Genomic DNA, 53,711 nt, shown 5'->3' with positions numbered 1-53,711 from the left:
AGCCCGCGGCCGAGGCCCGCGCGGCGGCCCGGGTACTGCTGCGCGCCGGGTGAGGGCAGTCGACGGCGGCGAGCCGCGAGAGCCCGGCGCGGGCCTCGGTGAGGGAGGCGGCGGCCTTCTCCTGACCGGCCAGGACCGGCAGCACGTCGACGCGGGTCAGCTCGGCGGCGACCGGGTGGCGGCCTACGAGGTGGTCGCCGACCCGGCACGGCTGCGCGGGCTGGAACTGGCGGTGCTCGATGTACCGACGGCGGCCTGGGGCCTGTCTGACAATTCCTGTCTGCCTCGCGACGCCATGCACGCACTCTCGCCGCACCGGGCGCAGACCCAAGTACGTCCAACGAGGGCCTACGCCCGGCACGCCGAGAGCACGCACCTGACGCCGCGAGGCCGCCCTCCGGGCGACGACGGGAATTGTCAGACGGGCCCTAGCCCGTCGGTTCCTTGATGGTGATGGCGTGCACCGGGCAGGCCCGGGCCGCCTCCTTGACCAGCGGGTCGCCGCCGCCGTCGGCCATGCCGGGGAGCAGGGTGCTGAAGCCGTCGTCGTCCTGGGTGAAGACGTTGGGGGCGGTCAGGGCGCACTGGCCGGCGCCGATACAGACGTCCTGGTCGATCTCGATGTGCATGGCAGGAGCCTCCTACCAGGTCACGGGGAGTTCCAGCATCCCCTGGATCGTGTCGCCGGGTTTGAAGGGAATCTCCTCCGGCGGTGCGGCGAGCCGGAGGCCCGGGAGCCGCTCCCACAGGGTGCGCAGGGCGATCTCCAGCTCGGTGCGGGCCAGGTTCTGTCCCAGGCACTGGTGGATGCCGAAGCCGAAGGCCACGTGGTGGCGGGCCGGGCGGTGCCAGTCGAGGGCGTCGGGGTCGTCGTACACGGACTCGTCGCGGTTGATGACTGAGGTCGCGAAGAGCACGCCGTCGCCCTTGCGGATGGTGGCGCCGTCCACCTGGATGTCCTCCAGGGCGACGCGCAGCAGCCCGTCGGCGATGGACAGCATCCGCATCAGTTCCTCGACGGCGGCGGGCACCAGCGCGGGGTCGGCGCGCAGTTCGGCGAGCCGCTCGGGCTGCTGGAGCAGGGTGAAGGTGCCGAGCGAGATCATGTTGGCGGTGGTCTCGTGCCCGGCGACCAGCAGGATGAGGGCGAGCGCGACGACCTCGGCGCGGTCCAGGGCGCCGTCGCGCAGCCGCTGGTGGACGAGGTCGTCGAGAACGCCGTCGCCGGGGACCGCGTCCCGGCTCTTCCGGTCGGCCAGGTCGCCCAGATAGGCCTCCAGCTTCTCGCGCGCGTCCAGGGAGTCGGCAGGCGCCGGACCGCGCAGCAGCCGCCGGGACTGCGCCTCGAAGAACTCGTGGTCGGCGTAGGGCACACCGAGCAGGTCACAGATGACCATGGACGGCACGGGCAGCGCGAAGGAACTCACCAGGTCGGCGGGCGGTCCCTCGGCGATCATCCTGTCGAGCAGTTCGTCGACGATCCGCTGGATGGCCGGTCGCATCCCGGTCGCCCGTTTGAGGGTGAAGTCCGGGATCAGCATGCGGCGCTGGGTCTGGTGCTCGGGGTCGTCGAGGCCGAGCAGGGCGACCTGGCGGCGCTCCCGGGCCACCGCGAAACGGGCGTTCGGCATCGGGAAGTCCTCCCGCCGGCGGTCGCTGGAGAGCCGGGGGTCGGAGAGCAGCGCGCGGGCCGTGCCGTGGCCGGTGACCGCCCAGGCGGTGCGGCCGTCGTAGAGACGGATGCGGGCCAGCGGGTCTCCCTCCCGCAGCGGGTCGTAGCCGGTGGGCGGGTGGTAGGGGCACGTGCGGTCCTGCGGCCAGTCCACCGGGTCGGCCGGGTGGGCAGGAGGGGTGGGTTCCGTCAGGTCCGTCAGTTCGTTCATGGAAGACCTCGCAGACGAGTGTCGTACGTCGTGCCGATCTTCATTAGATGCCCGGGGCACCTATGGGACGACCGCAAGTTCGGCCAGATCGGTGAATCGGGTGATCTGGCCGAACCGCACGCGGTCGGGGGACGATTCCGCGCCGAAATTCGCTTGCCGGTGCGGCGAAGCGGACCCCAGGATCTGCGCATGAACACTCCTGACGCCGTTGTGCCGCTGACCACCGCGACCGTCCGTCGGGTGCGGGTCCAGCAGCAGCCCGGGCGTCCCCGGAGGCCCGAGCCCGCACGCGCGTGACGGCCGCGCTCGTCGCCGGCCTGCTCGCCGGGTACGGGATCGCCGTCCCGGTCGGTGCGGTCGGCACATATCTAGTGTCCCTCACGGCTCGCACGTCACTGCGGACCGGCGCCTGCGCCGCGCTCGGCGTCGCGAGCGCCGACGGCCTGTACGCCCTGCTCGCGACCGTCGGCGGTGCCGCACTGGCGGCGGCGCTGCTGCCGGTGCTCGGGCCGCTGCGGCTGGTCTCGGCGCTGGTGCTGGTGGGGCTCGCCGTGCGCGGTGCGGCGGTCGCGCTGCGCCGGTTCCGGGAGCGGCGGCTCACGACCCGTGCGGAGCGGCCGGTACCCGGCCCCGGGCGGGCGTATCTCGGCCTCCTCGGAATCACCCTGCTCAACCCGACGACGGTGATCTACTTCGCGGCCCTGGTGGTCGGCACGCGGTCCGCCGGGCCGGTACGGCCGCTGGAGCAGGGCGTCTTCGTCCTCGCGGCCTTCGCCGCCTCGGCGAGCTGGCAGCTGCTGCTGGCGGGCGGTGGCGCGCTCCTCGGCCGGGGCCTGACCGGCCGCCTGGGACGCCTGGTCACGGCGCTGCTGTCGAGCTTCGTGATGCTGGGGCTGGCGGCGCGGATGGCGCTGTCGCCGGGCTGACCGCCCCGTGCGCCCGGGGCGCTGGGCGTGGGCGAGATCCCGTCAGGGCACCGGTGTCGTGTGGATGATCCGGGGCACTCCCGGTGTTGAATCATGCCGTCAGTCATGGAAGCGACGAGGGGACGGACCTCATGCCTCTTGAGGGCGAGTACGAGCCCAGCCCGACCGCCTGGGTGCGCGAGCAGGTCGAGTTGTACGAGAGCTCGGGCGGGAAGGAGGGCACCACCCTGATGGACACCGGGATGCCCGTCATCCTGCTCACCACTCTGGGCGTCAAGAGCGGGAAGATCCGCAAGACCCCGCTGATGCGGGTGGAGCACGCCGGGAAGTACGCCGTGGTCGCCTCCCAGGGCGGTGCGCCCAAGCATCCGGTCTGGTACTTCAACGTCAAGTCGCACCCGGTCGTCGAGCTCCAGGACGGGCCGGTCAAGCAGGACATGACCGCCCGTGAGGTCACCGGCGCGGAGAAGGCCGAGTGGTGGGAGCGGGCCGTCGCGGCGTATCCGCCGTACGCCGAGTACCAGACGAAGACCAACCGGGAGATCCCGGTGTTCGTCCTGGAGGCGCAGTAACGGGGAACTGACGATTCCGGGAATCCATTCCGGCCGGGGACCGTCGGAATTTAGAAAAATCTGTTTCCGGAAGGCATGAACCGGCTTCGGGCCGGGCAGCCGAATAGCAGGCCCCGCCGCGTTCCCCCGTCGCGGCGGGGCTTTCATGTGCCCCCCCTGCCGCCTCCTGGGTGATCGGCAGGCCGGCGGCGAGCGCCACGAGCGCCGGCCGCGCCGACAGGGGGCTGATCACTCCGTGCGAGAGGCCGAAATGCGGGAACGCATTCCCGCAGGGCCCCCGGTCGACCGAGGGCGGCCCCCCGGCAAGGAGGACATATGAGCGGCGGCGACGGCAACAGCGCGCTGGGACACAAGGCATTCAGCCGGTCCCCCAGCCATTTCACGGACCGGATCACGGCGGACGGAAGGGACGGCTGGCCGGTGGCGGCCGGACGCTACCGGCTGGTGGTCAGCCGTGCCTGCCCGTGGGCGAGCCGGGCGGTGATCTCCCGGCGGCTGCTCGGCCTGGAGGACGCCCTGTCGCTCGCCGTCACCGACCCGGTCCAGGACGACCGCAGCTGGCGCTTCACCCTCGACCCCGGCGGCCGTGACCCGGTGCTCGGCATCCGGTACCTGAGCGAGGCCTACGACCGCCGGGAGACCTACTACCCGGGCGGGGTGAGCGTGCCCGCGGTCGTGGACGTGCCGAGCGGACAGCTGGTCACCAACGACTACCAGCAGCTGACCCTGGACCTGGCCACCGAGTGGACGGCTCTGCACCGGGACGGCGCGCCGGACCTGTACCCGGCGCGGCACCGGGACGAGATCGACACGGTCATGGCGGAGGTGTACGAGGACGTCAACAACGGGGTCTACCGGGCCGGGTTCGCGCACGAGCAGCAGAAGTACGAGGAGGCGTGGGCGGGCGTGTTCCGGCGCCTTGAGCTGCTCGCCGAGCGGCTGGCCGGGCAGCGCTACCTGGTCGGGGACAGCCTCACCGAGGCCGACATCCGGCTGTTCACCACACTGGTGCGGTTCGACGCCGTCTACCACGGCCACTTCAAGTGCAACCGCTGGAAGCTCGCGGAGAACCCGGTGCTGTGGGCGTACGCCAGGGACCTCTACCAGACGCCGGGATTCGGTGACACCGTCGACTTCGACCACATCAAGCGGCACTACTACCAGGTCCACACCGGGATCAACCCGACCCGTATCGTGCCTCTCGGCCCGGATCTCGCCGGGTGGCTGACTCCCCATCACCGGGGGGAGCTCGGCGGCCGGCCCTTCGGGGACGGGACGCCGCCCGGCCCGGTGCCGGCGGACGAGGAGGTCGCGGTCGCGGGGCGGCCCTGAGAACGCGGAGGCAGGCATGGCCAAGCGCAGGAAGAAGCTGAAACTCCCGCTCGTCTACGCACCCGTCGGCTCCGTGCTGACCTGGGCCGGCGGGGCGCTGGGCGCACTGGTCTTCCGCCGGACCTGGAAGGCGCTGCGTGGCGAGGAGGACGCACCGGACGCCCTGGACCGGGACCGCGGCTGGGGCGAGGTGCTGCTGGCCGCGGCGGTCCAGGGTGCGGTCTTCGCGGTGGTGCGCAGCGCCGTGGACCGCACCGGCGCGACGGCCATAGAGCGCTCCACCGGGGTGTGGCCGACCGCGCGCAAGAGCGGCCGGGACCGGGTCAGCCCTCCGGGAGCAGGGCCGGACGCAGCGTGAAGGGGTGTCCGGCCGGGTCGGAGTAGCCGCGCTCCTCGTACGGCCCGGTCGGGTCCCGGGTCTCGGTGGGCAGTCCGCCGAGGCCGACCACCCGGCGCTCCGCCTCCCGTCGCGCGCGGGCCCGGCTCCCGGCGCTGTTGTGGTCCGGGAGGGGGCGGGTCCGCGCGATCATCAGGCGCCCGCGGCCTCGCGGATCTGCGTGAGCCGCGCCTCGGCCGCCGTCAGGAGCAGGTCGAGGGCGGCCGGGTAGGAGCTGCCCCGCATCGAGGCCACGAGATGGCGGGCGGTGGCCGCGATGTTCGGATGGCTGGTGGCGGGCAGCCGGGCGTAGGTCGCCCGCCACACGTCCGCCTCGGCGTCCCGGGCGGCCTGGGGCAGGGCGGTGTTGGCGGAGTCGAGGGCGCCGTACGCGAGGGCCTGGTCGACGAAGGCGTGGTAGACGCGGACCGCCTCCGGATCCGGGAAACCGGCGTTCCGCAGCACCCCGAGGACGGTCTCGACGGCCTGGATCTCGTACGTCCGCCCGGTCACCCGGTGGGCGCTGAGCACTGCCGCCCGGGGGTGGGCGAGGGCTCCGGCGTGCATGCGCAGGCCGAGGTCGCGCAGGTCGGCGGGCCAGTCGCCGGTGGGTCGCCAGCTCCGCAGGGTACGGCCGATCAGCTCGTCGGCGATGGCGAGCATCAGGTCGTCGGTGTGCCGGAAGTAGCGGTACAGGGAGCTGGGGTCAGCGCCCAGGGCGCGGCCGAGGCGGCGCACGGACAGGGCGTCGGCGCCGTGCTCCTCGATCAGCCGCATCGCGGTCTCGACGATCAGCTCCTCGGAGAGGACCACGCCCTGCCGGGTGGGGCGCCGGCGCTGCCGGGCGGCGGCCGGGACGACACGTTCGCTCATGGAACCTCCCTCACGTCGTGCCGGGCACCTTATGACAACACCGTTGACCTGTGAAGGGCGCCGGCAGTTTCATGTCCCGTCACCGGGGCCGACCAGTCCGGCCCCCAGGTGCGAGCGGAGTGTGCCGGCCATGACCGACCAGCCCTACACAGCAGACCCCCCTGAGTTGCGCAGATCCCTCGGCGTCCTCGACGGCATCGCGGTGGCCGCGTCCAGTACGGCCGCCACCACCAGCATCGGCATCGGTCTGGGGGTGACGGCCGGAGTGGTCGGGCTGCATCTGCCGGCCGTCATGCTGCTGGCGTTCCTGCCGGTCCTCGGCATCGCGGGCGCCTACTCCCGGCTGAACCGGGTGGAGCCGAACGCGGGCAACGGATATGTGTGGGTGGGCCGTTCGCTCAATCCGTGGCTCGGCTTCATGGTCGGCTGGGTGAACATCGTGGCGACGGTCGCGTTCCTCGCGTACACCACGGCGGTCACGGGATCCGCGATCCTGCAACTGGCGGGTGAGGCCGGAGTGCACCGGATCGGCTCGCTCGCCCTCGACCCCGGCTCCACGGCACAGACCACGGCCGTCGGCATCGTCGTCCTGGTCGCCGTCACCCTGACCGCGGTGACCGGCATCCGCACCGCCGCCCGCCTCCAGACCGGGCTGCTGGTCTTCGAGTACGTCGTGCTGCTCGGGTTCTGCGGCTACGGCATCGTCACCGGACCGCACCCCTTCAGCCTGAGCTGGTTCGACCCGTTCGCGATCCCGTCGGCCACCGCACTCGCCCAGGGCCTGCTCCTTTCGGTGTTCTGCTACTGGGGTTTCGAGGCCGCGTTCAGCGTCAACGAGGAGGTCCGCGACCCCCGGGACGCCTCCCGGGCCGGGCTGATCACCCTGGTGACCATGCTGGGGCTGTTCCTGCTGGGCTCGGTGGCGTTCCAGCGGGTGCTGTCGGAGCGGGAGCTGGCCGGGCACGGGGCCCAGGGTCTGGCGTTCTTCGGCGACCGGCTGGCCTCGCAGCCGTGGGCCGCGCTGCCGCTGGTGGCGCTGATGTTCTCGGCGGTGGCCTCGCTCCAGGCCGGGGTGATCCCGACGGCCCGGGGCATGTTCGCGATGAGCCGGGACCGTACTCTCGGGCCGGTGTGGTCCAGGGTCAGTGCCCGGTACGGGACCCCGGCGGCCGGCACGTTGCTGATCGGCGCGCTGGCCGTGGCGGTCGCCGCGCTCGCCCTGGTGATCCCGCGGCTCGCCGACATGATCATGGCGACGGTGAACGCCGTCGGCATCGTCGTCGCCCTGTCGTACGCGCTCACCGCGCTCGCCGCCGCCGCGCGCTTCCGATCCCTGCTCCGGGAGGACTGGCGGCAGGGCGTACGGGCCGTGGTCCTTCCGGCGCTGAGCGCCCTCGCCCTGCTGGGTCTCGGCGGCTATCTCGGCTGGTCCTTCTACACCTCGGCCGACCACTTCGAGGTCAGCGCGGACAACGGCTGGTTCCTGCTGACCACCCCGCTGGTGATGATCGCGTCCGGGTTCGTCGCGGCCGGGTGGGCGAAGTACGTGCGCCGCTCGCCGTACTTCTGCACCGGCGAGGGCACGGATGCCGACGCGCCCCAGCTGCTCTCGACCCCCAACTAGGAACAGGAAACATGCACGCAGATCTGCTCTTCACCGGTGGCCCCGTCCTCACCCCCGAGGGTCCCGTGGCCGCCGCCGTCGCCGTCACCGGTGAGCGCATCAGCGCCGTCGGCCCCGCCGGGGAACTGCGGGAGCTCGCCGGGCCGCGCACCGAGGTGGTCGACCTGGCCGGGCGGCTGCTGCTGCCCGGGTTCCAGGACGCGCACGTCCATCCGGTCCCGGCCGGCCTCGAACTGACCCAGTGCGATCTGACCGGGCTGCGGACCGCCGAGGAGACCGTGGCCGCCGTACGCGCCTACGCCGAGGCGCATCCGGAGCGGGCGTGGATCCTGGGCGGCGGCTGGTCCATGGAGGCGTTCGCGGGCGGCACGCCGACGAAGGAGCTGCTGGACGCCGTCGTACCGGACCGGCCGGTGTACCTGCCCAACCGGGACCATCACGGGGCGTGGGTCAACAGCCGGGCCCTGGAGCTGGCCGGGATCGGCCGCGACACGCCGGACCCGGCCGACGGGCGGATCGAGCGGGACGCGTCCGGCGTGCCGAGCGGCACGCTCCAGGAGGGCGCGATGCAACTGGTCGGCCGGCTCGCGCCGGCCGCCTCCCCGGCGGACCGGCTCGCGGCACTGCTGCACGCCCAGCGGCATCTGCACGCGCTCGGCATCACGGCCTGGCAGGACGCGCTGGTCGGGGAGTTCCTCGGCATGGACGACCCGTCGCAGGCGTACCTCACGGCGGCCCGGGACGGTTCGCTGACCGCGCGGGTGGTGGGCGCGCTGTGGTGGGACCGGGAGCGCGGGGCCGAGCAGATCCCCGAACTCGTGGAGAAGCGGACCGCGTTGAGCCATGGCCGGTTCCGGGCGGGCACGGTGAAGCTGATGCTGGACGGGGTCGCCGAGAACGGCACGGCGGCGCTGCTCGACCCCTACCTGGACAAGTGCGGCTGCGCCACGGGCAATCGAGGCAAGAGCTTCATCGATCCGAAGCAACTTCCCGGGTACGTGACCGAGTTGGACGCACTCGGCTTCCAGTGCCATTTCCATGCGCTGGGAGACCGGGCCGTACGCGACGCGCTGGACGCGGTCGAGGCGGCGCGGGCGGCCAACGGGATGAGCGACACGCGACCCCACCTGGCGCATCTCCAGGTCGTCCACCCCGACGACGTACCGCGTTTCGCTCGGCTCGGCGCCACCGCCAACATCCAGGCGCTGTGGGCCGCGCACGAGCCGCAGATGGACGAGCTGACGATCCCCTTCCTGGGGTCCGAACGGGCCTCGTGGCAGTACCCGTTCGGGTCGCTGCTGCGCGCCGGGGCGCGGCTCGCGGGCGGCAGCGACTGGCCGGTGAGCAGCCCCGACCCGCTCCAGGGCATCCATGTCGCAGTGAACCGGGTCGAACCGGGCGGCGACGCGCCGGTGTTCCTGCCCGGGGAACGGCTGGGGCTCGGCGCGGCGATCACGGCGTACACGGCCGGTTCGGCCTACGTGAACCACCTCGACGACACCGGGCGGGTGGCGGTCGGGGCGCTCGCGGATCTGGTGGTCCTGGACCGCGATCCATTTGCCGGGGCCCCCGAGCGCATCGCGGACACACGCGTCGCGCACACATACGTGGGGGGCGCGCGAGTGTACTCAGCTCCGGAGGCATGAGCAGTAACACACGTCACGGTCAGGTCACGCGTAGATCATTTACGCTCTGGGCAGCCTCGTAGCGCCTCACGGCTCAACTTTCGAGCCACGAAGGCCAGTTCGAGTGCGCGGGTGGCCGACAGGCCACCCGTTTCGCAGAGACGGGGGGCTCTGCGCACTGTCGCCCGAAAGGAAACACATGCCTCAGGACGTCACCTTCGACCTGCCCTTCGAGACCCCCGTCAGTGAGCATCCGGAGTTCGCGCGCGCCCGGCATCTGCGCTGGATCCGGGACATGGGCCCGGTGCACGGCAAAGCCGGGTTCGAGGAGCACCTCACCGGCCTTCCTGGAGCGGCCGCGGCCCTCGGATCCGGTGGCCGCGCCACGCCTGGCGGGCCGCGAGTGCTTCCTGGCCGACACGGCTGAGGCGGCGATGCAGGCACTCGCCTTGTAGCAGGAGCGCGCTTCGACAAGGGCGGGCCGTTCATGCAAGGCCGCCGGTGTCGAGGACGAATCCGCCGTGGCCGAGCGGCTCGCCGCGTTCGAGAACCGAGCGGGCACGGGGCTGTTCGCACTCGAAGGGCAGGTCGGCGGCCCGTTCCACTTCCTCGGCCGTCCACGCAGCAGTCGTACCCCCTCGCGATCGTTCGCAGCAGAAGGCGGAGCCGGTCGCGTGAGTCCGGCTGTTCGGCGAGGCCGTCGCGGATGAAACAGAAGATTCCCGGACCCGACCGGCCAACGACCACGGTCGGTCGATTCCGTTGCCAGGACCACAGCTTGAAGGAGACCGGTGTGACATCTCAAGGCGTAGGTGCTGTTCAGAAGGCGTCCGCCGACAGCCTGCTCCCGGCGCAGCCAAGCGCCCAGCTCCAGCCCTCGGAGGCGGGGAACACCCTGGCCGGCCTCTTCGTGAAACGCATCAATGGGACCACGGAGCAGTACCGAAGGTCCCAGAACGCCGCTCAGCAGCGGCTGGACGCACTCGGCTTCCCCCACACCGGCACCACGCTGCATGTGGAGGGAGCCCTCCGACTGGCGCCACGCGCGTTCCTCCCGCCCGACGAGGAGGGCTACGCCAGGTTGAAACGACTGGACGCCAGCCTGCGCATGATCGAAGCGGCCTTCCCGGAAGTCGGCACCGATGCCGAGATCTGCCGACTGACCTGCACGATGCTGGAAGGGGCCTGGCGGAGCCGGGCGCTCGCCCCGCCGCGTGAGGAGGAGCGGGCAACCGCCTGCGCCTGCCCGCTGTGCCGTCGGCTGCCCACGCCCCCTGCGCGCACGCTGGGCGACTACAGCTGGCGGCAGAGCGCCGGTCGTCCCCTCACCGTCAAGGCCTGGCCCTACCGCCGGGAACTCGACAGCGTCCTGACCGCCGGATGGATCTGGGTCCGGCAGTTGAACGACCTTGAACGAGACCTTGGCCTCCGCCACCGCTTCGAGGACGACATCCTCGTCTTCCACGAGTACAAGCGCGTGATCGACACCATCGACACCACGCACGTCACCCAACTCGTCGAAGGCCGCTTGGCCGAGAGTTTCAGCACCAACAGCGCACGGGCCCTGGTCTGCGGACTCTACGCAGCCCATAAGCGATCCGTCGACGAGCACTGGCTCCAACAGCACCACGCGGGCAGCGTCACGCTCCCCCAGACCAACCCGCTCAGCCAGAGCACCTATTCAGCCCTGCAGATGCTGGACTGCCTGTTCTGGCACGTCTCACCCGATACGGAACTCTGGCAGGAAGAACACCTCGCCTCCCTGCTGCTGTGCCGCGTCATCGACGACATGGCCGACGTACGAGTCGACTCCCTCACCGGCGAGATCAGCAACTTCTGGCTCGCCGACCTACCCACCCACACCAAGGCCCTCTACGCCGCCTGCACGATCGCCCTCATCAAGTACGGCTGCATGCCCGAGGCGCATGAACCGATGTGGAACACCTGGTTGATGAGCAGCACCATCGTCTGGATGGGACTCACGGGCCGCCACGCCCTGTGGTTCGACGGCATCACCGAGGGCCTCCCCCCGGCCGAGGACTGCCCGCTGTGCGACCTGCAGCCCAACCCGTGCACCGGCATCCTCACCCACGGCACCACTCTCACCATCGGCCCGCGCCCCACCGCACCGGCACTGAGCTCCCGGACCGCCGAGCTGTCCGCACTCTGCCGAGCCCAATTCCCCCGGACATGGGCCCTCTTCGACGCCGAGCTCCATGCCTTCGAAGCACTGCACGGCCCCTGGCAGGGCAACACCGACAGCACATGGGAGATCCTGCGACGCACCTACGTCACCGCCGTGGAGGCATCCATGGATGCACCGTCCCCGGACCGCGCTCGGCAGGTCCAACAGGACGCCGGCGCCGTCGGATCCGAGAAGTTCTACACCCTGTACGACCCTCAGACCGGGAGGGAGGACACCGCACTGCTCTCCTACATGTTCGGCTGCGCCCACCCGCATTTCATCTGGAACGCCACGGGACACCAGCCCACGACCGTCACCGGCGACTGGCTCGACGGCTGACGCCTCGATCCTGTTCCGGAACCACCGACGACGCTGCTGCCCGGCCGGTCCTCCGGCCGGGCAGCAGCGTGCTCAGACCGGGAACTCGACCGGCAGCCTGTCCAGCCGGGACTCCCAGGTGGAGGCCGTCGAGGTGAGCTCGTCCGCCGGCATGGCCAGCCGCAGGCCCGGCAGCCGGTGCAGGAGGACGTCCACCGCGATCTCGATCATGGACTGACCCATACTCTGCCCGGGGCACTCGTGAGGGCCCGCGCCGAACGCCAGGTGCGCCTGGTTGCCCTCCACCGAGACACCCGGGTCGGGCCGGACCTCGGGGTCGACGTTGCCCGGGGCGAGACCGAGCACGAGCAGGTCGCCCGCCCCGATGAGATGCCCGCCCAGTTCGACGTCGCTGGCGGCGAAGCGCCCCGGCAGGACGGTCAGCGGCGGAGAGTTCCACATGGCCTCCTCCATCACCGCCGAGATGTTCAGCTGCCCGCTGGTCAGCCCGGAGAGCCGGGAGGCGTCGGTCAGGACCAGCCGCAGCACCCGGGCCAGCAGGTTGGTCGTGACAGCCGCGGCGATCATCACCATGCGCAGGTGATCGACGACCTCGTCGTGGTCGAGAGCCGCGTGATGGTCCAGGAGGTCGGTGGCGAGGTCGGAGCCGGGTTCGGTCCGCCTGCGCTCGACGAGTTCGCCGAAGATCTCCCTGATCCTGCCGTCGTGCATCACGGCGTCCTCGCCGCCCTTGAGCAGCTCGGCGCAGGACTCGACCAGCCGGCGCCCCTCCACCTCGGCGAGCCCGAGAACGCGGCTCATCACGAGCATCGGCACAAAGTCGGCATAGTCCGCCACCAGATCGGCGCGTCCGACGGCCGCGAACCGGTCGATCTGCCTGTTGGCGAAGTGCGTGGCGTGGCGCCGGGTACCACGGCCGACGGCGGCCTGCAGCACGTCGTTGACGGCGCCGCGCAGCCTGCGGTGCGGCTCGCCGTCCTGGGACACGCAGTCGGGACGCCAGGCGAGCATCGGGATCAGGGCAGAGGTCTCCTCGATCCGCCCCTCCCGGTAGTCCCGCCAGGTCCGCGCGTCCCGGGGGAACTGGCTGGGGTTGTCGAGCACCCGCCGGCTGTCCCGGTAGCCCAGCACCAGCCAGGCGTTGATGTCGCCCTCCAGCAGCACCGGCGCGACGGAGCCGTGCTCCTTGCGCAGCCGCTCGTAGATGCCGTGCGGGTCGGTCGCCGCCTCGGGCCCGTACAGCCGGGCCAGGTCGGGCGAACCGTGCGCGACCGGGCAGCCGCGGGGGGCGTCGGGACTGTCGAGGCTCTGGTCGTTCATCGGGGCTCCAGTGCGACGGCGGAGCGTTCCTTCAAATGACGTATCAGGGCGATCAGTACGTCACGGCTGGAGGCCCGGTCACGGGCGTCACAGGCCACGATCGGGGTGTGCGGGGAGATGTCGAGGGCGTCCCGGATCTCCTCGACGGGGTGTTCCTTGCAGTCCGGGAAGGCGTTCAGGGCGATGACGAAGGGCACGTTCTGCCGCTCCATCTCCTCGATCGCCCGGAAGCTGGAGGCCAGCCGCCGCGTGTCCACCAGGACGATCGCCCCGAGCGCGCCCTTGAACAGGCCGTTCCACAGGAACCAGAACCGCTCCTGTCCGGGGGTGCCGAACAGGTACAGCATCAGGCCCTCGTTGATGCTGATCTTGCCGAAGTCGAGGCTGACCGTGGTCTCGGCCTTGTCCGCGACGCCGATGAGGTTGTCGACGCCGACGGTGGCCTGGGTGAGGGTCTCCTCGGTGGTGAGCGGCTTGATGTCGCTGACGGAGCGGACCATGGTGGTCTTCCCGGTGCCGAACCCCCCGGCGATCATCACCTTGACCGAGCGGGTCCCCCCGGCACCGGGGTCGCCGGGATGGTCAAAGCCTTTCAAGTCCACTGAGTACCTCCTGGAGGAGCGCGAGGTCAGGCCCGCGTCCGGCGTGGTGCGCCGGAATGGGATCACGGGCTTCAATACGGCCTGCGTCCAGCAGATCCGCCAACAGCACCGCGAGAATGTTGAAGGGCAATCCGAGATGGGCGGTGAGTTCGGCCACCGACAGCGGATCACGGCAGCGCCGGACTATCTCCTCGTACTCGTGCTGCATCCCCGGGACGGGGGCGGTGCGGGAGACGACGAGGGTGGCAACGTCGAGGCTCGACGCCGACCCGCCCGGTCCACTGCGTCCCCCGGTGAGGACGTAATAACGCTCGAGACCGGACGGGTCCGATGGCCGGCGGGGAGCACTCATCCAGAGTGCTCCTCCAGGCGCGGAGAGGTGCCGAGCAGCTCGCCCATCCGCCGTGACAGGTCCCTCATCTGATGACCGAGCAGCCCCTGGTCGAGTCCTTCGCGGGCGAGGACCCCGAGATACGTCTCCACACCGGCCCGCACGACGAAGAGGTGACCGCCGTCGACCTCGATCATCGCCAGCCGCAGCTGCCCCGCGTACTTGGGGAACTGCTCGGCGACCGGCTGGGCCAGGGCCTGCAGCCCCGCCACCACGGCCGCGAAGCGGTCCACGTCGTCGGGGTCTTCGGCGCCAAAGGAGGTGATGGCCTTGCCGTCGCTGGAGGCCACGAGGGCGAAACGGATCTCCGGGATGCTCTCCACCAGATCACGGAGCGCCCAGCTCACGTCGGTTCCCTGTTGCGTCATGTGGACTAGTCGCTCTCTTCAGTGCGGTGCTCGGCGGACTCGCGTCCGACGGCGGCGTCATCGGCGCCGGCCGGGGTCGCGGGTGCCGCGTCGTCTTCGTCTCCGGTCAACTCGGCCTCGCTGTCCGCCGCTTCGTCCGCGACGGGCACGCGGCCCGCGGTGGCGAAGGCGGCCAGGCCCGCGAAGGACTCGTCGGGCGGGGCCGCGGGGAACGCGGTGCCCTGCGTGCGGGCGGTGCGCTCCTCGGGCTGCTCCTCCTCGCGGCGCCGGCTGCGCCGCCGGGGCAGTCCGCCCGGGGTGGTGTCCGGGGCCTCGCCGGACTCCGGCTGAGTGACGGTTTCGACGGCGACCGAGCCCTGCGCCTGCACCGGGGACGCGACGGCGGGGGCGGCCGGCACGGGAGCCGGAGCGGCGGGGGCCGCGGGCAGCGGGCTGAAGAACTTGTGCGGGACCACGACGACCACCGAGGTACCGAGCCAGGGCGAGTCCGCGAAGGTGACCCGGATGCCGTAGCGGCGGGCGAGGATGCCGACGACCCGCAGGCCGATGCTGGCGTCCTCGGAGATGCCCCCGATACCGGGTCCGGCGTCGGTGCCCGCCAGGGAGTGCTCGGCCTCGCGCTTCTTCTCCTCGCTCAGGCCCTTGCCGGAGTCCTGGATCTCGATGCCGACGCCGTTGGGCACCTCCTTGCCGGAGACGACGACCGGCTCGGTGGGCGGCGAGTAGCGGGCCGCGTTGTCCAGCAGGTGGGCGAAGATCAGCGTGAGGTGGTCGACCAGACCGCCGTCGACGCCGAGTTCGGGCAGGTGCCGGACCTCGACGCGGTGGAAGTCCTTGATCCGGCCGATGCCGCCGCGCACCACGCTGAGCAGGCGCTGGGGCTCCTGCCACTGGCGGCCGGGGCGGTCCGAGCCGCCCAGCACGCCGATGCTGCCGGCGAGCGAGTCGGCGGGGCCGAGCTCCTGGTCGAGCTCCATGAGACCGCGGGCCACGGCGGGCAGCCGACCGTGCTCGCCCTGCATCTCATGCAGCCGGCCGCGCAGCTTGCTGGTCAGGACGTGGATGCGGTTGCCGATGCTGATCACGGCCTGCTCGGCGGAGGTGGAGCGGTTGAACTCCTCCTCCACACCGATCAGCGACGTGCGCAGGATGCGGCGCAGGTCGGCCCGGACGTCCTTGTCGACCTTGGCGCACTGCTCGGTGACGGGCAGCAGGTCGTCGATGGCGTCGCCCTCACGCAGCCGCTTCAGCGCGTCGGGCAGCTGCTCGTCGGCGAGCCGGGAGATCGCGGCCCGCTGGTGCGTGAGCTGCTCCTGCCAGACCTCTGCCTGGTCGGCGAGCTGTGCCTCGGAGGACTTCAGCTGGTCGGCGAGCCGCTCCTCGTACGCCCGTGCCTGCTCGGCCAGTTGGGTGTCGTAGTGGGCGGTCCGGTCGGTGAGCCGGCCCTCGAAGGCGGACGCCTGCTCAGTGAGCTGGGCGTCGAATGTGGCCGACTGCTCGTTGAGCTGGCTCTCCAGCGTGGCGCGCTCGGCGGAGAACTTGCGCTCCAGGCCCGAGACATGCTGCTGCCACTGCTGGGAGTGCTCGGTCTGCGAGCTGCGGAACGACCCTTCGGCGCTGCGTAGTTGACGCTGCGAGCGGATCAGGAGCCGTACGCACACGGAGCTCGCGACGGTGGCCGCGGCGCCTGCGACGGCCGCGGTTATTCGCTCGGAGCTCATGAACGTGGCGGCGACCGTCCCTCCCCCTAAGGCCAGTGGCATCAGCCACCAGCTGTACCAGGCGACAGGGGCCCGCGCCGCCGGCGGCGGAGTGGCGAGTTCCATCTGCATCCTTAAAAGCAACACAATCGAACAGCAGTGAACAGGGGCAGTGTGCGTAGGCCGCACTCATGAGTGCACACGGCGGGACGGACCCAGCGCGGGGTGCGTCAACTCGCTGTGACGGAAGGGAGCTTATCGGGTTTGAACCCCAAAGGATCAACCTCGACGAGTAGAGGATGTGAGGGCTCCGTCACGCTCCGCCAGTTGGCGGCAAATCAACAAATACCCATTCCTTGCCGTGACTTCCCGACATGCACCCCACGACAGGGGCGGGCGCCGGCCCGAAACCTCATGGACACCTGTCCAGCTATAGTGGACACCTGTTCATGAGATGGGGAGGGTCTGTCGATCATGGAAATACTGGCGAACGTGCTGGTCGGGCTGGTGGCCGCGCTGCACGCGTACATCCTGGTGATGGAGATGTTCCTGTGGCAGAAGAGCCCCGGGATGCGCTTCCACGGCTTCGACGCGGAACTGGCCCGGCGGACCGCGCCGCTCGCCGCCAACCAGGGTCTCTACAACGGTTTTCTGGCGGCGGGCCTGGTGTGGGGGCTGGTCGCGGCCGACCCGACGGGTTTCCGGGCCCAGGTGTTCTTCCTGTCGTGCGTGGTGGTGGCCGGGGTGTACGGCGCGGTCACGGCCAACCGCCGGATCCTGTTCGCGCAGGCGCTGCCCGGCGCGCTCGCCCTGGCCGCCGTCCTCGCCGCCCGATGACCGGCCGCCCGGCCGCCGAGGATCCGCGGGCCGCCCGCACCCGGGCACGGCTGCGGACGGCCCTCCTGGAGGAGTGCGCCGAACGGCCGCTCGCCGAGGCCGGGGTGGCCGCCGTGGTGCGCCGGGCCGGGGTGGGCCGGGCCACCTTCTACGTCCACTACGACGGCCTGGAGGCGCTGGCGGTCGACGCCTGCGCGGACGTCGTCCGGGACGCAGTGGACGCGCTGCACGCCTGGCGCGGCCGGCCGGATCCGGTGCACGCGCCGCCCGCACTGCGGGAGTTCTTCGCCGGGCTGGTTCCGCACGCGGGCCTGTACCGGGAGTTGCTCGCGCCGGGCGGCGGGGGCCCGCTGGGCCGGGTGCTGCACCGGGACCTGCGGGCGCGCAGCCTGGCCGAGCGGGAACTGGTGGGCGCGGCGGACGCCCCGCTGGTGGCCTCGGCGGTGGCCGCCACCTTCGCCGGGGTGCTGGCCGACTGGCTGCACGGCCTGCTCGACGCCGGTCCGGACGAAGTGGCGGACCAGGTCTGGCAGTTGCTGGTCGCCCTGCACATGAGCCGCTGAGCGGTCAGTCACAGGCGAAGCCGCGCCGCTCCCTGGGCCAGGCCTCCACGCCGTGCGAGGTGCGGACGTACGCCGTGTCGCCGTCGTCCGTCAGCCACAGCCGCCGGTCACGGAGGCGGTATCCGGTGTCGTGCGCGTCGGCGGGCATCGTGGTGTCACCGTCGTAGCGTCCGGCGAGTTCGGAGCCCTCGGCGAAGACGCCGTGCGGATCGCGGACGTAGGTCGTGCCGCCGAACGTCAGGAAGTGTGCCGACTGCCAGCCGCAGTGCTCGGGGCCGGAGGAGCTGCTGATCTTCGAGACCGGTGCCCGGTGACCGCCGGAGTCGGTCCAGATCTCGGGCCATCCCGCTCCCGTCGTCACGCTCGCCGGGAGCTCGGAGGGATCGCAGGCGGCGTCGGCCTCCGGCCCCCAGCCGGGCCTGCCCTTCTGGTCCTCGGCGACCACGACGGCCACTTTCGTGCGCCCGCCGACGTCGTAGGAGTAGAGCACCCGGTCCGCTTCCCGGCGCTCCACGCGGTAGCCGCTGCGCGGCACCTCCGGAGCGAACATGTCGAAGAAGAGCCGCAGGCCCGCCTCGGGCGAGTCGCCGCCGTCGCCCTCGCTCCAGCCGTCGGGCCCGGTCCCCCAGTAGATCTCCCCGTCGCACTCCAGCGCGCGGCCGGCCGCGCCGGAGGCGGTGCGCATGGCCTGCGGGGTGCTCGCGTCGACCTCCCGGGTGGGGATGTCCAGCGGCCCGCGGTACGGCGTCGCAGGCGGTGTCCCCTCGACCACCAGGTCCGGCCCGCTCGCGCCGCCGCAGGCCACCACCCCGGCCGCCACCAGTACCGTCGCCGCCGCCAGCCCGCCGCGCATGCCCACCCCCGCTGCTCGTCTCCGTTGCCGTCCTTGGACGGCGGAGCAGGCCGGAACGTTCACGCTCGCCAGAAGGAAGGGCTGGCACGATTCCATCGAAGGTTGGCCATCGTGCCATTTTCCCGCCGGGCACCTCCCGGCAGGCTGGGTGACCATGAGCGATGTGAACACGATGCGTGCGATCAGCCAGGACGTCCTCGGCGGCCCCGAGGTGCTGAAGGTGATCGAGACGGCACGGCCGAAGCCGCGCCCCAACGAGGTACTGGTCCGGGTGCGGGCGGCCGGCCTCAACCCGACCGACTGGAAGCACCGGGAGACCGGCGGCTTCCTGGGCAAGCCGCCCTTCGTCCTCGGCTGGGACGTGTCCGGCACCGTCGAGGAGACCGGCATCGGCGTCGCCGCCTTCACGCCCGGTGACGAGGTCTTCGGCATGGCGTCCTACCCGTACGGGCACGGCACGCACGCCGAGTACGTGGCCCTTCCCGCCCGCGCCCTGGTGGCGAAGCCGGCCGGGATCGACCACGTCCAGGCGGGCGCGCTGCCGCTGGTGTCGCTCACGGCCTGGCAGGCACTGGTGGAGAACGCCGGCGTACAGCCGGGGCAGCGGGTGCTGATCCACGCGGCGGCCGGCGGGGTCGGGCATGTGGCGGTGCAGATCGCCAAGGCGCGCGGGGCGTACGTGATCGGCACCGCGAGCGCCGGCAAGCACGACTTCCTGCGGGAGATCGGCGTGGACGAGCCGGTGGACTACCGGTCCGTGGACGTCACGGAGGCGGTGCGGGACGTCGACGTCGTGCTCGACACGGTCGGCGGCGACACCTCGGTGGCCTCGCTGCGGATGCTGCGGCCGGGCGGGATCGAGGTGTCGATCCTGCCGCTGGGCTCGCCCGAGCTGTACGAGGAGGCCGAGCGGCTGGGCGTGCGGGCGGTGCGGATGCTGGTGGACGCCGACCGGGCGGGGATGCGGGCGATCGCCGGACTGGTCGAGGAGGGGAAGCTGCGGGCCGCGGTCGCGGGGACCTTCCCGCTGGCCGATGCCGCCAAGGCGCACGAGCTGGGCGGCACCGGCCGGACCACGGGCAAGCTGGTCCTGGTGGTGGACTGACGTCCTCGGGACGGGCTCAGAAGGTGAGCACGGGCTTGATCGCCTTGCCCGTGCTCATGTCCTGCACGGCCCGGTCGATCTCGGCGAACGGGTAGGTGCTGATCAGCCGGTGCAGCGGCAGCCGCCCCTCGCGCACCAGCCGGACCAGGGCCGGGATGAAGGCCTGGGTCTCGCTGTCGCCGAGGGTCAGGCCGACGATCCGCTTGCCGGCCAGCAACCCGTTGACGTCCAGGGGCACTTCGGTGCCGAAGGGCGGGGCGCCGACGACGACCAGGGTGCCGCGGGCGGCGAGCGCGTCGACGCCCTGGCGCAGGACGGCGACGCTGCCGGTCGTCTCCACGATGCCGTCGGCACCGGCTCCGTCCGAGATGCGCCGGAGGGCCTCGGGCACGTCTTCCCGGGTCGCGTCGACGGTGTGGGTGGCGCCCACCTCCCGTGCCAGTTCCAGGCGTTCGGCCAGCCGGTCGACGGCGACGATCGTGGTGGCGGGGGTGAGCGCGGCGGCCATGACGGCCGACAGGCCGACCGCTCCGGCGCCGAGGACGACGATCGTGCTGCCGGTGGCCGGCTCCAGGACGTTCCACACGGCGCCGACCCCGGTCTGCACCCCGCAGCCGAGCGGGGCGATCGACTCCAGTGGCACGTCCGGGTCGACCCTGACCAGGCTGCGCTCGTCCACCAGCGCCCGCTCGGCGAAGGAGGACTGGCCGAAGAAGTGGCCGCCGAGCGGCTCGCCGTCCCGGCGGAGGGTCGCGGTGCCGTCGGCGCGCCGGCCGCCGATCAGGTTGAGCGGCAGCCAGGTGGTGCAGTAGGCGGGGTGGCCGCCGTGGCAGTTGCGGCAGGCGCCGCAGGAGGTGAAGGACAGCACGACGTGGTCGCCGGGGGCCACGCCGGTGACGGCGGAGCCGACGGCCTCGACGACACCGGCGCCCTCGTGGCCCAGGACTCCGGGCAGCGGGAAGGGAAGTCCGCCGCTCGCCACGCTGAGGTCGGTGTGACACAGACCGGTGGCGACCATGCGGACGAGCGCCTCGTAGGGCCCCGGCGCGTCCAGTTCGACGTCGCTGAGGGTGAAGGACGCGCCGCCGGACTCGACCACGGCGGCTCGGGTGGTGAGGGACATCGTACGAACTCCTGGTCTGCGGGGCTCAGTCGAGCGAGACGACGACGGACTTGACCTTGGTGTACGCGGTGAGGGACTCGGGGCCGTACTCGCGGCCGAAGCCGGAGGCCTTGACGCCGCCGAAGGGGACGGCGGGGTCGAGCATCGCCCAGTCGTTGACCCAGACGATGCCGGCCTGGAGACGGGCGGCGACCCGGTGGGCGCGGGCCAGGCTGCCGGTCTGGATGCCCGAGGCGAGGCCGTACGGCGTGGAGTTGGCGAGGGCGACGGCCTCGTCCTCGGAGTCGAAGGGCTGCACGGTGAGGACCGGGCCGAAGATCTCGTCCTGGACCACCCGGGAGTCGTTCGGCAGGTCGGCGACGACGGTCGGCTTGTAGTAGTAGCCGCCGTTCAGGTCGAGGCGTTCGCCGCCGCAGACGATGCGGCCGCCCTCCTTGCGGGCGAGTTCGACGTACTCCTCGACCTTGCGCAGGTGCTTCTCGCCCGCCATCGGGCCGACGACGGTGGCCGGGTCGCGCGGGTCGCCGACCGGGACGCCGGGGACGGCCTCGGCGAGGATGCCGAGCAGGGTGGCGTAGACCGGGCGGGCGACCAGGAGCCGGGGGCCGCCCATGCAGAACTGGCCGGTGTTGAAGACGAAGGCCTTGATGACCGCGCCGACGGCCTTCTCCAGGTCGGCGTCCTCGAAGACGAGGTGGGCCGCGTTGCCGCCGAGCTCCACGGTGACCGGCTTGAGCGCCGCCCCGGCCGTGCTCGCGACGTGCCGGCCGACGGCCGTGGAACCGGTGAAGGCGACCTTGTCGACGCCCGGGTGGCGCAGCAGGGCCTCGCCCGCGACCGGTCCGGCGCCGGTGACGACGTTCACGACACCGTCCGGAACCCCCGCCTGCTGGAACAGGCGGGCCATGTAGAGGGCGCTGAGCGGGGTCTCGTCGGCGGGCTTGTGGACGACCGTGTTGCCGGCGGCGAGGGCCGGGCCGATCTTCGAACCGGCCAGGATGAGCGGGAAGTTGAACGGCGTGATGGCGGCGACCACGCCGATCGGTTCGCGCCGGGTGTAGGCGAGGGCGTTGAGCGGGATGTCGCGGACGGCGCCGTCCAGGGAGTGGGCGAGGGCCGCGAAGTGCTCGTAGTCGTTGGCCGCGTTGGTGACGTCGACGGCTCCGGCGAGCGTGATGGGCTTGCCGACGTCCAGGCTCTCCAGGGCGGCTATCTCCTCGGCGTTCTCCCGGATCAGCTCGGCGACGCGGCGCAGCACGCGGCCGCGCTCCCGGCCGCTGAGTCCCGACCAGTCACCCGCGTCGAAGGTCTCGCGGGCGGCGCGCACGGCGGCGTCGACGTCGGCGGCCCCGGCCTCCGCGACAGTGGTGACCACCTGGCCGGTGGCCGGATCGGTCACCTCCGTCCGGGCCCCGTCGGCGGCCTCCCGCCACTGGCCGCCGATGAACAGCTGCCCCGGTCCGTTCTCGAAGGTGGTCGTCATTGCCCACTCCCCAGCGTCGATGGCGCGGCCGGCGCCGAGCGCCTTGGTCGCCAAGTCTTCAACAAACAGGAATCCTGTTGGTCGAGCATCTGGTCCGCAGTCTGATTACAGACAGGATTCCTGTCAATGGTCTAGGGTGAACGCATGGTCGGTACAAAGACAGGCCCCTCGCTGCTGTACATGGTCAAGCAGGTGGAGCTGGTGGTGCGCTCCCATCTCGACGAGCTGGTGAAGCCCGCCGGGATCACCGCGCTGCAGTACACGGCCCTGACCGTCCTGGAGCGCCACGACGGCCTGTCGGCGGCCCAGCTGGCCCGGGACTCGTTCGTCACCGCGCAGTCGATGGCCGACCTCGTACGGTCCCTGGAGACGCGCGGGCTCATCCGGCGGGAGCGCAATCCGCGCAACCGGCGGGAGCTGCTGATCCTGCTGACCGACGCCGCGCGCGAGCTGCTCGCCGGGGTCGCCGGGCCGGTGCGGGAGCTGGAGGAGCGGATGGTCCGCGAGCTCACCGCGCATCAGGAGGAGCAGTTCCGCCAGGCGCTGAGCAAGGCGTGGCACGCACTGTCCTAGCCGAGCGCCAGGGCTCTCACGTGCCCGTTCCCCGACTGTCGCGCACGCCACAGAAAATGGCGAGCCGAAGCAGCAGACATATGTCAATCGAACATGCTCAAATTCCCTCCATCGAGGGTAACTTGCAAGGCGGGGAACGGAATTGAACCGGCAGGGGTGGGAGGTGATGTCGTCGTGCGCCAGGAACCCCGGCAGGATCCCGCGCCGCTCTCCCGGCACTTGCGCATCCACCAGGACCGCGGCCACACGGTGCTGGAGCTGCGGGGCGAGATCGACATCGCGGCGGCGACGGAGATCGCGCCCCACCTGGACCGGGTGACCGCCCAGGAGAACGCCCGGGTGGTGATCGACCTGCTGCACGTCGAGTTCTTCGACTGCTCGGGTCTGCGGCTGCTGTACCGGGCGCGCAGCAGGGTGCTGGAGCGCGGCGGACAGCTCCAGCTGGTCTGTGCGCACCCGCTGACCCTGCGCGTGCTGAAGGTGACCGGGCTGTCGCGGCTGCTGCCGCCCAGGGCGACGCTGGACGCGGCCCTGGGCCAGCCCGAGGCCACGTCCGGCACCTTATGACACCGTTGCCACCGTGACCGCTCCAGGATCCGCTAGGTGATGATCCTCGTCACCTGACCGGCGCCGACGGTCCGCCCGCCCTCGCGGATCGCGAACTTCAGGCCCTCCTCCATCGCGATCGGCTGGATCAGCCGGACGTGCATGGTGGTGTTGTCGCCCGGCATCACCATCTCGGTGCCCGGGGGCAGGGTGACGACCCCGGTCACGTCGGTGGTGCGGAAGTAGAACTGGGGCCGGTAGTTCTCGAAGAACGGGGTGTGCCGGCCGCCCTCGTCCTTGGAGAGGATGTAGGCGCGCGCCTCGAACTCCATGTGCGGGGCGACCGATCCGGGTTTGACGACGACCTGGCCGCGCTCCACGTCGTCCCGTTTGACCCCGCGCAGCAGCAGACCCACGTTCTCCCCGGCCCGGCCCTCGTCGAGCAGCTTGCGGAACATCTCGACGCCGGTGACCGTGGTCCTCGTCTTCTGCGGATGGATGCCGATGATCTCGACCTCGCTGTTGACCCGCAGCACGCCGCGCTCGATCCGGCCGGTGACGACGGTCCCCCGGCCGGTGATGGTGAAGACGTCCTCGATCGGCATCAGGAACGGCCGGTCCACGTCCCGCGCCGGCTCGGGCACGAACTCGTCGACGGCGTCGAGGAGTTCGAGCAGGGCCGCGGTCCACTGGGGGTCACCCTCCAGGGCCCTGAGCGCGGAGACCTTGACCACCGGGAGGTCGTCGCCGGGGAACTCGTACTCGGTGAGCAGCTCGCGCACCTCCAGCTCCACCAGTTCCAGGATCTCCTCGTCGTCGACCATGTCGGTCTTGTTGAGCGCGACGACGATGTACGGCACGCCCACCTGGCGGGCCAGCAGCACGTGTTCCTTGGTCTGCGGCATCGGCCCGTCGGTGGCGGCGACCACCAGGATCGCCCCGTCCATCTGGGCGGCCCCGGTGATCATGTTCTTGATGTAGTCGGCGTGGCCGGGACAGTCGACGTGCGCGTAGTGCCGGCGCTCGGTCTGGTACTCGACGTGCGCGATGGAGATGGTGATGCCGCGCTGCCGCTCCTCGGGCGCCTTGTCGATCTGGTCGAACGGGGTGAAGGGGTTGAGCTGGGGGAACTTGTCGTGCAGCACCTTGGTGATGGCCGCGGTGAGTGTTGTCTTGCCGTGGTCGATGTGCCCGATGGTGCCGATGTTCACATGGGGTTTCGTCCGCTCGAACCTGGCCTTCGCCACTGGGGGCCTCCTGATCGCGTCGGTGCCGCCGAGCGCGGTTCAGCGCTACAACTGCTCCTTCCTGTCTAGAGGTTGCGCGGCTCGTCGAACAGGGCGCTCACGGACTCACCGTTGTGAATACGGCGTACGGCCTCCGCCAGCGCCGGGGCGATGGACAGGATCCGCAGCTTGTCGGTGTGTTCCTCGGCGGGCACCGGCACCGTGTTGGTGCAGACGATCTCCAGCACGTCGGGCTGCGAGCTCAGCCGCTTGAGCGCCCCGGCCGCGAACAGACCGTGCGTGCAGGCGATCCGGATCGAACGGGGCCCCAACTCCCTCAGCCGCTCCAGCAGTTCGATGACCGTGCTGCCCTTGGCGATCTCGTCGTCGAGCACGATGACGTCCCGGTCGGCCACATCGCCGATCACCGAGCTGATGGTGACCCGGTCGTCCGGATACCGCTGCTTGGCGCCGGCCGCCACCTGGGCGCCGATCAGCCGTGCGAAGGCGGCGGCCTCCTTGGCGTTGCCGAGGTCGGGCGAGACGACGGTGGTGCGCGACAGGTCGTACCGCCTGAAGTGCGCCGCCAGCTCGCGCAGCGCGTGCAGATGGTCGACCGGCACCGAGAAGAAGCCGTGCACCTGCGGGGCGTGCAGGGTCATGGCGAGGACCCGGCTCGCGCCGGCGGCCACCAGCAGGTCGGCGACGAGACGGCCGCCGAGCGAGATACGCGGGGCGTCCTTCTTGTCGGAGCGGGCGTACGAGTAGTGCGGCATGACGACGGTGATCCGGCCCGCGGAGGCGCCGCGGGCCGCGTCGCACATCAGCAGCAGCTCCACCAGGTGCTCCTGCACCGGCCGGACCAGGGGCTGGACCAGGAAGACGTCCCGCTCCCGGCAGTTGGCCTGGAGCTGCACCTCCAGACAGTCGTTGGCGAACCGGCTGACCCGGATCGGACTGAGCGGCACCCCGAGGTGCGCGCAGACCTCCTCGGCCAGCTCGGGGTGGGCACTGCCGCTGAAGACGGCGATGTCTCGCACGATCCGCTCCTCGCATGATCAATACGGGCTACGGGCTCATGCTACGGACCGGGCCGCTCTCACCACGGCACGGGTGTGCCATCCCAGGAGAAGAACCCGCCGGTGGGGCCGTCGTCGGGGAGCAGCGCCAGCCGTACGGCACCCCGCGCGCCCTCGGCCGGATCGCCGCCCCCTACGGCCGCACCGGGCACCAGGTCGGTGGCCCGCCGCCCGGGGGCGAGGGCGTTCACCTTGAACCCGTCCCCGGCCAGCTCCTGGGCGTACAGGACGGTCAGCGCGTTCAGCGCGGCCTTGGCGGAGCGGTAGGCGGCGGACCTGGGGACGCCCTCGGTGAACTGCGGATTGGGCCCGGTACTCCAGGTGAGGGACGCGGTGCCGCTGGAGACGTTCACGATGCGCGGGCCGGCGGAGCGGCGCAGGGCGGGCAGGAAGGCGTTGGTGACCGCGGCGACGCCGAAGACATTGGTCTCGTAGGTCTGCCGGAAGCCCTCGACGCCGGTTTCGGAGGGGGTACCGGTCACCGGCTGGACACCCGCGTTGTTGACCAGGACGTCGAGACGGTCGACGCGGGCGGCGGCCCGCTCGATGCTGCCGGGGTCCGTGACGTCCAGCACGAGGAGCCGCGCGTTGCCGCCGATCTCCGCCACGGCCCGCTCGCCGCGCTCGGCCGCCCGGGAACCGACGTGGACCTGGAAACCCTGGTCGGCGAGCAGCCTGGCGACATGGAAGCCGATGCCCTTGTTGGCACCGGTGACCAGTGCTGTGCGATCGTTCATGACAGCCACGGTCCCCCGGCCGCGTCCGCCCTGCCAGGGACCACCTGTACCAGGCTGACCGAGGAGGCGACGACGGCATGGCGAGGCAGGAACTGGCCCGCTTCCTGCGCGAGCGCCGGGCGGGGCTGCGCCCGCAGACGGTGGGGCTGCCGCCGGGCACCGACCGCCGCACACCCGGGCTGCGCCGCGAGGAGGTCGCCGAGCTGGCCCACATGTCCGTCGACTACTACGTCCGTCTTGAGCAGGCCCGCGGCCCCCGCCCCTCCCCGCGCGTCCTGGACGCCCTGGCCGGGGCGCTGCGGCTGGCCCCCGCCGAGCGCAGCCACCTCTTCCGGCTGGCCGGCTCGGCCGCACCGCCGCCCGGCACCGCGGCGGTCCGCCAGGTGCGCCCGCATGTCGCGCGGATGCTGGAGCGGCTGCCCGACACCGCGGCGATCGTCACCGACGCGGCCTACGGCCTGGTGGCCTGGAACCCCCTCGCCCAGCTGCTGCTCGGCGGCGGCCTGGGACACGGCACGACCAACCTGGCGCGGCGGCGCTTCCTGGGCCAGGGGCGGATGTACGAGAGCTCCAGCGCCGAGGAGTTCGCGCACATCGTGGTGGCCCGGCTCCGGCGGGCCGCCGCGCGCTATCCGCACGACGGTCAACTCGCCGCCCTGCTGGACGAGTTGCGTGCGGAGAGCGTGGAGTTCCGGCGGATCTGGGCCACCCATCCGGTGCACGCCCCGGGACATCGCACCAAGACTCTGGACCATCCGGAGCTGGGGCGCCTGCGGCTGAACTGCGACGTCCTGCTGGTGCCGGAGGACGACCAGGAGGTCGTCCTCGTCACCGCGGATCCGGGTTCGGTGTCGGCGCGCCGGATCGCGGAGCTGGCCGCCCGAGCCTGACTCGTCCTCCGGGTCGGGAACGTGTGAAGATCGCGCTTGGGCATCGCATGTATCAGTCCTGCCTCAGCTGTCTCAATCAGCCGACAACACGGTCTGACAAGGCTTTTGGCGGGCATTCGTGTCGTTGGAAAGGAGGACCGTCACATGGCGAGTTCCACCAAGGAGAGCAAGGCGAGCTCCACGCAGGAGGCTCCCGTCACGGCCCGGCCCCGGCGCATGCCCGGCTGGGCGAAACTGGTCACCGGATTGGTGCTGGTGCTCGTGGTGCTGTTCGCCGGGATCAAACTGGCGGTGCTGCCGGGGATCAAGGACCTGTTCGGCACGGAGACCCGCGACAACACCGGCCCGGCGCTGCTCAAGTCCATCCAGGACATGAGCCGTTACGACGCGGCCTCCGGCAACTTCCAGGTCGTCGTGGACCTGGAGAAGGACGCCAAGTACCTGCCCAGCGCGATACGCGGCACCCGCACCCTGTACGTCGGCGCGGGCACCGTCGATTCCTATGTCGACCTCGGCAAGATCGCCCAGAAGGACGTGACGGTCAACGCCGACCGGACCGAAGCCACCATCCGGCTGCCGCACGCGCAACTGGGCAAGGCCACCCTTGACGCCGACCACTCGTACGCCGTCTCCAAGCAGCGCGGTCTGCTCGACCGGATCGGCGACCTGTTCTCGGACAACCCGAACAGCGAGCAGGCGGTCCAGAAGCTGGCGGTGAAGCACATCTCGGACGCGGCCAAGGACAGCGGGCTGACCACCCGCGCCGAGACCAACACCACCGGCATGCTGGAGGGCCTGCTGCACTCCCTCGGCTTCACGGAGGTGCACGTGTCCTACGGGACGGTCTGACCGACGCCGGGTGACAGCCTGGCAGGACCCCGGTCGCCTTCCGGTGGAAGGCGACCGGGGTCCGCCGTCTTCTCGGCGCCCGACGTGCCGAGCGCGAGCGGGGGCGAGGAGGCCTGCATCTCCCGGCGCTCGGCGGGTAACAGCGTTACCACGCCGCCGATTTGAAGAGTGGAGGACCTCATGGCCAGCGCCGCCTCGCGCCCGCGCACCGCCAAGAGCGACCCGACCGAGGGGACGAAGAAGGACGAGGGCACCGGCCGGAGCGCCGGGCTGTTCACCAAGGCCGCACGCATGATCAAGGTCCGCCCCACCGCACCCGGGGCCACCGCGAAGAACGGCAGCGCCACGAAGCCCGCAGGTGCCACGAAGCCCGCGGGCACCGCCAAGCCCGCGGGCACCGCCAAGCCCGCGGGCACCGCCAAGATGAGCGCCGCCAAGAAGGGCACCACCGGCAAGGCCGCGACCAAAGCCTCCACCAAACCCTCCGCCAAGGCCGGCGGTGTCGAGCGCCGGCCGCTGCCCCTCCCCCTGCGGCTGCTGGCCATGATGTGCGCCTTCGCCGCGATGGTGGCGTTCGCCGTCGTACTGGCCGAGCTGACGCTCGATCCCTCCCCCGCGTCGGTGTCGATCGCCCACACCAATCTGCACCCCGGCGCGACGCTCAAGCTCTATCTGGACCAGCCCGCGTTCCGTGACGCCGTGAAGCAGATCGGCGGGAACGTTCTGCTCGGCGTCCCGTTCGGGATCCTCGTGCCGGTCCTCGCGCCCGGCGCCCGGGGCGTCCTGCGGGTGCTGCTGCTCACCGCGATCGTGATGCTGCTGGTGGAGATGGCGCAGGGCGCGCTGGTCACCGGCCGGGCGTTCGACGTGGACGACGTCATCCTCAACACCACGGGAGCGCTGGTCGGTTGGCTGCTGCTGGGCCGGCGGCTCGGCCGGGCGGTGCACGCCCGCAAGCGCAAGGCGTGACGGCCGGCCGGTCACTCGGAACCGGCCACCAGATCGTCCAGTACTGGTCCGTACCAAAGTATTGACGCGCCACTTATCTCACTTCTTAAATCAAGAGGCATCGCCCTTACCCCCCACCCCGGCCGGATGCCTCCCCGCGCCCGGCCGCCATACGGAAGGGAGCGCCATGGCCTCCCCACGACTGCTCCGCAGATGTCTCTTCGCCGCCCTGTCCGCCGCACTGGTCGGATCCGTCGCGGTCGGTCCCGCGCACCGTGCCGAGGCCGCCGACGCCGGAGCGGCCGCCGTGACCTTCTCCGACACCTTCGACGGGGCCGCCGGTTCGGCGGTCAACTCCTCGAAGTGGACGCTGGAGACCGGCGACAACGTCAACAACCACGAGCGGGAGTACTACACCTCCGGCACCAACAACGCGGCCCTCGACGGCCAGGGTCACCTGGTCATCACGGCCAAGAAGGAGAATCCCGCCAACTACCAGTGCTGGTACGGCACCTGCCAGTACACCTCGGCCCGGCTGAACACCTCCGGGAAGTTCAGCGCGCAGTACGGACACGTCGAGGCCCGGATGAAGATCCCGCGCGGGCAGGGCATGTGGCCGGCGTTCTGGATGCTCGGCACCGACATCGGGTCGGTCGGCTGGCCGAACTCCGGCGAGATCGACGTCATGGAGAACGTCGGCTACGAGCCCTCCACGATCCACGGCACCATCCACGGCCCCGGCTACTCCGGCTCCAACGGGATAGGCGCCGCCTACTCGCTGTCGAACGGGCAGGCCTTCGCGGACGCCTTCCACACGTTCGCCGTCGACTGGGCGCCCAACTCGATCAAGTGGTCGGTCGACGGCGTCGTCTACCAGACGCGCACCCCCGCCGACGTGGGCAGCAACACCTGGGCCTTCAACAAGCCGTTCTTCCTGATCCTGAACCTGGCCGTGGGCGGCTACTGGCCGGGCGACCCCGACAGCTCGACCGCCTTCCCGGCGCAGCTGGTCGTGGACTCGGTGTCGGTGACGACCAGCGACACTGCGACCGGGGTCGCGATCAAGGGCCTGGCCGGCAAGTGCGTGGACGTGGCCGGGGCGAACACCGCCAACGGCACGCCCGTCGACCTCTACGACTGCAACGGCACCGCCGCCCAGCAGTGGACCGTCGGCAGCGACGGCACCGTCCGCGCGCTGGGCAAGTGCCTGGACGTCACCAGCGGCGGCACGGCGGACGGCACGACGGTCCAGCTCTACGACTGCAACGGCACCGCCGCGCAGAAGTGGGCCGTCTCGTCGGCGAACGACATCGTGAACCCACAGGCGAACAAGTGCCTGGACGTCACCGGCAACAACTCGGCCAACGGCACCCGGCTGCAGATCTGGACCTGCAGCGGCGGCGCCAACCAGAAGTGGACGGTCGGCTGAGCGCGAGGCGTGCCGCCGGTTAGCGGCGCAGTGGGCGGGGCTTCCAGGTGAACTTGTCCCCGCCCACCCAGCAGACCACGTCCGGGTCGTCCAGGTCGTGGACCTTGATGCCGTAGGCCGCGGCGACCTCCAGCACATCCGTGACGGCGCGCGCCCGGCCGACCACCTCACCGTCGATCTCCACGATGCGGAAGGGCGGGGTGCCGGGCTTGCCGGGCATGACCCCGAGCACCAGGATCCGCGGCTGGGAGATGAACGGGCTCGCTATCTCGGTCATGCAATCGAGGGTAGATCTCCCGGGCCGAAGTGACCGATCCGAGTCACCCTGACGGCGGAGGCGGCCATGGACCCCGCCCAGGTACCGGGACTCAGCAGTCCCTGCGGGGCCCGGGCGCCAGGACGGCCCTGGCGCCCGGGAGCCGCCGGCCGGAGATTTGCCCGGACATTTGCACATGCTTGAGGAAGCGGCGGGCAAACCCGCGACCAGTCTTGGTCCCGGGCCGGCCTCCCGCCGTCCGCCGGGTGACGCGCATCACCCAGGGGGCCTGGAACACCCAGGGGTGGTTGTCCGTTGAACCAGCCGTGGGTGCGGATGGGACAGTGTCCCCGGGCCTCACCTTTTGCCCACAGGGACGATCGTTCGGCTGAAGCCCTGTGGAGCCTTTCGCCGAGAGGCGACCGCCATCCGTGCCCACCACCTGGCCGCCCCGGCTGCGAATCCCCCGTCGCGGCCGGGGCTTTCCGCTGTTCGGGGCCGTTCGGGGCGGTCGAGGACGTCCGCTTGACTTCGAGAGCACTCCAATTCGTAGCGTTCGAGTCATGAGCGCTACGACACCTCAGCACAAGATCGGTTCCGGTTTCGGCGCGGACAGCACGGCCGACGAGGTCCTGGCGGGCCTCGACCTCGGCGGCCGGCTCGCGATCGTCACCGGCGGCTACTCCGGACTGGGCCTGGAGACCACCAGGGCCCTCACCCGGGCGGGCGCCCGCGTCGTCGTCCCCGCACGGCGCGTCGAGGCCGCCCGCGAGGCACTGGCAGGCCTCGACGGGGTCGAGGTGGACGAGCTGGACCTCGGTGACCTGGAGAGCGTGCGCGGCTTCGCCGAGCGGTTCCTGGCCTCCGGCCGGACCGTCGACTTCATGATCGACAGCGCGGGGATCATGGCCTGCCCGGAGACCCGGGTCGGGCCCGGCTGGGAGGCCCAGTTCGCCACCAACCACCTCGGGCACTTCGCCCTGGTCAACCGGCTCTGGCCGGCCGTCGAGCCCGGCGGCGCCCGGGTCGTGTCGGTCTCCTCGCGCGCCCACCACTTCTCCGGGATGCGCTGGGACGACGTCCACTGGCGGCACGGCTACGACAAGTGGGAGGCGTACGGCCAGGCCAAGACGGCGAACGTGCTGTTCGCCGTGCACCTGGACCGGCTCGGCCGGGACTCCGGCGTACGGGCTTTCGCACTGCACCCCGGCGGCATCATGACCCCGCTCCAGCGGCACATCCCCCTTGAGGAGAAGATCGAGCGCGGCTGGACGGACGAGCAGGGGAACCTGCTGGAGGTCGCGGGCCTGAAGACGCCCGAGCAGGGTGCCGCCACCCAGACCTGGGCGGCCACGTCCCCGCAGCTGGACGGCATGGGCGGGGTGTACCTGGAGGACTGCGACATCGCCGAGCCCGCCGTGGCGGGCGAGCCGACCGGTGTGAAGTCCTGGGCGGTCGACCCGGAGCAGGCCGCAAGGCTGTGGGACCTCTCGGCGGAGCTGACGGGCGTCAACGCGTTCGCCTGAGCCGCCCGGTGTGCCGCGTGCCGGCCCCCGGGCATCCGGTCGGCAGCTGCCAGGGCCCGCCCTCCGCGCTCAGGCGGACGGCTCCTCGGGTACCGGATCCTCGGGGTGCACCGCCCCCGAGCGCGGTGCACCCCGCGGGCCCGTGCCAGCCTCGTCGGGGTCGGGAAGGTCGTCGTCGCGGTCCTGCGGCCGCCGGATCTCCGCCGCCTCCCACGGGTCCCGGCCGGACCCCGCCTGCTGGTCCGGCAGGTCCCGGGGGACCGGCTTGCCGCCCTGCTTCTCGCCCACGGCATACTCCCCTCGCGTCGTTCCGAGCGTCAGGCGAGTACCTCGGCCACGCGCGACGAAACGCGCGGGTCAGCGCGGGCTGCGCTCCTCCAGGGCCGTGCGCCACGCGGGGAGCCGGTCCTCGGTCGCCGGTTCCGCGCGGCGGCCGCCGCGGTTGAAGAAGTCGGCGAGGGGCAGGATCGCGGCGCCGACGGTGACCGCGTCCGGGCCCAGCCGGCCGAGGTCGATGGTGACCTGCTCGGCGGGGTGGCGCAGCGCGTAGGTGGTCGCGTACCGGCGTACGGCGGGCAGGAAGCGGGCGCCGAGCTGGAGCCCGGCCCAGCCGCCGATCAGGATCCGCTCGGGCTGGAAGAGATTGATCAGGTCGGAGAGGCCGGCGCCCAGGTACTCGGCGGTCTCCTCAAGAACGGCGAGCGCGACCGGGTCGGGCTCGGTGCCCTCCGGCGGGTAGGCGGCGGCGAGCATCGCGGTGAGCGCGCTCTCCTCGTCGAGGCCCTCGGCCGGACGGCCGCCCTCCTCGCGCCAGCGGGCGAGCAGCGACTCGGCACCGGCGTACGCCTCCAGGCAGCCGAGCGCGCCGCAGCGGCAGCGGCGGCCCCGCACCCGTACGGTCAGGTGGCCCCATTCGACGGCCCGGCCGTGCTCCACCTCGGCGGTGACCAGGCAGGCGCCGACGCCGGAGCCGAACAGCACCACGACCGCGTTGTCCGCGCCGCGCCCGGCGCCGAACCACATCTCGGCCTGGCCCAGGGTCTTGGCGCCGTTGTCGATGAAGTACCGCACGGAGTCCGGGAGCCGGCAGCCGGAGCGGAGCAGCTCCTCCAGCGGGACGGCGTCCCAGCCGATGGTCTGGCCGTGCACGACGGCGCCCCGGTCGTCGGTGTGCTCGACGATGCCGGGGACGCCGACGCCGACGCCGAGGAGCAGCTCGGGCGAGGCTCCCTCGGTGGCGAGGACCTCGTCGATACCGTCCCGGATGTGGCCGACGATCACCTCGACGTCGTAGCCCTGCTGCGCCAGCGGACGCTCGACGCGGGCCAGTTCGGTCAGGTTCAGGTCGAACAGCTCGACCCGGACCCGGGTCTCGCCGACGTCCACGCCGATCATGTGGCCGCTGTGCGGGGCGACGCGCAGCAGGGTGCGGGGGCGGCCGCCGTCGGAGTCGACGCTGCCGGCCTCCTCGACCAGGCCGTCGGCGACCAGGTCCGCGACCACGTTGCTCACCGAGCCGGAGCTCAGGCCCGTCGCCGGGCCCAGCTCGAAGCGGCTGAGGGGACCGTCGAAGTAGAGCCGCTGCAGCACGGCCGTGCGGTTGGCCCTTCTGAGGTCGCGTACCGTGCGCCCGTTCCGCCCCGCCATGTGGCTCCGCTCCCTTCACGAACCCTGCCCGACCTGCAACATACTCCTTCGGGGGGCCGGAAGCGATATTTTCCCAACCCTTAGTTCACGCTGTGAGCTAAGGAGGGGTTGATGCCGGGTCGCGCCGTGGCGGGGGGATCGTACGCGGACGGAGGCTCGTCGTGGTTGCTCGCGCCCACGCGGCGGAGCCGCATGTTAGTACAGCCCCGCGCCCCTGGCGGGGCGCTGCAGGCGGCGGCGTCGATCAGCTCGACGCGTATACATCCTCCACAAAACGACCTTCCGCCACCAGGGAGTTCAGCCATTCGTCGGGTTTTCCCTCGGGGACGCGGTCCCGGAACATCGTTCGGAACGCCTCCCGTACGCCCGGTGCCATACGGGCGCCGTCGCCGCACACGTACACCCGGGCGCCCGCCTCCAGCAGCGCCCACACCTCGTCGGCCTCGGCCGCGATGCGGTGCTGGACGAAGGTGCCCGCGGTGCTGAAGGCCGGGCGCAGGGAGACGGCGCTGGCGGTCTGCGCCGCGTGGAGCTCCTCGGCGTGCAGGTAGTCGGCGTCGGCGGCGTCGCAGCCGAAGTAGCAGAGGGCGGGCGGGAGTTCGGCGCCTGCCGCGAGGGCCGCGGTGCGGTCGGCGACGGCGCCCCGGAAGGGGGCCAGGCCGGTGCCCGCGGCGATCATGACGACCGGTGCGCCCGCGTCGATGCGGAAGGCCTCCCGGCAGGGCTGGACGCGGGCGTGGATCGTGTCACCGGGGCGCAGGGCGGTCAGGTGGCCGGAGCCGGTGCCCCGATAGGTGCCCTTGCCGGAGCGGGCGGGGGCCTCCAGCAGGGAGATCATCAGGTCGGCGTGGCGGGGGTCGGCGGCCGGGGACGAGGAGATCGAGTAGTGCCGGGGCTGCAGCGGGGTCAGCAGGTCCAGGAGGCGCGGCCAGTCGAGGGCGCCGCGCAGCGCGGGGTGGTCCTCGATGATCTCGACGAGGGTGCGCGGGTCGTCGCGCAGCGAGGCGAGGGCGGCCTTCTCCGGCGGGCAGGGGTTGGCGTCGGCGAGGAGGGAGAGCTGCTGGGTGCTCGGGCGCTCCTGCAACTCGACGTGACGGGTGAGGAGTTGGCGCGCCGTCAGCGGGCGGTCGACGGCGAGGCCGTCACGGCGCGGGCGGGTGGCGCGGATGTCGAGGACGGTGTCGGGGTCGATACCGAGGGCGGTGATCACGCGGGTGACGAGTGCGGGGTCGTTGGCGGGGAGCACGGCGAGGTGGTCGGCGGTGCGGTAGGTGACGCCGTCCGGCAGGGCCACGCGCAGGAAGCGCTTGGTGGTGCCGTCCTCCGGGTGCCGGGCGGAGAGCATCAGGCCGAGGAGGTCCTCGGCCGTGCTCTGGTCGGTGCCGGTGCGGGAGGCGATGACGTCGTCGACGACCCGGGCGAGGTGGTCGGCGTCGTCCCGGAAGGCCGCGTCGGCCGCCGAGTGGTCGGTGCCGGGCCGCCTGGCCAGCCGGGTCATGCTCCACTCCAGGCAGCGGACCATGGACTCGACGAAGGGGTGGGGTTCGGCGCGCTCGAAGGAGCCGAAGTCGTAGCCGAAGCCGGCGAGGCCGATGGTGTCGAGGGTCATGCGGGTCATGTCGTCCGGCACGTCGACCGGACGGCCGTCGCGGGCGGCCCGGTCCCAGGACTCGATGAGCCTGCGGGCGACCTTGACCATCACCGGGTGGTAGGTGCGCATCGAGCCGAGGGCGAAGGCGAGCATGAGGATGTCGTGCGCCTTGGCCCAGTTGGGCTCGTCGTTGTACGCGGTGAACAGTCCGTCGGCGGCGAAGGCTCGGACGTTCTCCAGGGCGGGTCCGACGTGCTTGGCGAACCGCTGCTCGTCGGCGAGGTCGGCGACCAGGTCGGCGTCGGCGACGAACAGGGTGTCCCGTCCGTGCAGCCGTCGTACGAGGACCGGCCCGTGCTCCCGCATCAGCTCCATGACCTGCTGGATCGGGGTGCGGCCGGGGCCGGTGGCGGTGATGTCGACGACGGGGACGCCGTGCAGGGCGGGTGCGGGGTCGGGGTGCAGCGCGGTGGGGGGCATGGCGCGACAACTGCCTTTCGCGGTACGGAAGTCCTGTGATCCAGCGTGGTCCTCGGGGGCTGCGGACCGGCGCCGCGGCACTACACGAACGTGCAGTGGAAAATTCCCGCCGGCTCTTGCGCAGTGCCGGTGAAGTTGCCTCTGACCTGGACGGTCGCCTTGGATGAAGGGGGAGAGACGAGGAGCGGTGGTGGGCATGGAGGCGGGCGGGCTCGACGGCGTGGTGTGGCGCAATCACGCCCTGACGCTGTTCGACCGGGTGGCGGTGCCGGTCGCGGTGTGCGACGTGTACGGGCTGGTGGTGCTGGCCAACCCGGCGATGGCCGCCGAGTGCGGTACGACGCCGGGCCGGCTGCGCGGCCGGGATGTGCTGGAGCTGTTCCGGCCGCAGGAGGAGGCCCAGGTGGAGCGGATCGCCGAGGCGCTGCGGCTGCGGCACCGCTCGCGTTACCAGGTGTCGGTACGGTGGCGGGCGCCCGACGGGGCCGAGCGGTACGGGGAGCTGACGGCGGACCCGGTGAGCGAGGCGGTGGGCGAGACCCCGTCGCTGCTGGTCATGTTGCGGGTGGAGGGCGAGCGCGAGGCACCGCGGCCGCGGCCCGCGCAGGTCACCCCGGTCGAGGGGCGGGTGCTGGCGCTGCTGGCCGGGGGCGCCACCACCGCGCGGGCCGCCCGTGACCTGGGCCTGACCCGGGACGGTGTCGCCTACCATCTGCGCCGTCTGTCGGCCCGCTGGGAAGCGGCCAACCGCACCGAACTGGTGGCCCGCGCCTACGCCTTGGGCGTGCTCAGGCCGGGCGTCTGGCCGCCCGCCCCGGCCGAGTAGGCCGTGCCCGCACCCTCCGGGGCGCCGAAGCGGGCCAGCGTGTGCCAGACCATCTTGAGGTCCTGGATCCCGTACCGGCCGGTGCGTGCGGCGGCGCCGATGATCCGGGGGTCGACGACGCCCTTCTCGGCGATCAGGGCGCCGAGTTCGGCGTACTGCGGGCCCCGGTAGTCGGCGTGCCGGCGCAGGTCGCGCACGGTGAGCCGGTAGCCGGGGTGCCATTCGACCGGGAAGGGCAGCCGGCGGGCGGCCACCGCCACGGGCGTACCCCGGTAGCAGGCGTCCAGCACCAGGGCCTCGACGTCCCGGTCGAGCCGTACCCCGCCGTGCACCTGGGTCTCGATGTAGTCGTCGAGGGCGTCCCGTTCGTCGGCCTCGGCCAGGGCGAGCAGGTGGGTGCCGGCGGCCACGCCGAAGTCCGTCGGCTCGGCCGCGCTGTCGGGGTAGCAGAAGGTGGCCCGGTGCAGGGCCGGTCCGGTCAGCCGTAGGTGCGAGGAACCGAACCGGGGGGCCGCGCCGACCACTTGGCGCCGGAAGTCCAGCGCGCCGTAGACCGGCCGCTCGGCCGGGTCGGCGTCGTCGTAGGTCCCGCCGAAGATCCGGCTCTCCCAGCGCCGGCGGTCGCCGCCGGGGTGCGCGGTGAGCCCGCCGTTGCTGGTCCCGGTGACGAACTGGGAGTGGTAGGCGCCGTCCCGGGCGAGCGCCTCCAGGACCGGCAGACCGGCGGAGATCCGGTCGGGGTGGAAGTTCAGGGTGATCCGCAGGCGGGGGTCGAGAGGCGGTCCCGAGGACAGCGCGGCCACATGGCGCAGCGCCGCCGCGCTCCGCGCCGTCCCGACGTCCGCGAGTTCCATCGGATCCCCCCCTGTGACCTGCCCGACGGTGGCCGGTCCGATGCCGGCCGACCCTAGCCGATCACGGTCGGCCCGGTCGCGGCGTTTTCGCCGCGGGGTCAGCTCGTCAGGGCGATGACGACCCCCATGCCCAGGAAGGCCACGCCGCCGAACACGAGGAACACCACCGGCCCCACCACGTGCCGCCACATGCGGACCCGGGCGACCCGGGGGCTCTGCGCCAGATAGACGATCTCCACCTGCCGTCCCGTCTCCAGCCCCAGGCCGGCCCCCTGCATGCGTGGCGAGAACTCCACCCGGTGGCCCGAGCGGTCCGTGAAGGCGATGACGGGGATCCACTTCGGTCCCTGGTTGTCGCGGGTGCGGACGTTGTCCACGACGACTCCCCAGGTCCGCACCCCGTGCTGCCGCAACCGCTGTACCACCGCGCCCTCGCGCACCGCGATCCCCAGCAGCACCAGGCCTGCCGCCGTGCACAGCACCGCACCGAAGTCCAACGCCCCAGCCCCTCCGTCCCACCCGACCGTCCAGTTGTCCCCGGTTGCAGGAGACGCACCGGCCAGGCGTCCGGTTTCCGGTGCCGTGCCGCGGTGCCCACGGCATTTCGGCAGACGCTCCGTGATCCCCTCTGGTCAACCAGCCACTAGCGCGCGCGAGTGATCTGTGGACAATACGTTCGACGTGACACACGAGTGGGAACAGGCCAAGGGATGCCAGACGTACGGAAGTGGGCCGAGGGGCTGTCGCGACTGCTGCGGCGGCATCGGGACCCGGTGGTCGTCCAGACGCTGCGGTCGGCCACCGCGGCCACGATCGCCTACGTCGTCGCGCTGCACCTGAGCCCGGAACCGGCTCCGCTGACCGCCCCGCTGACCGCGCTGCTGGTCGTCCAGGTCACCCTGTACGCCACCCTGACCAACGGTTTCCGCCGGGTCAACTCGGTGGTGGCCGGCGTGCTGGTCGCCATCGCCTTCAGCCAGCTGGTGGGGCTGACCTGGTGGAGCCTGGCCCTGCTGATCGTGGCCTCACTGGCGGTGGGGCATCTGGTGCGCGTCGACGAGTACATCCCCGAGGTGGCGATCAGCGCCATGCTGGTGCTCGGGGTCACCACCATCAGCAGCACCGCGTGGGCGCGGATCGTGGAGACGCTGATCGGCGCGGTCGTCGGCATGGGCTGCAACCTCCTGCTCCCGCCCCCGGTGTGGGTGGACGAGGCCGGCGAGTCGATCGAGGGACTCGCCCGCCGGCTGCGGCAGCTGATGCTGCGGATGGGCGAGGAGGCGGCGGAGATCATGCCCTGGCAGCAGGCGGCCGCGCGGCTGCACGAGGCCCGCCGCCTGGACCACGCCATCGTGGAGGTGGACGCGGCGCTGCGGCAGGCGGAGGACAGCCTGCGGCTCAATCCGCGGGTCAGGGAGGGCCTGCTGCACCGGGTGGTGCTGCGCACCGGCCTGGACACGCTGGAGATCTGCACGGTCGTGCTGCGGGTGCTGGCCCGGACCTTCACCGATCTGGCCAAGGCCCGTGAACCCGAACCGCTGTTCGCGCCGGACGCGGGCGCCGCCGTCGAGCAGCTGCTGTCCCAGATCGCCGACGCCGTGGTCAGCTTCGCGGTGCTGGTGACCACCAGCATCAGCGAGAACGCGGAGTCGGCCGAGGCCCGGCTCGCCGCCGAGCTGCACACCGCGACCGGCACCCGCGACAAACTCGCCGACCTGCTCCACCAGGAGATCCACCGCGACGACCAGAACTGGCAGCTGCTCGGCGCCGTCCTGACCGAGGTCAACCGGCTCCTCGACGAGCTGGACACCGAGCACCGCACCCGCCGTCTGCTGGAGGAGCTGGACCGGGTCTCCGGCGAGCAGCGCGCCAAGCGGCCGTGGCTGACCTGGCTGCGGGAGCGGGTGGGCGTGCCGGAGCGGCTGCGGCGGAACCGGGCCGGCGGTGCGGTGCGTTCTCCCTCCGGGACGGAGAAGGGGGCACGCCGATGACGGACACGGCGGTACGGATCGACGGGAACACACTGCGGCTGCCGGGTGGGGTGGCGGTGCGGTTCGTGCGCACGCTGCGGCTGCCGGAGACGGGCACGCATCCGCTGCCGCCGGGGCTCGGCGAGTTCCCGGTCCGGCGGGTGAGCGACCACCCGGACACGGTTCCGGCCGAGTGGCGGGCGCGGGGCGGGGTGATGCTGCCGGTGTACCTGCGCGAGGCGATGTGGCTGAGCTTCGCGGGCACGGCGCGGCCGGCGGCTCTCCAGGTCGGCGTGGGCAAGGTGTGCGCGGTGTCCGGCAAGCCGTGGAGCGACCGGCTCTCGCAGCAACCGCAGAACTATCTGGCGCTCCCCCGGCAGCCATGGCTGGACGGGATCAACTCCGGGAAGGGCACGGTGCGCCAGTTCGTGGCGGTGCCGCTCGGTCTGGGTGCGACGGTGGAGGGACAGGTCACCGGCGAGGAGGTGTGGGGCGGGGTGCAGCTCCAGTCCTTCCCGCTGTCCGAGGAGGCACTCGCCGAGTACCACCGTCAGGAGCGGCTGCGGCGGGAGCGGCTGGGCCGGGAGCGGATGCGCAGCCGTCGGTCGGCCGGCTCCTTCGGCGCGGCACTGCCCATGGCGGCAGCCGCGCCGGGAGCGGCCCCGGCGGCCATGGGGCTGGGTGTCGGCGGCTCGATGCGCCAGGAGGTGTACGAGGACGACCGGCCGCTGCGGGACTGGGCCGAGACCCCGGCCGGACGCGTCTTCGTGCACCTGGTCACGCCCCCGCAGTGGCACCGCATCACGGGCGAGGCACCCCCGCCGTCGCCGGTGGACCGGGCGGCCTACACCCGCGCGGGGCTGCCCTGGTACGACTACTACGACCAGGACGCCCGGGATCTCGCCCCCACGGACACCCTGGAGGCGGTCAAGCCGGTCGGCGACTGGCTCGGCGACGACCTGGAGCCCTGGCAGCAGCCGTCCCCGGGGCAGGTGGTCCCCCTGAAGGACGCGGCGGGCGAACCCGTGGAGGACGGCGACTGGTAGCAACCATTGCACCTGATGCAACAGGCGTTGCTTTTCTTGCGTCGGCCCCTCGGTTCACGTCAAGGTGTGTCAGGTCCGGGGTGACTCACGACCTGAGGTGCGTGGCATGGCCAGTGGTACGGAAGGGACGCGCGGCGGCTGGAGCAGGCGCCGGTTCGTCGGCGCGCTGGCGGGCGCGGCCGCGGTGGTCGCGGTCCCGGCCCCGGCGGCACCGCCCGCGCAGCGGCCACGCGGGGCGGCACAGTCTGCGGCCGCCGCCCCGGCGAAGACTCCCTCGGCTCCCCGTCCGCTCTACCTCGGCACCTACACCTCCGTGGACGGCGGCGGCACCGGCATCGGCATCGCCTCCTACGACCCGGTGACCGGCGTGATCACCGGCGCCGGCACGCTCACCGGGGTCGCCGACCCGTCGTACCTCGCCGTCCACCCGGACGGCCGCACGCTGTACGCGGTGAACGAGCGCGCGGACGGGAGCGTGACCGCCGTACGCCTGGCGGACCGGAGGATCCTGGGCAGCCGGAGCACGGGCGGGGCGGGCCCGTGCCACCTCTCGGTCCATCCCACCGGCCGCTGGCTGCTGAGCGCCAACTACACCTCGGGCAGCGTGGCCGTGCACCCGATCGACACCACCGGCGCCCTCGGCGAGCGCACGGCCCTGGTCACGCACTCCAGCCCGGCGCCCGGACCCGGCCAGCAGGGCCCGCACGCCCACCAGTTCATCACCAGCCCGGACGGCGGCCACGTCCTCGCCGTGGACCTGGGCACCGACACGGTCTACAGCTACCGCCTCGATCCGGCACAGGGCACCCTCACCGAGGTCGCCCAGGCGCACACGAAGCCGGGGGCGGGCCCCCGCCATCTGACCTTCCATCCGGGCGGACGGTACGCGTACCTGGCCGACGAGGTGGGCGACACGGTCTCGGTCTGCGCCTACGACCCGGCCACCGCCCGCCTGACGATCGGCGAGCCGCAGTCCACCGGCAGCACGGCCGGCACCACCAACTACCCGGCCCAGTTCCTGGTCACCGCGGACGGCGCCTACGCCTACCTGGCCAACCGGGGCGACAACACACTCGCCCGGTACGCGGTCGAGGCCGACGGGGCCCGGCTGCGGCTGCTGGACACGGTGCCGGTGCACGGGGACTTCCCCCGCCAGATCGCCTTCTCCCCCGACGGCCGGCTGCTGTTCGCGGCCAACCAGCGGTCCGGCACCGTGAGCGTCTTCACCGTCGACCCGCACAGTGGTGAACTCGGGCTCGCGGGCGAGCCGTTCGCGTCACCGGTCGCCGTCTGCGCGCTGCCGCTGTAGCGTCCGCGGGCAGGAGGCGGCCGCGCTCGCCCGGGCCAGCAGGACGTGCATGCGCTCGGTGAGCTGGGCGACGTCGTCGGCGGGGGCGTGGAAGGCGAGCCGTACGTCGCCATGGGCGCGGGTGCGTTCGATGCGCAGGGTCAGTCCGTGCCGGTCCACGGCGAGGGGCTGGACGCGGGTCGCGGCGTGCAGGCTCTCGGGCTCGACGAGCCGGGTGAGCCGCTCGACGGCGTCCGGGTGGGCGTCGGCCAGGTGGGTCAGCAGTGTGGCCTCGGCGCCGGCCAGCGGGTCCGGCTGCGCGGCGGCGAACTCGTCGAGGTCGACGACGACCGCGCCGGAGGGCCGGCGCAGCACCACGCGGGTGGGCTGGAAGACGAGGTGCTCGTCCTTGGGGGTGAACCAGCCGGCCATCCAGAGCCGGGCCCGGATCCGGCCCCGCACCGGGACGGGTGCGACATCGGCGAACTCCAGCACCGCGGACGGCTCGCCGCGCGGGGCGCAGATCGCGGCCGTGAGCAGGGCGCTGTCCTCGGGCACGTGCAGCAGCACCCGGCCGTCGTCGGCGACGGCGTGGGCGCCGACGTACTCCTCGCGTCCGCCGTCCGCGGTCACCATGCACGACCACGCGACGGCCAGCAGGGACCGGGCCTGCTCCGCCGCACCGGGTCCGGCCGCCCAGGCTGCCTGTTCGTCACCCATCCCGAATCCTCCTTAGGTAAGCCTCACCTAACCTATCGAAGATCGGGGGGTACGCCAAGCACGGAGCGCCTCGGGCACGTGAAGAAGAGGGTGCGGGCGGAACAGGGACGGTCAGGAGATGACGCCCAGCAGCGCCCGCGCGCACAGGTCCCGCACCTGTTCCCGCGTCAGCTCCTCGGTGCGCAGCCACTCCAGGCAGACATGGGTGGTGAAGGCGAGCCAGCCGCGCACCGCCAGCCGGGTGTCGGGGCGCCGTTCGAGGGCGGGGCCGAACTCGGGGTCGCCCGCGAGGGCGGCGAGGATCTGGCGCTCCTGGGCGGCCTGGGCCTGCCGATAGACGTGGCGTACGGCCTGGTCGCCGGAGGCCTCCGCGCGATGGAAGGCGCGGAAGCCGTGCGCGTGGGTCTGGACGTAGTCGAGGTAGATGTCGAGGCTCGCGGTGAGCTGCTGACGGGCGGGCACACCCGGCTCGGCCGCCGTCATCCGCAGCATCCGCTCGCTCTCCCGCTCCACGACCGCCGCGAAGAAATCACGTTTCGTCGGAAAATAGTGGTACAGCAGGCCACGGGAGACACCCGCGATCTCGGCGACCTGCTCGATCCACACGTCGTCGTACGGGCTCTCCGAGAAGAGCCTGGCCCCGACCGACAGGAGCTGCTCACGGCGGGCCGCGGTGCTGAGTCTGCGGCGGCTGCGCTCACCCTGGTTCGGGACCATGTCCGCACTTTACTTGACGTGGGTTCAACAACGGGACGAGACTGAAACCGCCTATTGAACTCACGTACAACTAGCTCAACCTGCCGCAGCATCGAGGGAGATCGCGTCATGGCGGAGACGGTCACACAGCCGGGGACGGGGCCGGGCGGCCCGCTGCCGAAGGGGTTCCGGGGCGCCGAGCACGGCTGGCCGGAACTGCACCGCATCCCGCACCCGCCGCGCCGGCTGCCGCTCCTCGGCGACGTCCTGGGCGTCGACCGGCGCACCCCGCTCCAGGACTCGATGCGCATCGCGGAGCAGCTGGGCCCGATCTTCCGGCGCAGGGCGTTCGGCAACGAGTTCGTGTTCGTGTGGGGTGCCGAACTGGCCGCCGACATGGCCGACGAGTCGCGGTTCGCCAAGCACGTGGGGCTCGGGGTGGCCAATCTCCGTCCGGTCGCCGGGGACGGCCTGTTCACGGCGTACAACCACGAGCCGAACTGGCAGCTGGCGCACGACGTCCTCGCCCCGGGCTTCAGCCGGGAGGCCATGGAGGGCTACCACGCGATGATGCTGGCGGTGGCCGGGCGGCTGACCGACCACTGGGACCGCGAGCTGGCGGCCGGCCGCTGGGTGGACGTGCCCGGCGACATGACCAAGCTGACCCTGGAGACGATCGCCCGCACCGGGTTCGGGCACGACTTCGGCTCGTTCGAGCGGGACCGGCCGCACCCCTTCGTGACCTCGATGATCGGCACGCTCACGTACGCCCAGCGCCTCAACAGCGTGCCCGCGCCGCTGGCCCCGCTGATGCTGCGGCAGGCCTCCCGGCGCAACGCGGCCGACATCGACCACCTCAACCGCACGGTCGACGACCTGGTAGCCGAGCGGCGCCGGACCGGGCGCGGGGAGGGCGACCTGCTCGACCGGATGCTGGAGACGTCCCACCCGGAGACCGGTGAGCGCCTTTCCGCCGAGAACGTACGACGGCAGGTGATCACCTTCCTGGTGGCCGGCCACGAGACCACCTCGGGCGCGCTCTCCTTCGCCCTGTACTACCTCGCCCTGCACCCCGAGATCGCGGCCAGGGCGGCCGCCGAGGTCGACCGCGTCTGGGGCGACACGCCCGCGCCGGGCTACGACCAGGTCGCCAAACTCCGCTACGTGCGCCGGGTCCTCGACGAGTCGCTACGGCTGTGGCCGACGGCCCCCGCCTTCGCCCGCGAGGCCCGCGAGGACACCGTGCTGGCCGGGCGGCATCCGATGCGCCGGGGCGCCTGGGCGCTGGTCCTGACCCCGATGCTGCACCGGGACCCCGAGGTGTGGGGCCCGGACGCCGGGAGCTTCGACCCGGACCGGTTCGACGCGAAGGCGGCCCGCGGCCGGGCCCCGCACACCTTCAAGCCGTTCGGCACCGGCGCGCGCGCCTGTATCGGCCGCCAGTTCGCCCTGCACGAGGCCACCCTGGTCCTCGGCCTGCTGCTGCGCCGCTACGGCCTCGGGGCCGACCCGGACTACCGGCTGCGGGTGACCGAGCGGCTCACGCTGATGCCGGAGGGCCTGCGGCTGCGGCTGGAGCGCCGCACCCCCGCCCCGGCGCCGGTGACCGTGCCGGAGGCGCCCACGTCAGAGAGCGGCGGCTGTCCAGTGCACGGGACGGGTGACTGACGCCGGCAGCCGGGTACCGGCGCTGCCCCGGGCCGCGGTCACCTGCGGCTGGGTCAGGAAGATCGCGCCGGTCAGGTCCGCGTCGGTGAGGTCGGTGTCGCGCAGGTCGGCGCCGATCAGGTCGGTGTCCCGCAGATCGGCGCCGGAGAGGTCGGCGGCGATCAGGCAGGCCCCGCGCAGGCTCGCCCCGCGCAGGTCGGCGTTCCGGAGGCGGGCGCCGATCAGATCCGCGCCCCGGCGGTCCTTCTTCCTGCCGCGGACGCCGGCGCGGGCCAGCTCGCTGGTGCGCAGCAGCAGGACGTTGACCTTCTCGCGGTGCGCGGCGACGTCCAGGGCGGCGAGTTCCTCCGGCGTCCCCCGGGTGAGCTCCTCGGTGTCCTCAAGGAGCCTGCCCAGTTCGGCGTGGACGGGGCGGGCGGCGGGCAGGTCCAGCGCCTCGGTGAGGTACCGGAGCAGTTCGTGCAGCTGCCGTACGACGGGGAAGGTCTCGAACATCCGGCGGGCGCGCTCCGGGGAACCGGAGCGCCAGTCCTGTCCGCCGAAGGTGACCTGCGAGACCTGCTGACCGGCGCCGAAGCAGTCGTAGACCGTGCAGCCGTTGAACCCCTTCTGCCGCAGCTCGGCGTGGATGCCGCAGCGGTGGTCGCCGCCGAGGTTGCCGCAGGGCTTTCCGGCGGGCTTGTCGACGGCGAAGTCCGCCGAGGCGGTGAACGGCAGGGCTACACAGCACAGCCCGAAACAGCGGGCGCAGTCCCCGCTCAGCCGAGCCCGTTCGGATATCTGTTCTGGCACCCGGTCAGCCTACTGACCGTTCGACGGGGTGCCGAGCGCGGTGTATCCGCCGCTGCTGGAGAGCACGGCCCGCTACTGATCAGGGGCCTGGCCGGAGTCCTCGTCGTCCGGCCGTACGTGGGTGAGCTTGGCCGGGTTGGTGACGACGTAGACACCGGAGACCTGGTCGCCGTCCGGGGTGAGGTCCATGACCATCACCGCGTACGGGGAGTCGCCCGAGAACAGCACCGCCGCGTCGTCGCCGTTGACGCTGCGGTAGTGGACGTCCAGGTCCCCGGCGCGCCGGGAGGCGTAACCGGCCAGCATGCGGGCGGCCTTCTCCCGGCCGTGGACCGGTCGCAGCCCGGCCCCCTGCCGGGCTCCGCCGCCGTCGATCCAGACCGTCACGTCCGGGGCGAGGATCTCCAGGAGAGCCTGGAGGTCGCCGCCGAGGGCGGCCGCGACGAACCGTTCGGTCGCCTCCCGACGGACCCGGGGCCGGGCCCGGTAGCGGGGGCGGCGGGCGTGCACATGGGCGCGGGCCCGGTGGGCGACCTGACGGACGGCGGCGGGCCTGCGGTCGAGCATGCCGGCGATCTCGGTGTGGGCATAGCCGAACACCTCGTGGAGGACGAACACCGCCCGTTCCAGCGGGGTGAGGGTCTCCAGGACCACCAGCATCGCCAAGGAGACCGAGTCGCTGCGGACCGTGTGGTCGGCGGTGTCCGGGGCGATGCCGGTGGCGGCGTCGGCGGCGTCGGTGATCAGGGGTTCGGGCAGCCAGGGACCGACGTACGTCTCACGGCGGGAGGCGATGGCCGTCTGCCGGGCGAGCGCGTGGTTCACCGCGATCCGGACGAGATAGGCACGCGGGTTGCCGATCTCCGCCAGCGGCGACCTGCTGTTCTTCCCGGACCAGGACAGCCAGGTCTCCTGGAGCACGTCCTCGGTGTCGGCGACGCTGCCGAGCATGTTGTAGACGACGGAGAACAGCAGCTCGCGGTGGTCGGTGAAGTGCCGCGTCGCGGTGTGCGCGGGGCTGTCCTGCCGGTCTCCGGTGCCGGGTGACGTACTCATCCCTGTACCTGGTAGCTGATGTGGTGTCCGGCCGCGACGGGGTTGATCTTGGCGGGATCCAGGCGCCCCTCGGTGAGGACGGCGGGTCCCGCCTCGATCAGGTCCTCGACGTACCGCTCCCAGCCGCCGGGCGAGGAGATCTGAAGGACCCGGGGCGGCGGGTCGGAGGCCCGGCGGAGGGCGTGCGGGACGCCGTGCGGGAGCAGCGCGAACGTCCCCTTGGGCGCTCGGTGCCTCCGGTCGTCGAACTCGATCTCCAGGATGCCGTCCAGCACGTAGATGCCCTCGTCCGCCACATGGTGGACATGCCGTGGGATGTCCTGGGCCAGGATCACCTCCAGCAGCGAGAAGCGCCCCTCGGTGTCGTCGGTCGTCGCCTTGACGGCGAACGCCGGCGGCAACGGGATCCGCCCCGGCCTGGGGGCACCCGGTTCCAGCAGGATGAAACGGTCTTCAGACATGGGTGCGGTCCTTCTCGGCCGGCATGGGCTTCTTGCCTCCGAACGCCTCTTTCCGGATGACGTCGAGGAGGCTCGGAACGCCTTCCGTGGTGCGGACGTCGACGAAGGCGCGTACATGACGGCCGCCGACCGCCTCGCGCAGCAGCACGTTCCCGAGATCCGCTCGCGAGGTGAACCGGCCGGGCAGGCGCGAGGTGCCCACCTGGTAGTCGCTGACGGCAGCCGTGTCGAAGAGGCCCGCGGGACGGACCACGGTCCACTGGTGGTCGCCGTCGCGCACGATCTCCTCCATGCGCCGCATGTCCTCGTACACGGTGCGCCCCATCGTGCGCGCGATGGCGGGTTCGAGCACCTTCCGGAAGAAGAAGGTCTCACCGGGTGCCGGCACACCGAAGAGCACGGTCGAGGACACGCAGACCAGGCGCCGCACGCCGTGTTCCGTCATGGCCCGCGTGATGTGGGTGATGCCCTCGGAGTACACGGTGACGGGGTTTCGGCTGTACGGCACCCCCAGCACCGAGATCACCGCGTCCTGTCCGGCCACGACGCGTTCCACGGCGGCCGGGTCGAGCACATCCGCGCCGGCCACCCGCAGTCGCGGGTCGGCCAGCGGGAACGCCTCGGGGCGGCGGGTGACGGCGGTGACCGTGTGCCCTTCGGCGATGGCCTGCGCGGTGGTCTCCCGCCCGGTCGGCCCGTTCGCCCCGAATATCACGATTTTCACGTACTTCCCCTCTCCTGCCGGGCTTGGGCGTGCACACGGTGGCGTCGTCCAAGCTGCTTCTGTCATGGGAGGGGCCCGAGGGCGCGGAATGTGACACCCCGCCCTCGGGTGAGACGCGGACCACACGATCAGAAGATCACGCCGTCGACGCGCGTGATCTCGATCGGGAACTCAATCGGAAACTCACCGACGAGTTTCCGGCCTTGTAGGGGCCCTCTCATCCAACGGAAACAAGCTCGGCTACCACAGAGGCAGGAGCCCGCAGGACAGGAGACGGACCATGTGCAGGCAGCAGCCCCCGTGCCCCGGCGCCGACCACCCCGACCACCACCCGGCCGTGATCGTCTCGGCCCATCCCGAACAGGGCTGGAGCCTGCTGTGCGACGGCACGATCGTCTTCGACGACACCGGTGAACTCCTCCCCGACGGACGGGCCGTGAGCCCCCATCGGCCTCCGGCCGCCGCCATCTGACCGGCTGTCAGTTCTCCTCGGCAGTGAGGTCCAGGCGGTCGAGCCGCTCGGGGTCGGCCAGGATGTACATCTCGGTGATCCGGCCTTCGGCGACGGTGACCGCCATGACCGACAGCGGGCGTCCCTCGGGCGTGGTGACCATGCCGACGGTGCCGTTGACCAGCGCGAGCCACGCCGAGTCCTCGAACTGCCGGAAGGTGAGCGCCTGTTCGGCCACCGTCCGCGCCCCGCGGACGACCTTGGAGGCGGCCGCGCCGCGCACCAGCGCACCCGAGTCGACGCGCAGCACCACATCCGGGTGGAGCAGGGCGACCAGCGCCTCGAAGTCGCCGCCCCGGGAGGCGGCCAGGAAGGCCTCCAGCACCTTGCGTTGCCGCCCGAGGTCGGGGTCGCCGGCGGGCGTGGCCCCCTGGACCCGGCGGCGGGCCCGGCTGGCCAGCTGCCGGGTGGCCGCCGGACTGCGTTCCACGATGGGCGCGATGTCGTCGAAGGGCACCGTGAACATGTCGTGCAGGACGAACGCCAGCCGCTCGGCGGGCTCCAGCGTCTCCAGGACGATGAGGAGGGCGAGCCCGACGGAGTCCGCCTCCAGTACCTCCTGTTCGGGGTCGACGCTCGTCAGCGGCCGGATCACCGGGTCGGGGACGAACGTCTCGTCGATGGGCTGCTCGCGGCGCGCCGTACGGGAGCGCAGCATGTCGAGGCAGACCCGGCCGACCACGGTGGTCAGCCAGCCGCCGAGGTTCCTGATCTCGTCCGTGTCGGTACGTCCGAGCCTCAGCCAGGCTTCCTGGACGGCGTCCTCGGCCTCGGCGAGCGAGCCGAGCATCCGGTAGGCCACCGCGCGCAGGTGCCCGCGGTGCTCCTGGAAACGGCCGGCCAGCAGTTCCGCGTCCATGGTCATGTCCCCCCGTTCCTCCATGGCCGCAGACTATGCGGGCCCGCCACGCCCGCAACCTGATTTACCGGACGTCACGCCTCGTCGCGGGCGAGCCTCAGCAGCCGGTCCAGGACCCTCGGCGCGCCGGTGCGCAGTCCGTCGTGCTCGAACTCGTCGGTGACCCAGGTGCGCAGGCCCCGGACGGCCCGTGCGGTGCGCAGCGAGTGCCCGGCGTCGACGTACATGTCGTCGTGGTAGACGGCGGCGGCGACCGGGACCTCGTTGGCGGCGAGGCGGGCAGGGTCGTACAGCGGCTGCCAGTCGGTGCGGGCGGCGAGCAGGTCGGCCGCCGCCTTCAGCGGCCGCAGGGACGGGTCGGTCTCGAACATCCAGGGGTGCACGGTCTCGCCCGTGAACAGGACCGGGGCGTCACCCGCGAGCGCCTTGGCCGCGTCGAACTGCGGGAACTCGGCGCGGACCCGCTCGGCCGCCCAGGCGGTGGGGCGGGCGTCCTGGCCGTAGACCGGCTCGTGGACGAGGGCGTACAGCGGGTTGCTCGCATACGAGAGGAGGCTCTGTACCTGCTCCTGGAAGGCGTCGGAGAGGTCGGGGCCGGACGGGGTGCGGACGAAGGCGTCCTCCAGGAGGAAGTGCAGGCGGTGGCTGCCGTCGCTCATGCCCAGCATCAGGCCGAGGGACTGGAAGGCCTCGACGGTGAGCCGGTAGCCGTTCGGCAGCAGGGTCTCGCGGTCCAGGAGGTGCTCGGCGATGCGGCGGACCCGCTCAACGTCCGCCGGATAGCGGTCGTAGTGCGCGGTGACCTTGCGTTCGATGCGCGGATAGGCGGCGCGGTAGACGTCGTCGGCGTGCGCGTCGAGGGACGGCAGGCCGCCGGTGATCACGGAGGTCCTCAGGCCCTCGGGGAAGAACGACAGGTACGTCACCGTGCAGAAGCCGCCGAAGCTCTGGCCCAGGGTCGTCCACGGGTCGCCGCCAGTGACCTGCGGGCGGATCGCCTCGCAGTCCCGGACGATGGAGTCGGCGCGGAAGCGGGCCAGGTAGTCGGCCTGGGCGGCCGGGCCGCCGCGCAGCGGGAGGGTCTGCCGGTTGACCGGGGTGGAGCGGCCGGTGCCGCGCTGGTCGAGGAGCAGGACGCGGTACTCGTCCAGGGCCCGGTCGAGCCAGGCCTGCCGCCCGACGAAACGATTCGCTCCGAAACCGGGACCACCCTGCAGATACAGCAGCCAGGGCAGTTCCCGGTCCGCCTTGTCGGTCGCGACCGCTTCCCGGGCATACAGCTCGATGGTCTCGCCGTCCGGTTCTGCGTGGTCCAGAGGGACGGTGAAGTGGCGGTCGGTGAGGACGACGCCGGGCTGGCGGTAACTGAGGCTCAACGGTTCTCCCGGGACGGACGGATGGTCGCGACCCAGTTCAGCACATGTCCGGGGCCCTGGTGCCCCCGAGATCATGAAAACGTTACTGAACAACCGATCAGCGGGCGGCCAGGCTGGAGCGGCGCACCACCAGTTCCGGCTGGAGCACCACCCGGCGGTGCTCGTGCGGCGCCCGGCCCTCCCGCTCCTCGGTCTCCTCCAGGAGGAGGTCGGCGGCCATGGCGCCCATGGTGACGGCGGGCTGGCGGACCGAGGTCAGCGGTACGGCGGCCGCGGCGGCGAACTCGATGTCGTCGTAGCCGACGATGGCAAGGTCGTCCGGGACGACCACCCCGGCCGCGTACATGGCCTGGAGGACGCCGAGTGCGAGGAGGTCGTTGGCGCAGAAGACGGCGGTGGGCCGGTCGGCGAGGCCGAGGAGGCGGGCGCCCGCGTCCCGGCCGGCGGCCACGTCGAGCCGCTCGGTCGGCAGCTCGCGCAGCGCGTCGGGGCCGAGTCCCGCCTCGGCGAGGGCGTTCAGGGCGCCGGTGCGGCGGTCGCGGACCTGGTTGAGGCCGGGCGGGCCGCTGACGTACGCGATGGACCGGTGCCCGGCGTCGACGAGGTGGCGGACGGCCAGCGCACCGCCCGCCACGTCGTCGACGCTGACCGAGCACTCGGTGGTGCCCTCGGCGACCCGGTCGACCAGGACGAAGGGAATGCCGTGCCGGCGGAAGGTCTCGATGTTGCGGCCGGTGGCGTCCGCCGGGGTGAGCAGGACCCCCCGCACCCGCTGCTCGGCGAAGAGCGAGAGGTACTCGGCCTCCTCGCCGGCGTTCTGCGCGCTGTTGCAGACCATCACGCCGAGCCCGGCCTCCCGGGCCGCCCGTTCGGCGCCCCGGGCCACGTCCACGAAGAAGGGGTTGCCCATGTCGAGGACGAGCAGGCCCATGATCCGGCTGCGGCCCGCGCGCAGCTGGCGTGCGGACTCGCTGCGGACGTAGCCGAGCCGGTCGATCGCCGACTGCACCCGCGCCCGGGTCTCGCCGGCGACGGTGTCCGGGCGGTTGATGACGTTCGAGACCGTGCCCACCGAGACTCCGGCGGCACGGGCGACGTCCTTGATACCCACCGACTGGGCCATCGGGCGAGACCTCCAGAAACGTGGACGGCGCCTTCACAGCACGGAAGGGCACATCGGGAAGGGCTTCACATTACGACATGACTCGCACACCGGTCCGGGTCAGGCGGGCAGGGCGAAGTCGACGACATGGAGCGCGGAGGGTGTCGTACCGCTCGATGCCTCCTGGTACATGAACGACAGCACATTGTCGGCCTTGATGCGCATCTCGTCGATCACGGCCTCGCCGAAGGCGTTCAGGTCGCTGCCGTCGTAGAGCAGCGCCCAGTCGGAGTACCCGGATGCCTTGGACGCGCCGGCGATCCGGCCGTAGGGAAAGACGGCGTAGGCGTTGTCGTACTTGTCCAGGACCAGCTTGGTGCGCTGGCTGGAGTTCAGGGCGACCGGGATCTCGGTCTTCTGCCAGCTGCCGGCGGAGTTCTTGCGGACGTGGAAGGCGCGGCCGTCGGCCGTGCGGTCGGCGACGTAGTCGGTGGTGCACTGGCCGAAGCGGCCGGGGACATAGCTGATGATCGCGTGCGGGAGGCCGGCGGAGTCGGTCCACTGGCTCTCCTGGTTCATCAGGGAGTGGTCGGGGTTGAGGGAGTCGACGACCAGCCCGGAGTCGGTGACGGCGACGGTGTCCGCGGTGCCGGTGGTGGCGACCAGGGCGCCGGCGTCGTTGCGCCAGGTCCGGCCGCGGTCCGTGGAGTAGACGTAGCCGGTGTCGTGGTTGGTGATGCCGCCGCTGTTGCACATCACTGCCGCGTTCTGCTCGCGCCAGGTGAAGAAGGAGTGCAGCCGCCCGTCGACGTCGTAGTCGATGCCGTGCAGGTACATGTTGCGGGCGGTCGACGAACCGTGCTCGCTGGTGTACGTCCCGGTGGAGCTGCTCCACTCCCCCAGCACGGTCCAGCTCGAACCGTCGTACTCCGCAAGGGCGTTGCGGCCGTTTCCGGAGATCCCCACCCGGTAGCTGAGCTGGAGCTTCCCCTCGGGGGTGGAGACGAACTGCGGGTAGGTGAACTGGGAGGTGGGCGTGACACCGTCCAGAGACGTCTGTACGGCGCCGAGGACGGCCGAAGTCCAGGGCGTGGAGGCGGGGTTGTCCAGCAGCCCGGCGACCGACCTGACGTAGAAGAAGCCGTCGCTGTGCGAGTCCATGTTGATGTGGAGCCGGCCGTCGGTCTTCGACACGCCCATGGAGATGACGTTGTGCGAGTCGCTGGACTTGAGCTGGTGGGCGAGCGTCACGGTCGACCACGCCGGCCCGCCGAGCACCCGGCGCCCTATCACCGCGTAACCGGTGGAGGTGTACCAGCCGGCGTACTGGTAGCCCCTGTACGTGAACAGGCCGTTCTTCTGGAAGGAGTTGTTGTTGACCAGCCCGTCGTAGGAGACGAAGTAGATCGCCTGGGCGTCGAGTCGAGTGCTCTGCTGCTTGTTCACCGACGGTCCTGGGTCGGCCGCACGGGCGGTGCCGGCGGCGAGGGCGGGGGTGGCCACGGCTCCGACCAGGGCGGCGCCCAGCACGGTACGTCTTTTCACGAGCGGCTCCGGGGGGGACGGGTCAGGCGAGGTGGAACACTTCGGTGAGCGGTTTCATCGCCTCGTCGGGACGGGTGCCGTCGAGGGCCTCGAAGAAGGGGCCCATCTCGGCCTGCCAGCGGGCGTTGACCTCGGTGGCCGCCATGCCGGCGCGGGCGGCCGCGAAGTCCTCGGTCTCCAGATAGCCGACGAGCAGGCCGTCGTCGCGGAGGAAGAGCGAGTAGTTGTGCCAGCCGGTGGCGGAGAGCGCCTCGCGCATCTCCGGCCACACGGCGGCGTGGCGTTCGCGGTACTCGGCGAGGCGGTCCTGCCGGACCTTGAGAAGGAAACAGACGCGCTGCATGAAGTACCGCCCGGCTG

General features: G+C 71.9%; 55 protein-coding genes and 3 pseudogenes (1 of these 58 running past the window's edge). 25 read left to right on the top strand and 33 right to left on the bottom strand.

Features of this window, described 5'->3' with window-relative positions; translation table 11 throughout:
• Positions 1-53, top strand: the final stretch of a protein-coding gene (locus SSP29_RS27090; protein WP_089103432.1) for a TetR/AcrR family transcriptional regulator. Its footprint begins 499 nt before the window's first position; the window shows 53 of its 552 coding nt (coding positions 500-552); the start codon falls outside the window, past its left edge; the stop codon is at positions 51-53.
• Positions 54-428: 375 nt separating this feature from the next.
• On the opposite strand, the gene SSP29_RS27080 is transcribed toward SSP29_RS27090, so the two are convergent.
• Entirely contained in the window at positions 429-629 is a 201-nt protein-coding gene (locus SSP29_RS27080; RefSeq protein WP_089103431.1) for a ferredoxin, read from the bottom strand.
• A gap of 12 nt (positions 630-641) precedes the next feature.
• The gene (locus SSP29_RS27075; RefSeq protein WP_089103430.1) at positions 642-1,883 is read right to left on the bottom strand and encodes a cytochrome P450; all 1,242 of its coding nucleotides are present in this window, start codon (positions 1,881-1,883) and stop codon (positions 642-644) included.
• A gap of 293 nt (positions 1,884-2,176) precedes the next feature.
• Between SSP29_RS27075 and SSP29_RS27070 the strand changes: the two genes are divergently transcribed.
• The 4 genes from SSP29_RS27070 to SSP29_RS27055 all read left to right on the top strand — a co-directional run bounded on the left by SSP29_RS27070 (position 2,177) and on the right by SSP29_RS27055 (position 5,071).
• Complete coding sequence (locus SSP29_RS27070; protein ID WP_089103429.1) at positions 2,177-2,809, top strand: LysE family transporter; 633 nt, start codon at positions 2,177-2,179, stop codon at positions 2,807-2,809.
• 131 nt (positions 2,810-2,940) lie between these two features.
• On the top strand, positions 2,941-3,381 hold the full coding sequence (locus SSP29_RS27065; RefSeq protein WP_089103428.1) for a nitroreductase family deazaflavin-dependent oxidoreductase: 441 nt from the start codon (positions 2,941-2,943) through the stop codon (positions 3,379-3,381).
• Positions 3,382-3,696: 315 nt separating this feature from the next.
• Positions 3,697-4,713, top strand: a complete 1,017-nt coding sequence (locus SSP29_RS27060; RefSeq protein WP_089103427.1) for a glutathione S-transferase family protein — start codon at positions 3,697-3,699, stop codon at positions 4,711-4,713.
• 16 nt (positions 4,714-4,729) lie between these two features.
• Positions 4,730-5,071 carry a DUF4235 domain-containing protein gene (locus SSP29_RS27055; RefSeq protein ID WP_089103426.1) on the top strand — a complete coding sequence of 114 codons (342 nt, stop codon included), beginning with the start codon at positions 4,730-4,732 and terminating at the stop codon, positions 5,069-5,071.
• Here SSP29_RS27055 and SSP29_RS27050 read toward each other — a convergent pair.
• Together SSP29_RS27050 and SSP29_RS27045 are read right to left on the bottom strand one after the other, a co-directional pair.
• Positions 5,037-5,177: pseudogene (locus tag SSP29_RS27050) on the bottom strand (VOC family protein); the annotation flags it as partial. The gene SSP29_RS27055 and the pseudogene SSP29_RS27050 overlap by 35 nt on opposite strands.
• A gap of 65 nt (positions 5,178-5,242) precedes the next feature.
• On the bottom strand, positions 5,243-5,962 hold the full coding sequence (locus SSP29_RS27045; RefSeq protein WP_089103425.1) for a TetR/AcrR family transcriptional regulator: 720 nt from the start codon (positions 5,960-5,962) through the stop codon (positions 5,243-5,245).
• Positions 5,963-6,092: 130 nt separating this feature from the next.
• On the opposite strand from SSP29_RS27045, the gene SSP29_RS27040 reads away from it, so the two are divergent.
• From SSP29_RS27040 to SSP29_RS27025, 4 genes are all read left to right on the top strand, one after another.
• Positions 6,093-7,586, top strand: a complete 1,494-nt coding sequence (locus tag SSP29_RS27040; protein ID WP_089103424.1) for an APC family permease — start codon at positions 6,093-6,095, stop codon at positions 7,584-7,586.
• Between the two features lie 11 nt (positions 7,587-7,597).
• A complete protein-coding gene (locus tag SSP29_RS27035) occupies positions 7,598-9,232 on the top strand; it encodes an amidohydrolase (RefSeq protein ID WP_089103423.1) in 1,635 nt (544 codons plus the stop codon).
• A 178-nt stretch (positions 9,233-9,410) separates the two neighbouring features.
• Positions 9,411-9,638, top strand: coding sequence for a hypothetical protein (locus SSP29_RS27030; RefSeq protein ID WP_089103422.1), 228 nt, complete (start codon positions 9,411-9,413; stop codon positions 9,636-9,638).
• A 366-nt stretch (positions 9,639-10,004) separates the two neighbouring features.
• Positions 10,005-11,735 carry a hypothetical protein gene (locus SSP29_RS27025; protein WP_150134987.1) on the top strand — a complete coding sequence of 577 codons (1,731 nt, stop codon included), beginning with the start codon at positions 10,005-10,007 and terminating at the stop codon, positions 11,733-11,735.
• A 72-nt stretch (positions 11,736-11,807) separates the two neighbouring features.
• On the opposite strand, the gene SSP29_RS27020 is transcribed toward SSP29_RS27025, so the two are convergent.
• The 5 genes from SSP29_RS27020 to SSP29_RS27000 are packed head-to-tail and all read right to left on the bottom strand — an operon-like array spanning position 11,808 to position 16,242.
• The gene (locus tag SSP29_RS27020) at positions 11,808-13,055 is read right to left on the bottom strand and encodes a cytochrome P450 (protein ID WP_089103421.1); all 1,248 of its coding nucleotides are present in this window, start codon (positions 13,053-13,055) and stop codon (positions 11,808-11,810) included.
• The gene (locus SSP29_RS27015) at positions 13,052-13,657 is read right to left on the bottom strand and encodes a GTP-binding protein (RefSeq protein ID WP_089103420.1); all 606 of its coding nucleotides are present in this window, start codon (positions 13,655-13,657) and stop codon (positions 13,052-13,054) included. Before SSP29_RS27015 ends, SSP29_RS27020 begins: the two co-directional genes overlap by 4 nt.
• Positions 13,638-14,009, bottom strand: a complete 372-nt coding sequence (locus SSP29_RS27010) for a DUF742 domain-containing protein (RefSeq protein ID WP_089103419.1) — start codon at positions 14,007-14,009, stop codon at positions 13,638-13,640. Before SSP29_RS27010 ends, SSP29_RS27015 begins: the two co-directional genes overlap by 20 nt.
• Positions 14,006-14,416 carry a roadblock/LC7 domain-containing protein gene (locus tag SSP29_RS27005; protein ID WP_046733906.1) on the bottom strand — a complete coding sequence of 137 codons (411 nt, stop codon included), beginning with the start codon at positions 14,414-14,416 and terminating at the stop codon, positions 14,006-14,008. The genes SSP29_RS27010 and SSP29_RS27005 overlap by 4 nt, the downstream gene beginning before the upstream one ends.
• Positions 14,417-14,421: 5 nt before the next feature.
• The gene (locus SSP29_RS27000) at positions 14,422-16,242 is read right to left on the bottom strand and encodes a sensor histidine kinase (protein ID WP_089103418.1); all 1,821 of its coding nucleotides are present in this window, start codon (positions 16,240-16,242) and stop codon (positions 14,422-14,424) included.
• A gap of 348 nt (positions 16,243-16,590) precedes the next feature.
• Here SSP29_RS27000 and SSP29_RS26995 point away from each other — a divergent pair, with 348 nt between their 5' ends.
• Both SSP29_RS26995 and SSP29_RS26990 read left to right on the top strand, forming a co-directional pair.
• On the top strand, positions 16,591-16,953 hold the full coding sequence (locus SSP29_RS26995) for a DUF1304 domain-containing protein (RefSeq protein ID WP_089103417.1): 363 nt from the start codon (positions 16,591-16,593) through the stop codon (positions 16,951-16,953).
• Positions 16,950-17,516 carry a TetR/AcrR family transcriptional regulator gene (locus SSP29_RS26990; protein ID WP_089103416.1) on the top strand — a complete coding sequence of 189 codons (567 nt, stop codon included), beginning with the start codon at positions 16,950-16,952 and terminating at the stop codon, positions 17,514-17,516. Before SSP29_RS26995 ends, SSP29_RS26990 begins: the two co-directional genes overlap by 4 nt.
• 4 nt (positions 17,517-17,520) lie before the next feature.
• Here SSP29_RS26990 and SSP29_RS26985 read toward each other — a convergent pair whose 3' ends face one another.
• Positions 17,521-18,369: a hypothetical protein gene (locus SSP29_RS26985; protein WP_089103769.1), complete on the bottom strand. Its 849-nt coding sequence runs from the start codon at positions 18,367-18,369 to the stop codon at positions 17,521-17,523.
• Positions 18,370-18,523: 154 nt separating this feature from the next.
• Here SSP29_RS26985 and SSP29_RS26980 point away from each other — a divergent pair, with 154 nt between their 5' ends.
• Positions 18,524-19,474, top strand: coding sequence for an NADP-dependent oxidoreductase (locus SSP29_RS26980; protein WP_167450014.1), 951 nt, complete (start codon positions 18,524-18,526; stop codon positions 19,472-19,474).
• Positions 19,475-19,490: 16 nt separating this feature from the next.
• Here the strand turns inward: SSP29_RS26980 and SSP29_RS26975 are convergent, their stop codons facing one another.
• Both SSP29_RS26975 and SSP29_RS26970 read right to left on the bottom strand, forming a co-directional pair.
• Positions 19,491-20,597 (bottom strand): NAD(P)-dependent alcohol dehydrogenase, encoded by a 1,107-nt coding sequence (locus SSP29_RS26975; protein WP_089103414.1) that lies wholly within the window; start codon positions 20,595-20,597, stop codon positions 19,491-19,493.
• 25 nt (positions 20,598-20,622) lie between these two features.
• The gene (locus SSP29_RS26970) at positions 20,623-22,080 is read right to left on the bottom strand and encodes an aldehyde dehydrogenase family protein (RefSeq protein ID WP_089103413.1); all 1,458 of its coding nucleotides are present in this window, start codon (positions 22,078-22,080) and stop codon (positions 20,623-20,625) included.
• 144 nt (positions 22,081-22,224) lie between these two features.
• On the opposite strand from SSP29_RS26970, the gene SSP29_RS26965 reads away from it, so the two are divergent.
• The gene (locus tag SSP29_RS26965) at positions 22,225-22,653 is read left to right on the top strand and encodes a MarR family winged helix-turn-helix transcriptional regulator (RefSeq protein ID WP_089103412.1); all 429 of its coding nucleotides are present in this window, start codon (positions 22,225-22,227) and stop codon (positions 22,651-22,653) included.
• Between the two features lie 174 nt (positions 22,654-22,827).
• The gene (locus SSP29_RS26960) at positions 22,828-23,220 is read left to right on the top strand and encodes an anti-sigma factor antagonist (protein WP_245883231.1); all 393 of its coding nucleotides are present in this window, start codon (positions 22,828-22,830) and stop codon (positions 23,218-23,220) included.
• 32 nt (positions 23,221-23,252) lie between these two features.
• On the opposite strand, the gene tuf is transcribed toward SSP29_RS26960, so the two are convergent.
• The 3 genes from tuf to SSP29_RS26945 all read right to left on the bottom strand — a co-directional run bounded on the left by tuf (position 23,253) and on the right by SSP29_RS26945 (position 26,241).
• The gene (tuf, locus tag SSP29_RS26955; protein WP_089103410.1) at positions 23,253-24,446 is read right to left on the bottom strand and encodes an elongation factor Tu; all 1,194 of its coding nucleotides are present in this window, start codon (positions 24,444-24,446) and stop codon (positions 23,253-23,255) included.
• Between the two features lie 65 nt (positions 24,447-24,511).
• The gene (locus SSP29_RS26950; RefSeq protein WP_089103409.1) at positions 24,512-25,465 is read right to left on the bottom strand and encodes a ribose-phosphate diphosphokinase; all 954 of its coding nucleotides are present in this window, start codon (positions 25,463-25,465) and stop codon (positions 24,512-24,514) included.
• A gap of 59 nt (positions 25,466-25,524) precedes the next feature.
• A complete protein-coding gene (locus SSP29_RS26945) occupies positions 25,525-26,241 on the bottom strand; it encodes an SDR family oxidoreductase (RefSeq protein ID WP_089103408.1) in 717 nt (238 codons plus the stop codon).
• A gap of 77 nt (positions 26,242-26,318) precedes the next feature.
• Between SSP29_RS26945 and SSP29_RS26940 the strand changes: the two genes are divergently transcribed.
• From SSP29_RS26940 to SSP29_RS26925, 4 genes are all read left to right on the top strand, one after another.
• Complete coding sequence (locus SSP29_RS26940) at positions 26,319-27,131, top strand: helix-turn-helix transcriptional regulator (RefSeq protein ID WP_089103407.1); 813 nt, start codon at positions 26,319-26,321, stop codon at positions 27,129-27,131.
• A 216-nt stretch (positions 27,132-27,347) separates the two neighbouring features.
• Positions 27,348-27,980: a DUF4230 domain-containing protein gene (locus SSP29_RS26935; RefSeq protein WP_245883262.1), complete on the top strand. Its 633-nt coding sequence runs from the start codon at positions 27,348-27,350 to the stop codon at positions 27,978-27,980.
• 423 nt (positions 27,981-28,403) lie between these two features.
• Positions 28,404-28,949, top strand: coding sequence for a VanZ family protein (locus SSP29_RS26930; protein WP_174856017.1), 546 nt, complete (start codon positions 28,404-28,406; stop codon positions 28,947-28,949).
• A 166-nt stretch (positions 28,950-29,115) separates the two neighbouring features.
• Positions 29,116-30,357, top strand: coding sequence for a glycoside hydrolase family 16 protein (locus tag SSP29_RS26925; RefSeq protein ID WP_089103405.1), 1,242 nt, complete (start codon positions 29,116-29,118; stop codon positions 30,355-30,357).
• A gap of 19 nt (positions 30,358-30,376) precedes the next feature.
• Here the strand turns inward: SSP29_RS26925 and SSP29_RS26920 are convergent, their stop codons facing one another.
• The gene (locus tag SSP29_RS26920; protein ID WP_089103404.1) at positions 30,377-30,634 is read right to left on the bottom strand and encodes a hypothetical protein; all 258 of its coding nucleotides are present in this window, start codon (positions 30,632-30,634) and stop codon (positions 30,377-30,379) included.
• A gap of 542 nt (positions 30,635-31,176) precedes the next feature.
• Here SSP29_RS26920 and SSP29_RS26915 point away from each other — a divergent pair.
• Positions 31,177-32,139, top strand: a complete 963-nt coding sequence (locus SSP29_RS26915) for an SDR family NAD(P)-dependent oxidoreductase (protein ID WP_089103403.1) — start codon at positions 31,177-31,179, stop codon at positions 32,137-32,139.
• A gap of 69 nt (positions 32,140-32,208) precedes the next feature.
• Here the strand turns inward: SSP29_RS26915 and SSP29_RS26910 are convergent, their stop codons facing one another.
• The 3 genes from SSP29_RS26910 to SSP29_RS26900 form a co-directional block, all read right to left on the bottom strand.
• Positions 32,209-32,427 carry a hypothetical protein gene (locus SSP29_RS26910; protein WP_089103402.1) on the bottom strand — a complete coding sequence of 73 codons (219 nt, stop codon included), beginning with the start codon at positions 32,425-32,427 and terminating at the stop codon, positions 32,209-32,211.
• Between the two features lie 69 nt (positions 32,428-32,496).
• On the bottom strand, positions 32,497-33,786 hold the full coding sequence (locus SSP29_RS26905) for an ROK family transcriptional regulator (protein ID WP_089103401.1): 1,290 nt from the start codon (positions 33,784-33,786) through the stop codon (positions 32,497-32,499).
• Positions 33,787-34,030: 244 nt separating this feature from the next.
• Entirely contained in the window at positions 34,031-35,857 is a 1,827-nt protein-coding gene (locus tag SSP29_RS26900) for a cytochrome P450 (protein ID WP_089103400.1), read from the bottom strand.
• Positions 35,858-36,053: 196 nt separating this feature from the next.
• On the opposite strand from SSP29_RS26900, the gene SSP29_RS26895 reads away from it, so the two are divergent.
• Positions 36,054-36,683, top strand: a complete 630-nt coding sequence (locus tag SSP29_RS26895; RefSeq protein WP_089103399.1) for a PAS domain-containing protein — start codon at positions 36,054-36,056, stop codon at positions 36,681-36,683.
• On the opposite strand, the gene SSP29_RS26890 is transcribed toward SSP29_RS26895, so the two are convergent.
• Both SSP29_RS26890 and SSP29_RS26885 read right to left on the bottom strand, forming a co-directional pair.
• Positions 36,629-37,537 carry a DUF3626 domain-containing protein gene (locus SSP29_RS26890; RefSeq protein ID WP_089103398.1) on the bottom strand — a complete coding sequence of 303 codons (909 nt, stop codon included), beginning with the start codon at positions 37,535-37,537 and terminating at the stop codon, positions 36,629-36,631. The two genes, SSP29_RS26895 and SSP29_RS26890, sit on opposite strands and share 55 nt — an antisense overlap.
• A 98-nt stretch (positions 37,538-37,635) precedes the next feature.
• Positions 37,636-38,034, bottom strand: coding sequence for a DUF3592 domain-containing protein (locus SSP29_RS26885; RefSeq protein WP_167450013.1), 399 nt, complete (start codon positions 38,032-38,034; stop codon positions 37,636-37,638).
• Between the two features lie 213 nt (positions 38,035-38,247).
• On the opposite strand from SSP29_RS26885, the gene SSP29_RS26880 reads away from it, so the two are divergent.
• The 3 genes from SSP29_RS26880 to SSP29_RS26870 all read left to right on the top strand — a co-directional run bounded on the left by SSP29_RS26880 (position 38,248) and on the right by SSP29_RS26870 (position 41,862).
• The gene (locus SSP29_RS26880) at positions 38,248-39,528 is read left to right on the top strand and encodes an FUSC family protein (RefSeq protein ID WP_150134978.1); all 1,281 of its coding nucleotides are present in this window, start codon (positions 38,248-38,250) and stop codon (positions 39,526-39,528) included.
• Complete coding sequence (locus SSP29_RS26875; RefSeq protein WP_089103396.1) at positions 39,525-40,553, top strand: hypothetical protein; 1,029 nt, start codon at positions 39,525-39,527, stop codon at positions 40,551-40,553. Before SSP29_RS26880 ends, SSP29_RS26875 begins: the two co-directional genes overlap by 4 nt.
• Positions 40,554-40,659: 106 nt before the next feature.
• Positions 40,660-41,862, top strand: a complete 1,203-nt coding sequence (locus SSP29_RS26870; protein ID WP_150134977.1) for a lactonase family protein — start codon at positions 40,660-40,662, stop codon at positions 41,860-41,862.
• Here the strand turns inward: SSP29_RS26870 and SSP29_RS26865 are convergent.
• The gene (locus SSP29_RS26865; protein ID WP_089103395.1) at positions 41,830-42,561 is read right to left on the bottom strand and encodes a DUF2470 domain-containing protein; all 732 of its coding nucleotides are present in this window, start codon (positions 42,559-42,561) and stop codon (positions 41,830-41,832) included. The two genes, SSP29_RS26870 and SSP29_RS26865, sit on opposite strands and share 33 nt — an antisense overlap.
• 111 nt (positions 42,562-42,672) lie before the next feature.
• Positions 42,673-43,278 carry a TetR/AcrR family transcriptional regulator gene (locus SSP29_RS26860; RefSeq protein WP_089103394.1) on the bottom strand — a complete coding sequence of 202 codons (606 nt, stop codon included), beginning with the start codon at positions 43,276-43,278 and terminating at the stop codon, positions 42,673-42,675.
• Positions 43,279-43,386: 108 nt separating this feature from the next.
• Between SSP29_RS26860 and SSP29_RS26855 the strand changes: the two genes are divergently transcribed.
• On the top strand, positions 43,387-44,925 hold the full coding sequence (locus SSP29_RS26855) for a cytochrome P450 (RefSeq protein WP_089103393.1): 1,539 nt from the start codon (positions 43,387-43,389) through the stop codon (positions 44,923-44,925).
• Here SSP29_RS26855 and SSP29_RS61580 read toward each other — a convergent pair.
• The 5 genes and pseudogenes from SSP29_RS61580 to SSP29_RS26835 form a co-directional block, all read right to left on the bottom strand.
• Positions 44,884-45,042: pseudogene (locus tag SSP29_RS61580) on the bottom strand (pentapeptide repeat-containing protein); the annotation flags it as partial. The gene SSP29_RS26855 and the pseudogene SSP29_RS61580 overlap by 42 nt on opposite strands.
• 15 nt (positions 45,043-45,057) lie before the next feature.
• Positions 45,058-45,165 (bottom strand): annotated as a pseudogene (locus tag SSP29_RS61575) (pentapeptide repeat-containing protein); the annotation flags it as partial.
• A gap of 624 nt (positions 45,166-45,789) precedes the next feature.
• Positions 45,790-46,773 carry an RNA polymerase sigma factor SigJ gene (gene sigJ, locus SSP29_RS26845; protein WP_089103391.1) on the bottom strand — a complete coding sequence of 328 codons (984 nt, stop codon included), beginning with the start codon at positions 46,771-46,773 and terminating at the stop codon, positions 45,790-45,792.
• The gene (locus tag SSP29_RS26840; RefSeq protein ID WP_089103390.1) at positions 46,770-47,234 is read right to left on the bottom strand and encodes a cupin domain-containing protein; all 465 of its coding nucleotides are present in this window, start codon (positions 47,232-47,234) and stop codon (positions 46,770-46,772) included. The genes sigJ (SSP29_RS26845) and SSP29_RS26840 overlap by 4 nt, the downstream gene beginning before the upstream one ends.
• Entirely contained in the window at positions 47,227-47,958 is a 732-nt protein-coding gene (locus SSP29_RS26835) for an NAD(P)-dependent oxidoreductase (RefSeq protein ID WP_089103389.1), read from the bottom strand. The genes SSP29_RS26840 and SSP29_RS26835 overlap by 8 nt, the downstream gene beginning before the upstream one ends.
• A 280-nt stretch (positions 47,959-48,238) precedes the next feature.
• Between SSP29_RS26835 and SSP29_RS26830 the strand changes: the two genes are divergently transcribed.
• Positions 48,239-48,430 carry a DUF5999 family protein gene (locus SSP29_RS26830; RefSeq protein ID WP_089103388.1) on the top strand — a complete coding sequence of 64 codons (192 nt, stop codon included), beginning with the start codon at positions 48,239-48,241 and terminating at the stop codon, positions 48,428-48,430.
• Between the two features lie 7 nt (positions 48,431-48,437).
• Here the strand turns inward: SSP29_RS26830 and sigJ (SSP29_RS26825) are convergent, their stop codons facing one another.
• The 5 genes from sigJ (SSP29_RS26825) to SSP29_RS26805 form a co-directional block, all read right to left on the bottom strand.
• On the bottom strand, positions 48,438-49,352 hold the full coding sequence (gene sigJ / locus SSP29_RS26825; RefSeq protein ID WP_150134974.1) for an RNA polymerase sigma factor SigJ: 915 nt from the start codon (positions 49,350-49,352) through the stop codon (positions 48,438-48,440).
• Between the two features lie 50 nt (positions 49,353-49,402).
• The gene (locus tag SSP29_RS26820; RefSeq protein WP_089103386.1) at positions 49,403-50,704 is read right to left on the bottom strand and encodes an alpha/beta fold hydrolase; all 1,302 of its coding nucleotides are present in this window, start codon (positions 50,702-50,704) and stop codon (positions 49,403-49,405) included.
• 97 nt (positions 50,705-50,801) lie between these two features.
• The gene (locus SSP29_RS26815; RefSeq protein ID WP_089103385.1) at positions 50,802-51,827 is read right to left on the bottom strand and encodes a LacI family DNA-binding transcriptional regulator; all 1,026 of its coding nucleotides are present in this window, start codon (positions 51,825-51,827) and stop codon (positions 50,802-50,804) included.
• 99 nt (positions 51,828-51,926) lie between these two features.
• The gene (locus SSP29_RS26810; protein WP_089103384.1) at positions 51,927-53,351 is read right to left on the bottom strand and encodes a BNR repeat-containing protein; all 1,425 of its coding nucleotides are present in this window, start codon (positions 53,349-53,351) and stop codon (positions 51,927-51,929) included.
• Between the two features lie 22 nt (positions 53,352-53,373).
• Positions 53,374-53,694 (bottom strand): L-rhamnose mutarotase, encoded by a 321-nt coding sequence (locus SSP29_RS26805; RefSeq protein WP_089103765.1) that lies wholly within the window; start codon positions 53,692-53,694, stop codon positions 53,374-53,376.
• Positions 53,695-53,711: the final 17 nt, after the last annotated feature.

The organism is Streptomyces hyaluromycini, from assembly GCF_002217755.1.
Taxonomy (GTDB): Bacteria; Actinomycetota; Actinomycetes; order Streptomycetales; family Streptomycetaceae; genus Streptomyces; species Streptomyces hyaluromycini.
This window is presented reverse-complemented; position numbering and strand designations above follow the sequence as displayed.

What these genes read in the sequence shown, in the direction of transcription:
- SSP29_RS26930 (WP_174856017.1), top strand. Translation starts at nt 28,404, where the DNA reads ATGAGCGCCGCCAAGAAGGGCACCACCGGCAAGGCCGCGACCAAAGCC.
- SSP29_RS27075 (WP_089103430.1), bottom strand. Translation starts at nt 1,883, where the DNA reads ATGAACGAACTGACGGACCTGACGGAACCCACCCCTCCTGCCCACCCG.
- SSP29_RS26995 (WP_089103417.1), top strand. Translation starts at nt 16,591, where the DNA reads ATGGAAATACTGGCGAACGTGCTGGTCGGGCTGGTGGCCGCGCTGCAC.
- SSP29_RS26940 (WP_089103407.1), top strand. Translation starts at nt 26,319, where the DNA reads ATGGCGAGGCAGGAACTGGCCCGCTTCCTGCGCGAGCGCCGGGCGGGG.
- SSP29_RS26920 (WP_089103404.1), bottom strand. Translation starts at nt 30,634, where the DNA reads ATGACCGAGATAGCGAGCCCGTTCATCTCCCAGCCGCGGATCCTGGTG.
- SSP29_RS26805 (WP_089103765.1), bottom strand. Translation starts at nt 53,694, where the DNA reads ATGCAGCGCGTCTGTTTCCTTCTCAAGGTCCGGCAGGACCGCCTCGCC.
- SSP29_RS27065 (WP_089103428.1), top strand. Translation starts at nt 2,941, where the DNA reads ATGCCTCTTGAGGGCGAGTACGAGCCCAGCCCGACCGCCTGGGTGCGC.
- SSP29_RS26880 (WP_150134978.1), top strand. Translation starts at nt 38,248, where the DNA reads ATGCCAGACGTACGGAAGTGGGCCGAGGGGCTGTCGCGACTGCTGCGG.
- SSP29_RS27045 (WP_089103425.1), bottom strand. Translation starts at nt 5,962, where the DNA reads ATGAGCGAACGTGTCGTCCCGGCCGCCGCCCGGCAGCGCCGGCGCCCC.
- SSP29_RS27030 (WP_089103422.1), top strand. Translation starts at nt 9,411, where the DNA reads ATGCCTCAGGACGTCACCTTCGACCTGCCCTTCGAGACCCCCGTCAGT.
- SSP29_RS26945 (WP_089103408.1), bottom strand. Translation starts at nt 26,241, where the DNA reads ATGAACGATCGCACAGCACTGGTCACCGGTGCCAACAAGGGCATCGGC.
- SSP29_RS26915 (WP_089103403.1), top strand. Translation starts at nt 31,177, where the DNA reads ATGAGCGCTACGACACCTCAGCACAAGATCGGTTCCGGTTTCGGCGCG.
- SSP29_RS26905 (WP_089103401.1), bottom strand. Translation starts at nt 33,786, where the DNA reads ATGGCGGGGCGGAACGGGCGCACGGTACGCGACCTCAGAAGGGCCAAC.
- sigJ (WP_089103391.1), bottom strand. Translation starts at nt 46,773, where the DNA reads ATGAGTACGTCACCCGGCACCGGAGACCGGCAGGACAGCCCCGCGCAC.
- SSP29_RS26990 (WP_089103416.1), top strand. Translation starts at nt 16,950, where the DNA reads ATGACCGGCCGCCCGGCCGCCGAGGATCCGCGGGCCGCCCGCACCCGG.
- sigJ (WP_150134974.1), bottom strand. Translation starts at nt 49,352, where the DNA reads ATGGAGGAACGGGGGGACATGACCATGGACGCGGAACTGCTGGCCGGC.
- SSP29_RS26840 (WP_089103390.1), bottom strand. Translation starts at nt 47,234, where the DNA reads ATGTCTGAAGACCGTTTCATCCTGCTGGAACCGGGTGCCCCCAGGCCG.
- SSP29_RS26870 (WP_150134977.1), top strand. Translation starts at nt 40,660, where the DNA reads ATGGCCAGTGGTACGGAAGGGACGCGCGGCGGCTGGAGCAGGCGCCGG.
- SSP29_RS27000 (WP_089103418.1), bottom strand. Translation starts at nt 16,242, where the DNA reads ATGGAACTCGCCACTCCGCCGCCGGCGGCGCGGGCCCCTGTCGCCTGG.
- SSP29_RS26980 (WP_167450014.1), top strand. Translation starts at nt 18,524, where the DNA reads ATGAGCGATGTGAACACGATGCGTGCGATCAGCCAGGACGTCCTCGGC.
- SSP29_RS26890 (WP_089103398.1), bottom strand. Translation starts at nt 37,537, where the DNA reads ATGGAACTCGCGGACGTCGGGACGGCGCGGAGCGCGGCGGCGCTGCGC.
- SSP29_RS26970 (WP_089103413.1), bottom strand. Translation starts at nt 22,080, where the DNA reads ATGACGACCACCTTCGAGAACGGACCGGGGCAGCTGTTCATCGGCGGC.
- SSP29_RS26965 (WP_089103412.1), top strand. Translation starts at nt 22,225, where the DNA reads ATGGTCGGTACAAAGACAGGCCCCTCGCTGCTGTACATGGTCAAGCAG.
- SSP29_RS27060 (WP_089103427.1), top strand. Translation starts at nt 3,697, where the DNA reads ATGAGCGGCGGCGACGGCAACAGCGCGCTGGGACACAAGGCATTCAGC.
- SSP29_RS27080 (WP_089103431.1), bottom strand. Translation starts at nt 629, where the DNA reads ATGCACATCGAGATCGACCAGGACGTCTGTATCGGCGCCGGCCAGTGC.
- SSP29_RS27010 (WP_089103419.1), bottom strand. Translation starts at nt 14,009, where the DNA reads ATGAGTGCTCCCCGCCGGCCATCGGACCCGTCCGGTCTCGAGCGTTAT.
- SSP29_RS26975 (WP_089103414.1), bottom strand. Translation starts at nt 20,597, where the DNA reads ATGTCCCTCACCACCCGAGCCGCCGTGGTCGAGTCCGGCGGCGCGTCC.
- SSP29_RS27035 (WP_089103423.1), top strand. Translation starts at nt 7,598, where the DNA reads ATGCACGCAGATCTGCTCTTCACCGGTGGCCCCGTCCTCACCCCCGAG.
- SSP29_RS26875 (WP_089103396.1), top strand. Translation starts at nt 39,525, where the DNA reads ATGACGGACACGGCGGTACGGATCGACGGGAACACACTGCGGCTGCCG.
- SSP29_RS27055 (WP_089103426.1), top strand. Translation starts at nt 4,730, where the DNA reads ATGGCCAAGCGCAGGAAGAAGCTGAAACTCCCGCTCGTCTACGCACCC.
- SSP29_RS27040 (WP_089103424.1), top strand. Translation starts at nt 6,093, where the DNA reads ATGACCGACCAGCCCTACACAGCAGACCCCCCTGAGTTGCGCAGATCC.
- SSP29_RS26895 (WP_089103399.1), top strand. Translation starts at nt 36,054, where the DNA reads ATGGAGGCGGGCGGGCTCGACGGCGTGGTGTGGCGCAATCACGCCCTG.
- SSP29_RS26830 (WP_089103388.1), top strand. Translation starts at nt 48,239, where the DNA reads ATGTGCAGGCAGCAGCCCCCGTGCCCCGGCGCCGACCACCCCGACCAC.
- SSP29_RS26865 (WP_089103395.1), bottom strand. Translation starts at nt 42,561, where the DNA reads ATGGGTGACGAACAGGCAGCCTGGGCGGCCGGACCCGGTGCGGCGGAG.
- SSP29_RS26925 (WP_089103405.1), top strand. Translation starts at nt 29,116, where the DNA reads ATGGCCTCCCCACGACTGCTCCGCAGATGTCTCTTCGCCGCCCTGTCC.
- SSP29_RS26815 (WP_089103385.1), bottom strand. Translation starts at nt 51,827, where the DNA reads ATGGCCCAGTCGGTGGGTATCAAGGACGTCGCCCGTGCCGCCGGAGTC.
- SSP29_RS26985 (WP_089103769.1), bottom strand. Translation starts at nt 18,369, where the DNA reads ATGCGCGGCGGGCTGGCGGCGGCGACGGTACTGGTGGCGGCCGGGGTG.
- SSP29_RS27020 (WP_089103421.1), bottom strand. Translation starts at nt 13,055, where the DNA reads ATGAACGACCAGAGCCTCGACAGTCCCGACGCCCCCCGCGGCTGCCCG.
- SSP29_RS26900 (WP_089103400.1), bottom strand. Translation starts at nt 35,857, where the DNA reads ATGCCCCCCACCGCGCTGCACCCCGACCCCGCACCCGCCCTGCACGGC.
- SSP29_RS26860 (WP_089103394.1), bottom strand. Translation starts at nt 43,278, where the DNA reads ATGGTCCCGAACCAGGGTGAGCGCAGCCGCCGCAGACTCAGCACCGCG.
- SSP29_RS26935 (WP_245883262.1), top strand. Translation starts at nt 27,348, where the DNA reads ATGCCCGGCTGGGCGAAACTGGTCACCGGATTGGTGCTGGTGCTCGTG.
- SSP29_RS26855 (WP_089103393.1), top strand. Translation starts at nt 43,387, where the DNA reads ATGGCGGAGACGGTCACACAGCCGGGGACGGGGCCGGGCGGCCCGCTG.
- SSP29_RS27005 (WP_046733906.1), bottom strand. Translation starts at nt 14,416, where the DNA reads ATGACGCAACAGGGAACCGACGTGAGCTGGGCGCTCCGTGATCTGGTG.